This is a genomic window from Pseudomonas sp. MF09150 (assembly GCF_059862355.1).
The window spans coordinates 225,053-281,031 of sequence record NZ_JCBCUS010000007.1 but is presented as its reverse complement, the minus strand read 5'-3'; the positions used below and the strand labels follow the sequence as shown (position 1 = coordinate 281,031).

Sequence of the window (55,979 nt, the reverse complement as noted above, 5' to 3'; positions counted from 1 at the left end):
ACCCGTTATGGCGCGCCAGCCCGCTGTTCTGGCAGGCCCTGCGCGGGCAGCCCCTGAGCTATGACTTCAAGGGCGGCAAGGCGAGCATTCGAATTCGCGACCTGCACAGCTGTTTCAACGTCAATGCATTGATTGGCCCCGAGGCCGAGCGTGCGCAACGCCAGCTGGTGCAGTTGCTGGGCGCCGACATGGCCGCCGAACGCCTGGCGCAGACCCTGGCCGACTGGCTCGACGCCGACCAGCAGACGCGCCTGCAGGGTGCGGAAAGCAACGAATACCTGCGCCAGTTGCCGCCGCGCCTGGCGGCCAATCAGTTGATGGGCGATATCAGCGAGTTGAACCTGCTGCTGGCCGCCGATGCCGGTCGGGCCCTGCGCTACCCGCAATTGTGCGCCCTGGCCGAAACTTCGGGCTGGCGCCTGAACGCCAATGCCTTGAGCCTGGATATGCTGCCGCTGCTGGATGCGCTGTATGAGGGCGAGGTGTCGCGCTCGCTGCTGACTCGCCTGGTCAGTGCACGCCCTGCCGGGGGCTATCGCGATGCCGGCGATCTGCGCCAGGCCCTGGGAGCGCTGGATGACCCGACGTTCGAGCGGATCAGTGAAGGCTTGCAGCTCAATGGCGATCACTTTCTGCTGCAACTGGAGATCGATCTGGACGGCCAGCTGTTTCGCAGCCAATACCGGGTCGAAGCCCAGGGCGTGGTCAAGTGGCATGCCAGGGTGCCGGCCCAGGGCATGCTGCTGCGCTCGCGCGAACCGCTGCCTTTATAGGGCAGACGGCAAAAGCCCCGAACCAGTCGGGGCTTTTGTGGTGGCGGGGCGGTTGTCAGATCGCCAGTTCACCCCCATCGCTGCGCTGGATCACCACCGTGGATGCGCGTGGGCGCACAGTGCCGACCGTGACATCGGTGGCCACATCGGTGGACGGCCAGTTGCCCGGGTGCTGGATATTGACGAACACGGTTTTGTTGTCGGGAGTGAAGGTCACGCCGGTCACTTCGCAGCCGTTGGGCCCGACGAAGAAGCGCCGCAGGTCGACCTGGTTCTGGGCGTTGACCGGCACCTGTTTGCCCTGGGCATCGACCAGGTTGGTGGGGATCACCACCAGCATCTGATCGTTGGTGTAGCTGGTGAGGGTGGATTCGCCGTTGTCGGTCTGGATCCACATCACCCCACGGCTGTCGAAGCTCATGCCGTCCGGGCTGGCGAACTGGTTGAGTACGGTCAGGCCAGAGCGGTTGATATCCGGGGTGCCGGCGGCGTTGGCGCCGAAGACAAAGATGTCCCAGGTGAAGGCGATCTGATTGTCGGCGTCGTGCCAGCGAATGATGTGCCCGTGCTTGTTGTTGACGCGCGGGTTGGCGGCGTTGGCCACGGTGCGGCTGGTGTTGTTGGTGAGCGTCAGGTAGACGTCGCCATTGAGCGGGTTGACCGAGGTCCATTCCGGGCGGTCCATGGGCGTGGCGCCCACGGCGTCGGCGGCGCCCCGAGTGTTGAGGATGATCCCCGGCAGGTCGGTGAATTTCGCCCCCAGGGTGCTGCCGTCGGTGGTGGCGCTGGCCACGTCGAGCAGCAGCCAGTCGCCGCTGCCATCGGCGTTGAAGCGCGCCACGTACAGCTTGCCGCTGTCCATGTACTTGGTGCCGGTGGCCAGGCGATCGCTGGGGTTGGCGTCGGTCGGGTCCCACAGGGCGGTGGAAACGAACTTGTACAGGTACTCGTTCTGCGAGTCGTCGCCGCTGTAGAACACCACCGGTTTGCCGGCGGTGGTCAGGCCCGGCCAGCAGCCTTCATGGCGGAACCGGCCGAGGGCGGTGCGTTTCACCGCGCGGGTGGCGGAGTTGTAGGGGTCGATCTCGACGATATAGCCATAGGTGCTGGCTTCGTTGCGGTAGTCGTCGGTGGCGGTGGCGCCAGTGGGGGTTACGTTGAAACGGCTGAACTCTTCGGCCACTTCGCTCGGGTCGCCGGCGGCGGTTTCCCAGCGATAGTTGCCGTTGGTGGTGCCGACGCCGATCCGCACCTGGTCTGCCGGTCGCGCGCCGCTTTTATTGATGAAGATCCCTGGCCAGTTTTCCTCGCAGGTGAGGTAGGTGCCCCACGGCGTGTAGCCGTTGCCGCAGTTGTTGTTGGTGCCGCGGGTCTGGGTGCCGGTGGGCGAGAACTTGGTCTTGACGTGGTCGGTGCCTTTCATCGGGCCTGACAGGTCCATCACCGTGGCGGTGGTGAAGCGGCGGTTCAGCGGGTCGTTTTCAATCACCTGCCAGCGGCCGCTGATCTTGGTCACGCGCATCACGCCGGCGCCGTGGGCGTTGATTTCCTTGCGCACTTCCTCGACCGGGCGAATGCCGCCGATCAGGGTGGCGCCGGCCGGGTGCAGGGCGGCTTGGTCGATGTATTCGTGGTTGATGGCGATCAGGCCGTCGGTGGAGCTGCCATTGATCGGGAAGAACCGCATGCCGTCGTGGTGCATGCCCACCGAGTTGGCCTGGTCGGTCGAGGTGTTGCTGCCGTCGCTCTTCCAGGCGGCGGCGGTGCTGTTCAACGGCGTGCCCCAGGGCGCCAGGACATGGGCGGTGTAGCCGGCGGCCACGGTGCAGGCGTCGATCAGGGAGCCGGGGATCGAGTTGAAGCCCAGTTTCAGTGCTGGCTTGGTGGTCGGTGGCGGCGTGCTGTCGTTGTCTGAGCCGCTGTCGCTGTCAAAGCAGCCGGTCAGGCCGGTGCCGGCAATCATGGCGATCGCGGCGCCGAGCCCGCCACGTACCACGCTGCGACGGCTGAGGTAGGTAGTGAGTACCGATTCCATCGGCTCGTTGAGGCTCAGATTGCGATTCTGGTTGTCGCCAGTCTCTCGACTCATTTCATCAGGTCCTTTGTAGATCACGGTTGGTTTGAAAGGAACCGGGACTGTAAGAGCCGAGTGTGATGATTCTTTGGCGGTTTTGTTAAAAACGGATTTAACCTGCTTTCTTTTATTTCCTTTTGTTACAAGGCCGCAGATTTCAGCCCTGTTAAAAAACTGACATTAAACCGTCATTAATTGCCCGCCACTATGCCGCCCCTGTGAAGAGTTAGCCTCAGGGTGAGAGAACAATGGCTTCAATGGTGCGGCGCGATGTATTGGGATGGATGACGCTCGGGGCCTGTGCGCCCTGGCTCGCCGGCTGCTCCAGCCTGGGGGCTGCGGCGGGGCCGAGCGACAGCCAGCCGGTGGATCTGTTGTATGTCGCCGATACCCTCGACGCCCGCCAGCCGGGTCGCCCGGTGGTGCCCGCCACTCGCCTGGGGCCGGCGACACGTATCGGCCAGGCACCCTGGATCACCGGGGCCAATGCCCGTTCTGCCCAAGCCGGCGGCAGCCCGCTCGATGGCCTGCTTGATGCGGCCTTGAGCGATGGCGTAGAAACCGGCGGCTACGCGGTGCTCGGTGCGCTGCTGCAACGCTTGCGTGAGGAGTCCGGCCACGGCAACAGCCTGACCCTGGAAAACGGCCAGTGCTGGAACGGCAGTGGCCTGGCCTACCTGACCCGAGGGGTCTCCGGAGTCCAGGGCAGCGCCTTGCTTGGCAGCGAAGTGCGAGTCAGCAGCGATGAACGTGTGCTCTGGCCGGACCAATGCCAGGGGCTGTACCACCAGTTCGGCCATCCGGTACTGGGCGCCGGGCTGGCCAGCGACAGCGCGCAACGCCTGGCCACCCCCGGCATGAGTGTGTTCCGCCGTGGCGGCGTGCGCATCGCCGTGGTCGGGATCACCGATCCCTATGCCCGGGATCAGAAAGCTTCCCTCAAGCAATGGCTGCACAGCCTGCAGCCGGTGCTGACTCAGGCCCGGGCCGAAGCCGACCTGGTGGTGGCCCTGGCCGATGTCGGCACTGGTCCGGGGTTCTGGCTGGCCGAGCGCCTGAGCCAGGTCGATCTGGTGCTCTGTGCCCGGGGTCAGGACCTGTGGCCGCAACCGGTGGAAATCCTGCAAGGCTCCGGCAAACGGGTCCCGGTGCTGCTGGGCGGGGCCCGGGCCAGCGGCGCGTTTCGTATCCGGTGCCAGGCCCAGGCCGGGCAGTGGCGGTTTGAAGCGCGCTTCTACCCGGCCTTCAACAATGCCCTGGACGCTGGCGGACAAGCCCATGCCCAACGCCTGCGCCAAAGCCTGCAACAACAGCGGGCGGCCCACGCCGGCTGGCTCGATCAACCCTTGGCCCGGGCCCCGGAAAACCTCTGGCGCCGCGATGTGCGCGGCGGCAGTTGGGACCGCCTGTTGCACCAGGCACTGGCGAGCCAGCCCGACAGCGCGGTGCTGCTGCCGGGGTTGCGCTACGACAGCCCCCTGGCGCGGGGCCAGATGATTACCCGCGAACACCTGATCAGCCTGAGTGGCAGCTACCCGGCGCCGGTGGTCGACGTGCCGGCGCAGCAGGTACGGCAGGTGCTGGAGAACGCGGCCGAGCAACTGTTTGGCGAGCCGTTGCTGCTGGATAACAGCCAGGATCTGCCGCGCTGGCTTGGCCAGCCCTGGCAGGTCACCTACAGCCCCAGCGGCAAGCGGGTCAGCGAGTTTGCCGAACCGCTCGGCCAATGCCGGACCTTCGGCCTGGGCTTTGACGCCGAGGCCGGGCAACCGCTGTGGCAACACCTGGAAGGCTGGTTGCGCGAGCGGCCGGCGGATTGGCAACTGGCGCCGCTGCAACTGCCGCACGTGCGTTACGTGCAGGGTCACCCCGGGTGGCACCCACGGAGCCTGATCAGTTGAGCCGTGCCGGCGGCCTGTTCAACCTGGTGCTGGTGACCCTGCTGGCCTGGCTGGCGGCGCGCTGCGTGCTGCAACTCTGGCACGGCGCCGCGCAACCGCCGCCGCAGTATCCGCAACCGGCTCCGGTGGCCGACCTGCTCCAGCGGCATTGGGCACCGCGCCAGGCGCCAGGCAGCGACTTGCCGCTGACCACGCTCAAGGTCGATTACCTGGGCAGCCTCAAGGCCAGCCAGCTGCGCGCCACGGTGGTGGTGCTGCGTTACCAGCAACAAGAACGGACGTTGACCCTTGGTCAGCGCCTGGCCCCGGGCATCGTCTTGCACGACATCGATGAGCGCGGGCTGATTTTCGACAATCAAGGGCAGCACGAACGCCTGCCGTGGCCGCCCCGGCGGCCGGTGATCGGCCTCACGCGCCAGGAATGAACCGACTATGCACATGATCAATAAATGCCTGGGCCTGACGGCCTTGTGCCTGAGCTTGAGTTTTATTCCGGCCGGCGCCGAAGAAGAGGAGGCCTTGTATGAGGTCAACTTCATCGACACCGAGCTGACCGACTTTATCGACAGCGTGTCGCGCATCACCAGCACCACCTTCATCATCGACCCCCGGGTCAAGGGCAAGGTCACGGTGCGTAGCATCGAGATGCTCGGCAGCGAAGAGATCTACGACATCTTTCTCGCCCAACTGCGGGCCCAGGGGTTTGCCGCGGTCGACCTGCCCAATGGCAGCGTGAAGATCGTGCCCGACCAGGCGGCGCGCCTGGAGCCGGTGCCGGTGGAGTCCTCGCGCCAGGACCCGCAAGTCAATGACGGCATGGCGACCCGGGTGTTCAGCGTGCGCAACGCCGCCAGCGAGCAGATGCTGAACATCCTCAAGCCGCTGATCGACCCCCGGGTCGGGGTGATTACCCCCTATCCCTCGGCCAACCTGTTGGTGATCACCGACTGGCGCAGCAACCTGGACCGCATCGACAGCCTGCTGTTGCAGCTCGACCAGGTCAGCCAGGAACCCCTGGAGGTGTTGCCCCTGGTCAACGCCAGCGCCAACGACACCGCGCAGTTGATGACCCGCCTGCTGGCCCGGGAACAGGGCGCCGACAGCGCGCAAGTGATTGCCGACCCACGCAGCAACGCCTTGCTGGTGCGCGGCAGTGCCGATAGCCGGCAGCGGGTGCGGACCCTGCTCAAGCAGCTGGACCAACCCCAGAGCGCGCTGCGCAGTTCCAACACCGTAGTGATGTACCTGCGCCACGCCAATGCGGCCGAGGTGGTCAAGGTGCTGCGCGGCCTGACCCAGGACACGGCGGCCGGCGCGCCACCGGCCGAAGGCGAGCAGAAGCAGGTGGCGGTCAGCACCTCGGGGATCCGCATGGAGTCGGAGGAGGGCACCAACGCCGTGGTGATGGTGGGTCCGGACAGTGAAATCGCCGCCTACCGCACCATCGTCGAACAGCTGGATATCCGCCGCGCCCAGGTGGTGGTCGAAGCGATCATTGCCGAAGTCTCCGACACCCGTGCCCAGGAGTTGGGGGTGCAGTGGCTGTTTATGGGCGACTCCTTCGGCGGCGGTGCGGTCAACTTCACCGGCAGCGGCGCCAGCATCACCAGCCTGGCGGCCGCCGCCTCCAGCAACGACACCGCCGGCCTGGGCAAGCTTCTGGCGAATGTCCCGGGGGTGACTGCCGGGGTCGGCAACCTGAGCGGTGGCGGGCTGAATTTCCTGGCCCTGCTCAATGCGCTGAAAAGCGAAAGCGGCTTCAACCTGCTGTCGACTCCGACCCTGCTCACCCTGGACAACGCCGAGGCGTCGATCCTGGTGGGTCAGGAAGTGCCCTTCGTCACCGGCTCGGTCACGCAAAACAACACCAACCCCTACCAGACCATCGAGCGCAAGGAAGTGGGGATCAAGCTGCGGATCAAACCGCAGATCAATATCGACAACACCGTGCGCCTGGACATCGTTCAGGAAGTGTCTTCGATTGCCGACAGTGCCGGCGCCAGCGATGTCATCACCAACAAGCGCGAGATCAAGACCAAGGTCATGGTCGAGGACAACGGCCTGGTGGTGCTCGGCGGGCTGATCGGCGACGAAGCCAAATCCGGCGACCAGCGCGTGCCCTGGCTCGGCGATATTCCGGGCTTGGGCCGGCTGTTCCGCTCCACTTCCAGCCAGCGCACCAAGCAGAACCTGATGGTGTTTATCCGCCCGCGAATCATGCGTGACGGTGAGACCCTGGCCCAACTCAGCAGCGAAAAATACCGCAACCTCAAGGTCAACACCTCCCTGGCCTTGCCGGCGCTTTCGCAGAGCAATGCCTTGCTGCAGTTGTTCCCCGCCAGCCGCGAGCGCCTGGATGCTGGCACATGGTAAGCAGCCTGTTGCCCTATCGGCTGGCACGCCAGGCCGGCCTGGCGCGGGTGCCGGGCCAGGATGGCTGGAGCCTTTTGCTGCGCGAGGATGTCGACACCGATGCCTTGCAGGAAGTGTTGCGGGTTCATGGCCTGCCATTGGCGGTCGAGCACCTGGACCCGGCCCAGTACGAAGTGCGCCTGGGCAGCCTGTACCAGGCCGGGGAGTCGGCCACCGCGGCCTTGATCGAAGGGATCGGCGAGCAGGTTGACCTCGACAGCCTGATCAGCGAGTTGCCGCGGATCGAGGACCTGCTCGAAAGCGACAACGAAGCGCCGGTGATCCGCCTGATCAACGGGTTGTTCGCCGAGGGCCTGCGTTTGCGGGCGTCGGATATCCATATCGAAACCTTCGAGCAGAGCCTGGTGGTGCGGCTGCGGGTCGATGGCCATTTGCGTGAGATCCTGCGCCCGCCCAGGGCCCTGTCGGCGATGCTGGTGTCGCGGATCAAGGTCATGGCACGCCTGGATATCGCCGAAAAGCGCCAGCCCCAGGACGGGCGCATCACCCTGCGCTCGGGCGGTCGCGAGGTGGATATCCGGGTCTCGACCTTGCCCGGCATCCACGGCGAACGGGTGGTGATGCGGGTGCTCGACAAGCAGGCCAACCTGCTGGACCTGAACAACCTGGGCATGCCGGCCGAGGTCGAGCAGGCGCTGCGTGCCTGCCTGTCGCGGCCCAACGGCATTCTGCTCAGCACCGGGCCCACCGGCTCGGGCAAGACCACCACCCTCTATGCCAGCCTCAATGCGCTGAACGACGGTTCGTGCAACATCCTCACCGTCGAAGACCCGGTGGAATACGCGATCACCGGCATCGGCCAGACCGCGATCAACCCCCGGGCCGGCATGACCTTCGCCAGTGGCCTGCGGGCGATTCTGCGCCAGGACCCGGACGTGATCATGCTCGGTGAAATTCGCGACCAGGAGACCGCGCAGATCGCGGTGCAGGCCAGCCTGACCGGGCACCTGGTGCTGTCGACCCTGCACACCAACAGCGCGGTGGGCGCCGTGACCCGCTTGCGCGACATGGGCATCGAACCCTTCCTGATTGCCTCCAGCCTCAAGGGCGTCATGGCCCAGCGCCTGGTGCGGCGCTTGTGCCATTGCGCCACCCCCGTGCCGTTGCAGGCTGCCGAGCGCCAGCTGTGGCCGGAACTGGCGCAGCTGGAGCAGAGCTTTCACCCTCAGGGCTGCGAAGACTGCCAGGGCAGCGGCTACAACGGACGCATCGGGCTCTACGAATTCATCACTTTGGATGCCGGGCTGATCAGCCTGCTGTACGACGGCGCCAGCGAAATGGCCATGCACGACTACCTGGCGGACAAGCGCCAGAGCCTCACGGCCATGGCCACCGAATGCCTGCGCCTGGGCCAGACCAGCCTCGAGCAAGTACTGCGCGCGGTGCGTGACTGATGCCGACTTATCGCTACCAGGCCCTGGACCTGCTCGGGCGCAGCCGCAAAGCCAGCATCCAGGCAGAGAGCGAGCGCCATGCCCGGCAGTTGCTGCGCGAGCAGGGCTTGTTCGCCCGCGACTTGCAGGTGCAGCGCGGGAGCCTGTCGAGCCCGCGCGGGCAACGCTTGAACCATGGGCAACTGTGCGAGCTGACGCGGCAGTTGGCGACCTTGCTCAGTGCCGGCATTCCCCTGGTGGATGCCCTGGCGACCCTGGAGCGCCAGCTTGCGGAGCCGGCGATTCGCAACCTGCTGGTGGCGGTGCGCGGTGCCCTGGGCGAAGGCCTGAGCCTGGCCCAGAGCCTGCGGCGCCAGGGCGGGCAGTTCAACACCCTGTATTGCGCACTGGTCGAGGCCGGCGAGCGCTCCGGCAAATTGGCCCCGGTGCTGGAGCGGCTGGCCGAGCACCTGGAGCAGGTGCAGAAGCAGCGGCACAAGGCCCGCACCGCCCTGGTGTACCCGGCGGTGCTGATCCTGGTGTCGCTGGCGGTGGTGATCGGCCTCATGACTTTTGTGGTGCCCAAACTCACCGAGCAGTTCAGCCATACCGGGCAGAGCCTGCCCCTGATTACCCGAGTGCTGATTGGCGCCAGCGAAGGCCTGGTGCTGCTCGGCCCCTGGTTGTTGGCCCTGGCGTTGGTGCTGGGGCTGGGCGCCCGATTGTTGCTGCGCCAGGCGCCGTGGCGCTTGCGCCGCGACCGCCTGGCATTGCGCCTGCCACGGGTCGGGACGCTGTTGTCGGTGCTGGAAAGCGCTCGGGTCTCGCGCAGCCTGGCGATTTTGCTGGGCAGCGGTGTGCCGTTGCTCGAATCCCTGGAAGTGGCGACCGCCACCGTGGGTAACCGGCAGATTCACCAGGCTCTGGAAACCGTGCGCGAGCAGGTCGAAGGCGGCGTGACCCTGTACCGGGCGCTGAGCGCCAGTGGGTATTTCCCGCCGATGCTGCTGAACATGGTGGCCAGCGGCGAGGCCAGCGGCACCTTGCCCGACATGCTCGAACGGGTTGCCGACAACCAGGAGCGCGGTTTTGCGCGGCAGGTCGACCTGCTGCTGGCGCTGTTCGAACCGCTGATGATTCTGCTGATGGGGGCGGTGGTGTTGTTCATCGTGCTGGCGGTGCTGCTGCCGGTCATGCAGCTCAACCAAGGCCTTACTTTCTGAAAAAGGAGATCCATGCCATGCCTGGCAATCGTGTGTTCAAGCGCCGCGAGCGCGGTTTCACCCTGATGGAAATCATGGTGGTGATTTTTATCATCGGCCTGCTGATCGCGGTGGTCGCCCCCAGCGTCCTGGGCAGCCAGGACAAAGCCATGCGCCAGAAAGTCCTGGCGGACCTGGCGACCCTCGAGCAGGCCCTGGACATGTACCGCCTGGACAACCTGCGCTTCCCCAGCTCCGAGCAGGGGCTGCTGGCCCTGACCAGCAAGCCGAGCGTGGAGCCGTTGCCCCGCAGCTGGCGCGCCGATGGCTATATCCGGCGCCTGCCCCAGGACCCATGGGGCAACGCCTACCGCTACCGCACCCCGGGCCAGCATGGACGGGTGGATGTGTTCTCCCTGGGTGCCGACGGCCAGGAAGGGGGCGAGGGCACCGACGCCGACATTGGTAGCTGGGACCTCTAGGCATGCCGCGCTGCGACGGTTTCTCGCTCCTGGAAATGCTGGTGGTCTTGCTGATCGTCGGGTTGTTCAGCGCCCTCGGCGTGGCTGCGCTGGATGCCGGCCAGGCCCCGATGCGCCAGGCTCTGGCGCAATTGGCCAATGACGCCCGGACCCAAGCCGCCCAGGCCCGGCATGGCGGACAACTGCTGGGCTTGCGCTGGAACGGCCGGCAGCCGGAGTTCGTGCGCTGGCAGGTGGCGCAGGGCCGGGGAGCCTGGCGCGTCGAGGGTGCACGCTCCACGCACTGGCCGGCCCAGTTGCAGCCCGACTGGCCTCGCAGCGCCGAGCCGCAGGTGATTTTCACCCCCTCCGGACTGGCCCGCCCCGTGGCCTTGACCTGGCGCTGGCCCGAGGGCAGCCAGCGCTGGCAATGGCGCGCCGACAACACCCTGGAGATTGCGATCCAGCCATGAAGCGCCAACGAGGTTTTACCTTGCTCGAAGTCACAGTCGCCCTGGGGATCGCCGCACTGATGGCGGTGATGGTCAGCCAGCTGTTGCGCCAGCGCATCGCCACCCACCAAGCGGTGGCGCAACACCGTGTCGGCAGTTTGTGCGCCCGGGAGCTGGAGGCGCGCTTTGGCGTGGAACGCTACTGGCCGCAGATCAATGCGGTGAGTGGCGAACTGCGCCAGGGCCACACCACCTGTCACTGGCAATTGGCGCTGGGCAACACCGGGGTCAACCGCCTGCGGCGCGGGGAGCTGACGCTGTTCGCCGACCCCGAGCAGCGCCAGCCCCTGGGCCGGTTCAGCCTGTTTCTGGTGCGCCCATGAGGGCGGCGCAGCGCGGCCTGACCCTGATCGAGTTGCTGGTGGCGATGGCCTTGACTGCGGTGCTCGGGGTGTTGCTGGCGGCCCTGGTCAATGGCTGGATCAAGGTTCGCGAGCGCCTTGAAGAGCCTGGCAGCGAGCCCCGGGTGCTGGAGTTCTGCCTGGCCCTGGAGCGGCGTTTCGATGCCCTGGTGCTGCGTCAGTTGTATGAACAGCGTCTGCCACTGGGGCTGACCTGGCTGGATTGGCAACCCGGGCTCGGCCACTTGCAGTGGGTAGCACTGGGCGCCTGGCCAGCGGCTGACGCCACATCCCGGGTGCAGCGCCAGCGCCTGGTGTTCGACCCCCGGCAACGGCGCCTGAATCTCCTGACCTCGGCCGACCTTTACGCGGCCGGCATGCCGCGCTGGGAGTTGCGTGAGTCGCTGGAAAACATCGACCGGGCCACCTTCAGTTTTTATCAGGGCACGCGCTGGCTGGCCTTTCCTTCCACCGTTGCCGCTCAGCCCAATCGTGGCGTGCGGATCGAGTTCGAGCACCAAGGAGCGCCTTATGTCTGTACCTTCGCCTTGCCCGACACCCAGCCATGAGTCGCAGCATGTTTGAGCGTCTGCGGGCCAAGCCGCGACAGTGGCTGCTGGTGCGGCCGCCGACCAGCGCCGACGCTGGCTGGCAATGGCTGCACTACGCCGCGCAGCAGCCTCGATCCAGCGGTGACTGGCCGCCGCCGGCCGCCTATCTGGAGCTGCCCGGGGCCTTGATCATTCCAGCGCTCGATTGCAGCCATTTCTGCCTGCCGGCGCCCCCGGGGCTCAAGCGCCATGAGTGGCCGCAATTGTTCGAAGACTATGGGCAACAGCCTGCCGAGCAGTTGCTGGTCAGTTGTCTGTCCCGGGATTGCGGGCACCTCGAGCTGCTGGTGATGCAGCGCCAGCAGGTGCAGCAGTGGCTGGCCGAATGTGCGGCGCTGGGGGTGCAGATCACCCAGGGCTGGGCCGAGCTGCAATTGTTGCCGCAGCCCGAACCCGGGCACGGCGTGTGTTGGCAGCGCGAGCAGTTGCTGTGTCTCAAGCGCGGTGGCCAGGCGCAGCCCGGGCAGTGGCTGGTGTGGCCACAGGTGCTGGGCGCGACTTTGCCGCAGGCCTGGCGTGAGTTGCCCGTGGAGCAGATTGCAGGCACCTGGCCCTCGCGACTGGCAGCGTTGGAGCAGGTGCCCGGGGTGCTGGAGGGCGCGCGTCCGCAGCCTGGCCGCGGGCGTCGCTCTCTGCAATTGACCGAGTTGCAGCGCCGCTTGCTGCTTGCTTGCGCGTTGCTGGCGGTCTGCTGGGGTGCGGTTTATCTGCTGCAGACCTGGCAGCAGCTCGCTGACTGGAAGGCTCAGGTCAAGGCCGTGGCCGGGCCGTCCAGCAGCCCGCTCCAGGCGCGGGGCGCGCTCGCGCGGTTGCAGAATCAGGACACCGACTGGCGGGTGCGTCAGCAGCAGATCGTCACCCTGGAGCAGGCACTGTCGGCCTGGTTGCAACAACAGCCGGGCTGGTCGGTATCGAGCAATCATTTTGACGGCCGGCGCTGGCGCGTGGGCCTCAGTGGCAGCGGGGTGCGGCCCGAGCCAGCTGAGTGGCAGGCGATGGCCCAGGCAGCCGGGGCGCAATGGCGTGCCGAGCCCCAGGGCCCTGGCGCTGACCTGCAGTTGAGCTTTGATCTGGGGGAACAGCCATGAGCGTACGGATGCTTGCGTACCTGGACAGCTTCAAGCAATTGGCCCCGGCCCGGCGTTATGGCGTGCTGGTCGGCTGGGCCCTGGTGCTGCTGTTGCTGCTGGTGCTCTTGACCCGGCCCCTGCTGGCGGCCTGGCAAGAGGCGCGCCAGTGGCAGGCTTTGGCCCAGCAGGCGCGCACCCTGGCGCCGCGCCCGGTGTTTTCCAACGAACACTGGCAGGCCCTGGCCGCCTCGCGGCAGTGGGTCCTGACCCATGTCGAACGCCAGGGCGAACGCTGGCAGTTGCAGGGTGAACTGCCCGGTCCCCAAGCCTTGCAGCAGTTGCTGCGCACGGTGCAGGAACAGGGCGGGCGCCCGATGCAGTGGAGCCTGGAGCGTGGCGCGCAAAGCTACGTCTTCAGCCTGGAGCTGGCCGCCGGGGTTGAGGGGGCATGAGCCGCCACATCGCCTGGGGCGTTCTGGTGTTTGCCTTGACCCTTTTGCTGGAACTGCCGGCAGCCTTTGTCGCCCGCCAGGTGCCTTGGCCAGCGCAATGGCAGCCCGACGGGGTCTCGGGCAGTGTGTGGCAGGGCCGGGCGACCCGGTTCGCAAGCCTGGGGCCGCTGGAGTGGGAGGTCCGACCCTGGGCGCGGGAGGTGCGGTTGAACCTGGGGTTTCAACAACGGTTCTGGGAGGGCTCGGTCCGCGGCTGGCCCTGGAACTGGCAGGTGCAGTTGGCACCGCGTGCGGCCAGCGCGATGCCCGCGACGGCATGGGTGCTGGACGGGCGCTGGCAGGGGCGGCTCCAGGTCAATGGCGCCGGGCGTCGTTGTCGCAGCGCTGAAGGTGAATTACTGGGCAGCGAGCTCGCGCTGCTGAGCCCATGGCAGATCAACCTGGGCAGCACCCGGATCGAACTGCAATGCCGGGATGGGCTGCAACTGTTGGCAGACTTGCAGCTGCCTGGCGAACACGGTTTCAAGGTCGAGGCCGACCTGCAACGCCAGCGCGTGCAGGTGGATGGGCGGGTTGAACCGGACGCCGCCGTCATCCCGCTGCTGGTTCAGGCGCGCTGGCTGCAACCCTCGTCGCAGACCTTCAGCAAGGTCCTGGGTAAACCCTGAGGGCTGCGCGGCGCTGATCACTGCTCGGCGTTGCGGCTGTGGCGGTAGTCGCTGACGGCTTCATACACCGCTTTGCGCAGGCGGTTGATGCCGCCAATCGGGCGATGTTCTTCCAGGCCGAACCAGGGGTTGAAGGACTGGTTGTCGCAGGCCAGGTTCTGCGCCGGGGTATCGAAATCCTGGGGCGCAATCCTGACCCGGGCCACGGTCTCGAACGGGGCATCGCTTTCGCGCCACTCGATGCTGGTGTCTTCCAGCGGCATGTATTTGCTCGGGTCCTGGCGCTGGATCTGCAACACGAAGCAGGCCGCCACCCGGTCGGTGGACAGTTGCTGGGTCAGGGCGCTGCGCAGGAAGTTGGGCAGGTCCTGATTCTGCGCCGGCAGTTCGTAGCTCGGGCAACTCGCCGGATCCGGCGCGACCCGGAATTTGGCGTTGGCGCTGCCGAACTTGTAGGGCGATACCGAGAAGTAGGTGGCCTGGGTCGGGCTGGTAGGCGCGGGCGACAGGGTAGCCAGGGCGATAAACAGATGACGCACCTGCCAACTGCGCGGATTCCAGCCGGGGAAGAACGCCAGGACCTTCTTGCCGTCCGCCTGGGCCGCGACGTTCTGCGCGTATTCCGCCACATCGCTGACGAAGAAGTTGGGATGGTTGAACATCACAAAGTCCTGTTCGGTGCGCAGCGGTTGCTCCTTGAGCAGTTGTGGCCCCGCCACGTCGAGCAGCTTGATCGCCATGCCCCGTGCATCGCGGATGCTGTCGAACTGCGGATAGGCATTGCCGTTGGACAAGCGGATGTTCGCTTGCCAAGTCTTGCCCGGCTCGGCGAAGACCCCTTGGCGCAACTCGGGGGCCAGTTGCTCCAGCACCTGGACCTCGGCCTTGACGCAGCCGTGGGCCTTGGCGTGGGCATCGCGCAGGTAGCGCGTGCCTTCGCGGTGCTGGTCGACGATGCGCACGGCGGTCTGGATGATGCCCTGGGTCATGGCCGCCTCGCCCGGCGGAATCTGCTCCTGGGCCGAGACCGCGCCGCTGTGGTGCCAGGCGAACCAGGCGCTGGACAGGGCCCAGCCGAGCAGCCCCAGGCCCAGCAGCCAGAGCAGAGTCTTGCCCAGCAGGGCACCGACGCGTAGCCAGAGGGTTATCAGCATGGGGCAATCCTTTTAACGAAGTCGATCATCATGGCAGTTGTGGTTCCAGCGGCCCGCCCAGGACCTTCAGGTATTCGAGCAGGGCCCAGCGCTCCTCGGGTTGCAGCAGGCGACCGATCACCCCATTGCCCCGTGCCCCGGCGCGAAACTCGTGGCCGCTGTTGTGGTTGCCGCTGATTTTGGTGTCGAACACAAAGCCATTGGCGAACGCCTCGGTGCGATAGCCCAGGTGGCGCGGGTCGTAGTCGAAGGTGCCTCTATAGAAGGTGGTGGCGCGCTCATCCTGAGGCGACAGCAACTGATAGATACTTGGCACCGAACCGTTATGCAGGAACGGCGGCGTGGCCCACACCCCCGCCAGCGGCCGGGCCTTGTAGGCACGCAGTTCGCGCACGCCGATCGGCAGGCCGAAACCGTCGAGCTGGGGCCGCTCTTCGGGGGTGACCTTGGCATCGCGGTAGGCGCGCTCCTCGACAAAGGCGGTGACGTAGGCCAGGCCCTTGGCTACCGACAGCTGGCTCATGTCCAGCGGCTCGGTGGGCGTCGGGTGCAGTTGCACATTGGACGCGGCCAGTTGCGCGGCGTCCCACTTCAGGGCGCTGAGGTCGTAGCGCTGGTCGGCGATGTTGTTGGCGCTGTTGGGGTCGGTGCCGATCACTGCGACCGGCAGCATCCTCAATTGCTGGACCGGGCGGCCGTTGACCTGGGTCACGGGGGGCACGTGGCAGCCGGCGCAGTTCTCGCTAAACAGCGCGCGACCCTTGGCCGCCAGCGCCAGGTCGATGGCGCCGAACAACTCCTGCGGCCACACCGGTGGCTTGAGGCGTTGCAGGGTTTCTTCGATCAGGTTCAGCTCCCGCACCCGGACGCTTGAGGGGTAGCGTGCTTCGTTCTGCAGCGGCTGGCCGTTGGCGTCGAAGAAATTCAGGGTGGCGCCCACCCCCAGGGCTTCGCCTATGTTGCGCGCCATGGGCTGCTGGGCCGAGCCGTTCCACTGCACCCAGTCGAAGGTCCAGATGTCCCACAGTTGCGGGTAATCCACCGGGGCGTTGGCTACGCGGTAGTTATCGGGAGTGATCGCATCGCCGAAGCTGGCATTGGCGATACGGCCGAAGGCATCGGTGCGTCCCGGTCCCTCTTCGGTCGGATAGAGGCCCCGGTGGGTATCGTTCCAGGCCACGCGCAGGAAGTTGTTCAGCGACAACTTGAAGTCTTTGCGCAACTGTTGGTGCTGGGCCTCGTAATCATCGCCCAGCACGTTGCGCGCGAAGCGCTCGAATTTCCACGGGTTGTAATAGGTGGCCGCCAGGCTGGCCACCAGCGCCTGGCCAAAACTGCCGCCACGCAGGGTCGGCACGCTGGAGGGCAGCACATGCTGGGCCGAACCGCCGTCGATGCGCAGTGCCTGGTTATTGAAACGCAGCTCGCCGGTGTGGCAGGCGGCGCAGGTGATGTCCAGGTACTGCGCCGGGTTGCCCGGGTTCTGGTGGCGGGCAAAACCCACCGGCAGATTGCCCGGGTTGTTCGGCGTGGCTTTCTGCGCCGGGTCCACCAGGAAGCCGAAGCGCGCCAGGTACTCGGGCGCCGCGAAGCGCTGCTCGGAAAACGGCAACTCCAGGGCGCCGAACCACTCATAACGCAGGCCTTTGACCTGGGTGCCCTGGGGGGTGAAGTAGTAGGTCTGGCGGTCGGCAGCACTCCACTGTTCCAGGTAGTGCACCTGTTGCGGCGGCTGATAGGCCGGCAATCTGGGGTTGGCGACGTAGTACAGGACGACGGCTAGGATAATTCCGAGCAGCAGTGCGATCAGGGTCAATACACGGTAGAAAAGGCGCAAGTTAAACATCCTTGTCGAATTTTGTTTCCTTATGCACTAGGGCACCAGGCTGGGCAAGTCGCCATTATCGCGTAATCAGGCCGCCCGCGGGCTTTGGCGGCGGGTGCCGCCCTGGCCTTTGCAGGCTGATTAAATGCGCTTTAAGACGTGAACTAATCCAGGGTTTGTTGCTCTCATGCCGGTAGCCATTGGTTGTGGGCGCCTGATAAGCTCGCGGCTTTATTCGATTGCCCTTTTGGCGCATGAACAAGGAAATAGCATGAAACAGCATCGGTTGGCGGCGGCGGTGGCCCTGGTTAGCCTGGTACTTGCGGGTTGTGACTCGCAGACCAGCGTAGAGCTGAAAACCCCGGCGCAAAAAGCTTCCTACGGTATTGGCCTGAACATGGGCAAAAGTCTTGCCCAGGAAGGCATGGATGATCTGGATTCCAAAGCGGTAGCCCAGGGCATCGAAGATGCCGTCGGCAAGAAAGAACAGAAGCTGAAAGATGACGAGTTGGTCGAAGCCTTCGCTGCCCTGCAAAAACGTGCAGAAGAGCGCATGGCCAAGGTCAGCGAAGAGTCGGCTGCAGCCGGCAAGAAATTCCTCGAAGAGAACGGCAAGAAGTCTGGTGTGACCACCACCGCTTCCGGTCTGCAGTATGAAGTGCTGAAGAAGGCCGACGGCGCTCAGCCCAAGCCGACTGACGTAGTGACTGTTCACTACACCGGCACCCTGACCAACGGCACCGTGTTCGACAGCTCCGTCGAGCGTGGCAGCCCGATCGATCTGCCGGTAAGCGGCGTGATCCCGGGTTGGGTCGAAGGCCTGCAACTGATGCACGTTGGCGAGAAGTACAAGCTGTACATCCCTAGCGACCTGGCTTACGGCGCGCAAAGCCCGAGCCCGGCGATTCCAGCCAACTCGGTGCTGGTATTCGAGCTGGAACTGCTGGGTATCAAAGATCCAGCCAAGCAAGACGCCGCCAAGTAATACGCGTCTGTGTTTGAAACAACGCCCCGCTTGACGGGGCGTTGTCGCATCTGGCGCTTGATGCTGGTAAAAAATGCGAACGGACGCTGCAAGGCGCAGTCTGATCAAGAGGTAAGCAGTGGGTAGCCGCACAAGGCTGCCAAGTCAATGAAATAATGGGTTTTTTTATGTGAGTAAAAAACGCCCGATCTGAGCTCAGCCCTTATGAAACGGGGCTTTCAGCCGTGAAAAATAGCTCTGTTCACAAGGTTATCCACAATTTGTGTGGATAACATTTCAGTGGGAGTGAAGATGAAAGCGCCGTGGAATTTTTCCCGCTTCCTGCCCCTCGCCGGAAGGCTGCTCAGCCGTGGTCGCCTGCCTACCCTGTTGTTCGCTGTGGCGAGCAAAGGCGCCAGTCAGGGCAACCGCCTCGGCAAGCTCAAGGACGACCTGCGACTGCTCCAGGCCTTGTGCCTGGCCTACTGGCGTGGCGAATATCGGGCGATCAGCCCCAAGTCGATGATTTCAATTGTGGCTGGCCTGATGTATTTCCTCAGCCCGCTGGATGCGATTCCCGACTTCATTCCGGTTTTCGGCATGATCGACGACATCGCCGTGCTGGCCTGGGTGATGAAAACCCTGGACGACGAACTCAATGCCTTCCGCGCTTGGCGTAATCGCCAACTGCCGGAGAAGCTCGCCGTGGTTGAACGTTTGCCCGATACCCCGGAGCAATTGCAACTCGAGGCTCCGAAGAAAGACTGAATCCTGCGCAACGGATCCATACAATGATGCTCCCCGCGACCTTGGCGACTGTTAGGATTACACTTCAAGGGAAAAGTCCGACTCGCTAAGTGTCGTTGTCCTACGGGGTAGTAATGGATATTCAGATAATTGCACGCGATGGCGAGCCCGAATATGCGGTTGTGCCATGGGCTCAGTATCAGGCTTTATTGACAGCAGCAGGGATCACCGACCCATCGCCGCGCCCGGACTCCGTCATCCACGCGGCCGCACCAGGCCAGGTTCTTCCTGGCCTGGATCAACTACGCAGTTTGCGCGAAGGGAAGGGCATCGCCATTGAGGCGCTGGCCCGCAAAGTAGGCATCAGCCCGTCTTACCTGGCCCTGATTGAAAGCGGCGAGCGTCTACCCGACGCTGCGATTCGCCGCAGCCTGGCCTGGGAACTGACGGTGCCGGGGTGGAGGGAGCAACCGTGAGTGTAAGGATCAGTCGTCAGCATTGGGATGGGCTGTTGGGTGAACTGGATCAGGCCCGTCGACAGCGTCATCTTCTTACTTATCGTGCGCTCCTTGAGCGTCTGCAGTTACCCAGCCCCGCCATGCAGACCCTGACCGCCGCGCTCGAACACTTGGCGGCTCTGGATGCGCGCGCGGAACAACCGCTGCGCAGTTCGCTGGTCATCAGCCAGGGCGCCAGTCGCCTGCCACGCACCGGTTTTTTTGAGTGTGTCGAGCGTCTCGGGCGTTTTTCCGGGCCGTCCGACGGTGTAGCCGCGGCCTCCTGGCATGCTTCGGAAGTGGTGCGGGTGTTCGAATACGAGTACCCCGAATCAGCGGAGGCCTGACATGTTCTGGCGACTCAAGGCACGTTTCGGCTACTGGCTGGCGCGCCGGTTGTTTCATTGGTCATGGCTGGTGCGGCAACCGCGCAGTTGGCACTGGCTGGAAGGGCAATTTGCGCGCATGGCCAACCTCGGCGATGTCGGTGCCCAGAGCTTCTACGGGCATATCCTGACTTTTCGCGGCCAGGGGCTCGGTGCTCGCGAGGAAGGTGTGCGCCTGTTGCGTCTGGCGGCGTTGGCCGGGGACGGCAAGGCCGCTTATCAGGTCGGGGTGATCAGCCTCGCCGGCACAGCCAGCAAGGCACCTGACCCGGCCGAAGCCGCGCGCTGGTGGATCATGGCGGCCAAGGCCGGGCACCCGTTGGCCGAGCTCAAGCTTGCGCAGCTGAATCCACCGGATCCTGCACTCCCTCAGCGCTGAGTGTGGCCGCCAGGTCCAGGCTGTCGATCACATGGATGCTGTAACCCAGCACATTCTTGGCGTGGTGCTTGGCCTGGGAGGCCAGCTCGGCGAGCTGGCTGGAGTCGAGTTGTCCACAGGCCTCTGGATGCAGATGCACCACCCCGATCGACAATGACAGCAGGGCGAATTCCTGGCGCACGCCCTGGCGGTTGGGCGCGATGAAGCACCCGGCTTCCAGGTGTTCGGCGCGGTAGAAGCGTCGGCACTGGCTGTGGAAATCATCCAGGAGCTGGCTCAAGCGCTTGCGCCAATCCTCGGGGCCCAGCACCAGCAAAAAATCATCGCCGCCGATATGCCCGACAAAGTCGCGACTGGGGTCAACACGATCGTTCAGGCATTGCGCCAGGCACAGCAGCACTTCATCGCCGCGGCCGTAGCCGTAGATATCGTTGAAGGGTTTGAAACTGTCGATATCCACATAACAGATCACCGACTCCCGCCCTTGTTGCAGCAGGCGCGTCAGGCATTGCTGGATCGGCACATTACCCGGCAGCAGGGTCAGCGGATTGGCATAGCGTGCCTGCTGGATTTTCAGCTCGGTGATCAGTTTCAGCACATCGATTACCCGCCCCAGGCCCAGGTAGCCGCCGTTGAGGGTGATGATGAAGTCTTCTTCGATGCGCTGGCGTGCGCGGCTGGTGATCAGCCGGCTGACCTGCTGCAATGATTGACTCAGCTCGACGGCCAAGAAGTCGTCGTTCATCAGCCGGCTGATGGGCTTGCGCGCGAACAGGTCGGTGGCGAAGGGCTTGAGCAGGGCATCGGACAGCGAATGGCGGTGCACGATGCCACAGGGTTGGCCGCGCTCATCCAGCACCGCCAGCGAGTTCAGGTTGGCCTGGGAGCGGAAGGCCTCGAGTACGGTGGCGGTCGGCGTATTACGCGCCACTGCCGGTTGCTCGTTGAGCAGGGCGCTGAGGTCGGGGCTTTCATCGCTCAAGGCTACCGTGCTGCTCTCGTGCTTGGGCAGCATGGCGCGGGCGTCCCGGGGGGGCTGCTCTTGCGGGCGGCAAAGCAGATAGCCCTGAATCAGATCGACGCCCATCTCGGTCAGCACCGCCAATTCTTCCGCCAGTTCGATGCCCTCGGCGATAACCTGGGCCCGGGAGGCCCTGGCGATTTGCAGAATCGAGCCAACGAATTCGCGCTTCAACGCGTCCTGATGAATGCCGTCGATAAAGTGGCGGTCGATTTTCACGTAGTCCGGACGCAGTTCCGACCACAGGCGCAGGCTAGAGTAACCGGCGCCCAAATCGTCCAGGGCAATCGAGAAGCCCATGTCGCGGTAATGGTGCAGTGCGTTTTGCAGCAGGCCGAAATCATCGATTGGCGTCTGCTCTGTCAACTCGATGACCACCTGGCTCGGCGGGATACCGAAGTCCTCCAGCAGTTGCAAGGTACGGCCAGGCTGGTGGGCGGCTTCAAGCAGGGATTCGGGGGAGACATTGAGGAACAGTTTGCCGGGCAGTTGCTGCTCGCTGAACCGTTTGCAGGCACTGTGACGGCAGGCTATTTCCAATTCGCTGAGGCGTCCGGCCTGGCGGGCCACGGCGAACAGCGCTACCGGCGAATGCAGCGGGCTGTTGGAGGGGCCGCGACTCAAGGCTTCATAACCCAGGATTCGACGTTCGGAGAAGCTGATGATGGGCTGGAACAGGCTGTGCAGACCGCTTTGAGCCAGGATTGAACTCAAGGCACTCAGCTGTTCGGTCGTGGTCATGGCAATCTCTGTCGAAAAAAAAAGGACCGGGCGAGCCCTTGATTCAAGAGCAGCGCCCGGTCCTTTATTTCACGACAGAATGATGACTGTTTGATGACGCTCCGAGGAGCGTCAGCATTAAATTGCCATCATTGTCAGTGCTTGGCGACCGAGGTGTTGAGCTTCAGGTAATCGAGCAGGATGCGCCCGGTTTCGCTGAGGTAGGCATCGTCTTCCGGTTTGGTCTTGTCCGGTTCGGCGGCGGCCAGTGCGTCTTCGTCCTCTTTCTTCAGCTCTTTCAGCGGGTCCTCGCCCTTGGCCTTGCGGCGGGCGTTTTCCAGGGCCAGTTGCTTGGCTTCGATGTCGGCATGTTGTGCGCGGCGTTCGACTTCGTTGAGGCTGACGGTCTTCTCGGCCATCAGTTTCTGCGCCAGGGCCAGCTTGTCGCGGATAAAGACGAATTCCGCGTCTTTGGCCGAACGTGCTTCATGTTCCGACTTGAGCTGTGCCAGGTACGGTTTGAACGGGTCTACCGCAGGCTTGATCGAAGGACGAATGGTGTCCCACGGCATGGCTTCGGGCAGGGCGCTCTCGCCGATTTCCTTGGTGTCGATGATCGATGGGAAGTTGACGTCCGGCAGTACGCCCTGATGCTGGGTGCTCTGCCCGGAAACCCGGTAGAACTTGGCCAGGGTCAGCTTCAGCTCGCCATGGTTGAGCGGCTGAATGGTTTGCACCGTGCCTTTGCCGAAGGTCTGGCCGCCGACGATCAATGCGCGGTGGTAGTCCTGCATCGCACCGGCGAAAATCTCCGAGGCCGACGCCGAGAGGCGGTTGACCAGCAGCGCCATCGGGCCTTTGTAGAAGGCACCCGGGTTCTCATCTTCCAGCACATCCACGCGGCCATCAGCGTTGCGCACAAGTACGGTCGGGCCTTTGTCGATAAACAGGCTGGTCAGCTCGGTGGCTTCCTGCAGCGAGCCGCCACCGTTGTTACGCAGGTCGATGACCACGCCGTCGACTTTTTCCTTCTGCAACTCGGTCAGCAGTTTCTTCACATCACGAGTGGTGCTCTTGTAGTCCGGATCGCCGGCACGGAAGGCCTTGAAGTCCAGGTAGAAGGCCGGGATCTCGATCACCCCGAGCTTGTAGTCCTTGCCGTCCTGTTTCAGGTTGAGGACCGACTTCTTCACCGCCTGGTCTTCGAGCTTCACCGCTTCGCGGGTGATCGGCACGATCTTGCTGGTCTGGTCGTTTGGCGCATTGCTGGCCGGGATCACCTCCAGGCGCACCAGGGTGCCTTTCGGGCCACGGATCAGCTTGACCACTTCGTCCAGGCGCCAGCCGACCACGTCGACCATTTCCTTGTCGCCCTGGGCGACACCGATGATCTTGTCTGCCGGTGCCACTTGTTTGGTCTTGTCTGCCGGGCCAGCCGGCACCAGGCGTACGACCTTGACCTGGTCGTTGTCGCTCTGCAACACGGCGCCGATGCCTTCCAGCGACAGGCTCATGTTGATGTCGAAGTTTTCCGCGTTATCTGGCGACAGATAGTTGGTGTGCGGATCGTATGACATGGCGAAGGTGTTGATGTAGGCCTGGAAGATGTCTTCGGCACGGGTCTGGTCCAGGCGCGCCAACTGGTTCTTGTAGCGCTTGGTCAGCAGTTCCTGGATGGCCTTGGGCTCTTTGCCCGCGATCTTCAGGCGCAGGACTTCATCCTTGACGCGTTTGCGCCACAGGTCGTCGAGCTCTGCGGTGGTCTTGAGCCAGGGAGCGTCCTTGCGATCGATCAGCAAGGTTTCCTTGGTGGTGAAATCGAATTTGTCGACGCCCTTGTCCAGCTCTGCCAAGGCGAAATCGAGACGGGTTTTGACCCGGTCCAGGTAGCGCTTGTAGATGGTGAACCCGGCGTTGAGGTCGCCGCTTTTCAGGAAGTCGTCGAACTGGGTTTTCCACTTGTCGAATTCGGCGATATCGCTGGCCAGAAAGTAGCTGCGCGAAGGGTCCAACAGCTTGATATAGCTGTCGTAGATAATTACCGAACGCGCATCATCCAGCGGAGGCTTGCTGTAATGGTGGCGCTTGAGCAGCTCGACGACGCTAAGGCTGGCAATCACCTCTTCGCGATCAGGCTGAAGTTTGTCCCAGCTATTGGCTGCGAACGTATTGGCCGACATCGGCAACAGGCCAATACCAATGAAAAGAGCGAGGGCGGTGCTGGGGAACAAATGCTTCATGCTGATTCGACGCGGGGGCAATTGATAACGCATATTAGGCCGTCTTTGAAGTCGCCGGTTCCATAAGGGCCGGTCGCATAATGCAAAAAGCCCGGCGCTACAGCATCGGGCTCAGTCCAGACTCACTATGGAGGCACTGTGAAAGCATTGCAAGGCGTTGAAGGTCAAGTGGAGTGGGTTGAAGAGCCGAGCCCTGCGTGTGATGTAGGTCAAGTTCGCATCCGGGTGGCCGCTGCCGGCCTGAATCGAGCCGATTTGCTGCAGAAGGCCGGGCTCTATCCACCGCCGCCCGGTGCGAGCCAGGTGCTGGGGCTGGAATGCTCCGGAGTGATCAGTGAGGTGGGGCCGGGGGCCTCGTGGCAGATCGGCGACCGGGTGTGTGCACTGTTGGCTGGCGGCGGCATGGCCGAGGAAGTGGTGGTCGATGCCCGTCATGTATTGCCGGTACCGGAAGGCCTGTCCCTGGCCGAGGCCGCGGCCTTGCCGGAGGTGTACAGCACGGCGTGGTTGAATCTGTTCCAGCTGGCGGCGCTCAAGCCCGGGGAAAAGGTTCTGCTGCACGCCGGTGCCAGTGGCGTCGGTTCGGCGGCGATCCAGCTGTGCAAGGCCTTTGGCAATCCCTGTTGGGTCAGCGTCGGTTCGGCCGAGCGTCTGGCGTACTGTGAGTCCCTGGGCGCACAGGGGGGTGTGGTGCGTACCGATGGCCTTGAAGGCCTGAATGATTTTGCGCCGTTTGATGTGATTCTCGACCCGGTCGGTGCCAACTATGCCGCGCTCAACCTCAAGCTGCTGGCCCGTGACGGGCGTTGGGCACTGATTGGCTTGATGGGGGGGCGCGAGGCGAAATTGGACCTGGCCCAGGTGTTGGCCAAGCGTGTGCAATTGCTCGGTTCGACCCTGCGCAGCCGCGACGAGCAATTCAAGGCAGACTTGTTCAGCGACCTGAGCCAACACGTCTGGCCCCTGTTCGCCGAAGGGCGCCTGAGCCCGCAACTGGCCAGGGCCTACCCGATCAAGGATGCCGAAGCGGCATTTGCCGAACTGGCGACCAATCAGGTCTCGGGCAAGCTGGTGCTGGTGATTGATCCCACCTTGGTTTGACCGTCACTCGTAGCCGCTGCCGTGAGGCTGCCCTGGCGGTGTCGAGCGGTGGGAAATCGCTGTTGAGATGCGGCGTTGTCGAGGGGCAACGCAGCCTTCGGCAGCGGCTACAGAGAGGGTAGCCGCGGCCCTATCAGGCGCTGGGTTACTTCCAGTGATGAATCGGCCAGCCGGCTTTTTCGGCATGTTCGCGCAGCACCGGGTCGGGGTTGACCGCGTGGGGGTGGTCGACCTTGAGCAGCAACGGCAAATCGTTGCGCGAGTCGGAATAGAAGCTTGCGCCCTCGAGGTTTTCCTCTTCTTCATCCAGCCATTGCAGGAGCCGAGTGATCTTGCCCTCGCGGTAGGTCAGGGTACCGACGGTGTTGCCGCTGTAGACCCCGTGGGTGACTTCCAGCTCGATCCCCAGCACTTCATCGATGCCTAGGCGCTCGGCAATCGGCTTGACCAGGTGCGTGCCCGAGGCCGAGATCACCAGGATCCGGTCACCGGCCTGGCGATGGGCGGCGATGGCCTTGCAGGCGTCGCTGTAGATGATCGGTTCGATCACGTCTTCGACCCAGGGTCCTACCAGGTGAGCGACTTCTTCCGGGGTGCGCCCGGCCATGGGTTCCAGGCTGAAACTCATGAACTCTTCCATCGCCAGCTTGCCGTGGCTGTAGGCGTCCATCAGCTCGTGGTTGCGGCGCATGAACGACTCGCTGTCGACCCAGCCCAGGCGCCCCATCTGCTCGCTCCAGAGGGTGGCGCAGTCGCCGTGAATCAGGGTTTCGTCCAGATCAAAAATTGCCAGGGCCATCAGTGCAGGTCTCTCTTCAGAAGCGTTGCTGTCAAAGGCATCAGGCTACCTCACACAGGGCCGAGGGATCGATGGAAAGTGCCAGGCGCTGGCCGTCGGCATGCAAGTCGGCCGCCGAACGGTTGAGCACATCGACCACCAATTCCACGCCCCGGGCTTCCACGCGATAGCGAATCACATTGCCCAGCAGGCTGTGGCTACGCACGAGGGCGTCAGGCTCGCCGCTGTGGCTGAGTTCAATGGCTTCCGGGCGAATCGCGATGCGTCCGCTGATCGTCCGTTGCAGCAAGCGGCTCGCGCTCTCGGCGTCCAGCAGGTTGTAGTTGCCGATAAACCCGGCGGCGAATGCATCCACTGGCGCGGTGTAGAGGGTCTCGGCGTCGCCGCTCTGGACGATCCGCCCCTGGTTCATCAGGAAGATCCGGTCGGACATGGTCAGGGCTTCTTCCTGGTCATGGGTCACGAAAATCGTGGTCAGGCCCAGCTCGCGCTGGATCTGCCGGATCTGCTCGCGCAGGTGCTTGCGGATCCGCGCATCCAGGGCCGACAGCGGCTCATCGAGCAGCAGCAGGCGCGGGCGGGTCACCAGGGAGCGGGCCAGGGCCACGCGCTGACATTGGCCGCCGGACAGCTGATGGGGGTAGCGCCCGGCAAACTCATTGAGCTCGACCAATTGCAGGGCTTCGAGCACGCGCTTGTGGCTGTCGTCGGCGTTGACCTTCTGCATCCGCAGGCCAAAGGCGACGTTCTGTTCCACGGTCATGTTGGGGAACAGCGCGTAGCTCTGGAACACCATGCCGATTCCGCGTTTCTGCGGGCTCAGCGGCACGATGTCCTGGCCTTCGAGAAGGATTTTGCCGGCGTCCACCGGGGTCAACCCGGCGATGCAGCGCAGCAGGGTGGATTTGCCGCAGCCGGAGGGGCCGAGCAGGGTGACGAACTCGCCCTTGGCGATTTCGCAATTGATGTCGCTGAACACCGGCGTGGCGGCGGCGCCTTTTTGCCCGTAACTTTTTTGCAGATGCTGGACGCTGACATAGCTCATTGGCTTTTGTCCTTGTTCAAAGTGTTGGCGGCCCAGGTCAGGACCAGGACAAAGAGGAAGTACGAGATCACCAGCGCACTGGTGAAGTGGCCACTGCTGTTGCGCATGTTGTTGAGGTAGACCTGCAGGGTTTCATAGCGGGTGCCGACCAGGATGTTGGCGAACACAAACTCGCCGAACAGGAACGAGAACGACAGCAGCAACGCCACCATCAAGCCTTTGCGCAGGTTCGGCAGCACCACCAGGATCGCCGCCTGCCAGGTACTGGCGCCCAGCAATTGGGCTGCATCCATGAGGTCGCGCAGGTTGATTGCCTGCAGGTTGTTGGTGATCGCCCGGTACATGAACGGCAAGGCGACGGTGAAGTAGCAGCCGATCAGGATCCACGGCGTGCCGACCATGGCGAAGGGGCCTGAACCGTAAAGCTGCAACAGGCCGACCGACGACACCACCGGCGGCACCGCGAAGGGCAGCAGGATCAGGATATTCATCAGCGCGTCGAGCTTGGGGAAGTGGTAATGCACGACAAACAGCAACGGCAGGATCAGCACCACCGACAGGATCAAGGCGCCGACGCAGACCAGCAGTGACTGGCCGAATGCGCTCAGAAAACGCGGATCGCTCCACAGCTGCACGAACCACTTGAAGGTGAAACCGCTGGGCAGGATGGTCGCCGACCAACTGCTGGCAAGGGAGTAGATCAGGGTCCCGGCGAGGGGCAGCAACAGGATCACGAACAGCAGGTAGACCACTACCCGGTGGTAGAGGTGGGCGGAGCCTTGTTCAGCGCGAGACATGGTAGCTCCTCTTCAGCAGCAACTGATGGACGATGGTCACCAGGGTCATCAGCGCTACCAGCACCACGGCCAGGGCGCTGGCCATGTTCGGGTCCAGGGAAATATCCCCCGACACCATCGCCGCGATGCGGATCGGCAGCACGTTGAAGTTACCAGTGGTCAGGGCAAATACCGTGGCGTAGGCGCCCAGGGCATTGGCCAAGAGGATGACGAACGTGCCGAGCAGGGCCGGGGTCAGCACGGGCAAGCCGATGTGGCGCCAGAACTGCCAGCCATTGGCCCCAAGCAGGGAAGCCGACTCGCGCCAGTCTTCGCGCAGGGCATCGAACGCCGGGTACAGCAGCAGGACGCCGAGGGGAATCTGGAAGTAGGTGTAGAGAATGATCAGCCCGGTCTTGGAGTACAGGTTGAAGTCTTGAATGATCCCCGACTGCTTGAGCATCAGGGTGATGGTGCCGTTGAAGCCCAGCAGGATGATGAACGCGAAGGCCAGTGGCACGCCGGAAAAGTTGCTGGTCATGTTGGCGAAGGCGTTCACGAAGTTGCGCAATCTGGAATCCACGCGACGCAGCGAGTAGCTGCCGAGCACCGCGATGACGATGCCGAACGTGCTGGACCAGAACGCCAGCTCCAGGCTGTACTGGATCGATTGCAGGTAGAACTTGGAGTTGAAGATCTTGCTGAAGTTGGCCAGGCCCCAGCCGAACTCTTCCGATCGCAGGCTGTTGATCATGACCCAGATCAGCGGCGCGATCTGGAACACGATGAAGAACAGGGCGAAAGGCACCAGGCACAGGATCGCCAGCCATTTACCACGGGTGACTGAATTCACTTCAACAGCTCCCGGCATGCAGGTTTGTCGTGGGGGACGCCGAGCAACTCGCAGACCGTGCCGCACAATTGGGTCTGCGTGGGCGCGGCGTCAGGGTTGAAACTGAACGCATCACCGATCACGAACAGCGGCACTTCGCGCTCTTCGGGCAACAGGCCATTGTGCGAGCGGTCATTGTTCATGCCGTGGTCGGCGGTCACCAGCACCTGGTAACCGGCGTCGAGCCAGCCTTGCAGGTAGTCGGCCAGGATGATGTCGGCCGAGCGTGCGCTGTTGCGGTACTGCGCGGTGTCGAGGCCGTGCTTGTGCCCGGCATCGTCGATGTTCATCGGGTGCACCAGCAGGAAGTTCGGCGCGTGGCGCAAGCGCAGGTGCTCGGCGTCGGCGAACAGGTGCGAATCCGGGTAGTGATCATTCCAGTAGAAGTGCCCCTGCTGGATGGGCAGCTCCGGGTTGTCGGTATGCCGATCACGGGCCGCGACAAAGGGCGTCCGGTTATACAGCTCGCTGACCCAGTGATAGGCCGCCGCGGCGGTACTGAGCCCGGCATCCCGGGCGTAATGGAAGATGCTGCGTTGGGTCGATAGTCGCGAGACATTGTTGTGCACGATGCCGCTGTCGATCGGCGGTACCCCGCTGAGGATGCATTCATAGAGCGGGCGAGACAGGGCGGGCAGTTCGCATTCGAGCTGGTACAGCGCTGCGCGCCCTGCACCGCAGTAAGCCTGAAGGTGGCCCATGGCATCTCGGGCGACCTGGTAATTCAGGCCGTCGAGCACCACCAGGATGACGTTGTGCTTCATGGGTTGCAGGACTCCGGATCAGATACAGCGTTGAACCGCCAGGAGCCGGCAACCCGGCCCCTGGGGATTACAGCCTTACTGCATGTTGATGATCACTTCTTCCTGCCACTTCTGCGGCAGGCCTTTGGAGGTCTTTTCCCAGGCATCGGGGTCCTTGATCGGCGTGACGTGTTTGTATTGCTCGTTAGGCAGCAGGTTGGCCTGGACCTCGGCCGGCAGAGTCAGGTGTTCGGCACGGATCGGCCGGGCGTTGCCCCGTGCCAGGTTGGTCTGGCCGGCGTCGCTGAAGATGTATTCGCGTGCCAGTTTGGCGGCGTTCGGGTGCTTGGCGTATTTGTTGATGATGGTGGTGTAGCCGGAGATCACCGAACCGTCCGAAGGGATCAGCACGATGTAGTCGTCCTTGTTGACCATCTTGTTGCGATAGCTCAAGCCGTTGAAGTCCCAGACCACGCCGACTTCGACCTCACCCTTTTCCAAGGTGGCGATGGTCGGGTTGGCCAGGGACAGGCGTCCCTGCTTGGCGATTTCGGCGAACAGCAGCAAGGCCGGCTGGATGTTCTTTTCATCGCCGCCCTTGGCGATGGCGGCGGCCAATACACCGTTGGCGGCTTGCGCGGCGGTGCTGACGTCACCGATGGAAACCTTGTACTTGCCTTTCTCCAGGTCGGCCCAGCTTTTCGGCGCTTCGGACCCGTGCAGCAATTTCTTGTTGATGATGAAGGCAATGGTGCCGGTATAGGCCAGGGCCCAGTTGCCGTCCTTGTCCTTGGCCCAATCCGGGACCTGGGCCCAGGTGCTTGGCTTGTAAGGCTGAACCACGCCCTGCTTGACCGAGATCGGGCCGAAGGCGGCACCGACGTCGCCGATGTCGGCGCTGGCATTGTCTTTTTCGGCCGCGAACTTGGCGATTTCCTGGGCCGAGCTCATGTCGGTATCGATGTGCTTGAGGCCATAGAGTTTGGCCAGGTCGTCCCAGGTGCCTTTCCAGTTGGCCCAGTCATCGGGCATGCCGACGCTGTTGACCGCACCTTCCGCTTTCGCAGCGGCTTCCAGGGTTTTCAAATCGGTATCAGCCGCCATGGCTGCGGTGCACATGGCAATGGTCGAGCCTAACAGTGATGCCAGGAAAAGCTGTTTCATCCGAAGCTCCTTTGGGCGTGTTCAACGCTGCGTTTTTATCGACGTTTGCGGTTGGGTTGGTCTAGGTCAGCAATACCTGAGCCAATTTAGGCGTGCTGGATGACACTTTGATGTCGGCATCAGTCCTGCAAGGTTTTTGATGGCCGCAGGTTGGGCGCCGCGAGATAAGCGTAGACCATGGCTAAACAGCTGAAATGAAAGGACTTGGCGAAGTAATTGCAGGTGTCTGCAACAGCCGTTCGGCGGCTTTGTCATCTGTCAGTCATATGTATTGCCTAGGCTTTGGTCGACTTGCAGAGGCCTTGTTTGCCAGGCTGGCTGCCCTGTAACAGTGCTGGTCTAGTCCAGATAGGTAACGTTGATGCGCATCGATGCAACAAAGGCGGTAACCGCCATTGGCCAGGTCCTGCAGGAACAGATCGACCATGGCCTGCTGGCGGCAGGCAGCAAGCTGCCGGCCGAGCGCAAACTCAGTGAGTTGTTCGGCACCACCCGTATCACGGTGCGTGAGGCGTTGTTGCAGCTGGAAGCCCAGGGCCAGATTTATCGCGAGGAGCGCCGCGGCTGGTTTGTCTCGCCGCCACGGCTGGCTTACAACCTGATGCAGCGCAGCCACTTCCACGCCATGGTCAGTGCCCAGGGACGGGTACCTTCCACCGAGGTCATCTCCGCACGCTTGCAGCCGGCGTCGGCGGCGGTCTGTGCCTGGCTGCAACTGCCGGCGTTATCCAGCGTGATCCAGATCTGCCGGGCGCGACGCATCGATGAGCGGCTGGTGCTGTATGTCGAGCACTACCTGAACCCGCAGTACTTTCCGAAGATCCTCGATCTTGACCTGAACCAGTCGATCACCGAACTCTACGCCCGGCACTACGACCTGCATTACGGGCGGGTGCGCTTCGAGATCGTGCCGACCTCGTTGCAGGTGGAGGCGGCGGCGGCCTTGCGGGTGTCGGTGGGCAGCCCCGGATTGCGCATTGCCCGGGTCAACTACGACCAGCACGAGCGGCTGATCGATTGTGATCTGGAGTTCTGGCGCCATGATGCGATCCATGTCGGGGTCGACGTGGCCTGATACCGGCCACTGGCCAAGTGATCGGCGTGCAGGAGGGAGGGGCTTACTCTTTTTCTGCACCACCGGCGCCGGTGATCACCTGGATACTCATGCGTGGGGTCGCCAGATCCAGGCCTGCGGCGTCGAGGTGGCGCTTGAGCGACAGGTTGAAGGCCCGTGACACTTCCCATTGCTTGATCGGCGCGGTCTTGAAGCGTGCGCGCAGCACCGCGCTGCCGGATTCAAAGCTCTCTACACCCTGGATCTCCAGGGGCGACCAGATATTGCGCCGTTGCAGTGGGTCGGAACGCATCTTCTGGCCGACATCGCGCATCAGCTTGATGGCGTCATCAATCTCCATGTTGTAGGGGATGGCCACGCGGAAAATCGCGTAGCCGAACTCCCGGGAGTAGTTTTTGATGCTCTTGATTTCACTGAACGGGATGGTGTGCACGATGCCGTCGATGTCCCGCAGGCGCACGGTACGGATGGTCAGGCCCTCGACGGTGCCGAGGTGGCCGCCGACGTCGACGTAGTCATCGATAGCCAGGGAATCTTCAATGATGATGAACAGGCCGGTGATCAGGTCGGCCACCAGGGACTGCGCACCGAAACCGATCGCCAGGCCGATCACACCGGCACCGGCCAGCAGCGGCGTGACGTTCATACCCATGTTGGCCAGGGCGACGATGGTGGCAATGATGAAGATGGCCACGAACAGCACGTTGCGGATCAGCGGCATCATGGTCTGCGCGCGGGCATTGGCCAGGCCTTTGCGCGAGCGGGTCAGGGCGTGATGCACGGCGGTGTCGCTGAGGATCCAGATCAGCCAGGCGAAGATCAGCGTGCCGGCGAGGCTGAACAGTTTGACGCTGACTTCGTGGCCCTCGCCTTCGGTGAAGCGGATCAGCGACATGCCCCAGACCCGTAATCCCAACTCGATAAACGCCAGCCAGACCAGCAGGTGGGCGAGGGTGTAGCAGAAGCTTTTCAGGCGTTCGGAATACAGCGCATGGCGCTTGTGTCCGCGCAGGGGCTTGAGCGAGTGGCGTCGCACCAGGCCGTTGATCACCATGCACAGTACCAGCAGCACGGTGCAGATCAGCGATTGACGCAGGGCGGTGCTGGTGTCGCCGGCGGAAACGAAGGTGGCGAACAGCGAGATGCCTACCAGCAGCAGCGCTGGCAAGTACCAGAACGTGCCAATGATTTCGATGGTATCGCTCAGCGCACGGCGGGTCAGGCGCCGCGACAGTGGCTGGTTACGGATCAGGTGGGCGATCGGGCGGCGAAAGCGCAGGATGAACACCGCCGTGGAAAGCGCCGCCATCACATTGGCGAGCGTGGCGGCGGTGTGCGCCAGGTGGCTGCCCAGGCTGGCCACCAGGCGCGGGTCGCTGAGGGCTTCGCCAAAGGCGGCAAAACTGCCGATCAACCACAGCGGGCGGAATGCCTGACGGCGCAGAATGTAGAGCGCGCGGTGACGATGCGGGCCGTCAAGCACCGAAAACGCCACCACGCAGATCGCCGAAAAGAAGGTGCCGACCACCAGCGCATACGCCAGGACCATGGCCAGGTCCTTGCCCAGGGAGGAAGGCAGGGCGTAGCTCATGTACACCGTGATCAACAGCGCGATCAGCCAGGGGCCGAGCTTGCGCAGGGCAAAGCGCAGCATGTCCCAGGTCTTGGGGTGTTGCGGCAGTTCCTCGGTCAGGCCAAAGCGCAGGCGGACCCGGTGGCTGATCCAGATCAGCGCGGCGGCCAGCAGGCTCCAGAGCATCAGGATCATGGCAAAGGCAAAGATGATCGGCAGCCATTCGCTGGCGGGCAGCATCAGCGCCGAGAGTTCGTCCTTGGCCTGGTCGAATTCTGCGGACCAGCGGTTGATCGGGCTGTCGGCACCGGAGAACTGTTTTTCCAGGCTCGCCAGGGTGCCGCCTATCAGGCCGAGCACGCCTTCCTCGCTGATCGGCTGAGCCTTTTTCGTGGTGTCGCGCAGCTTTTTCAGATCGGCCAGCAGCTTCGCCCGTTGCTGGTCGTTTTCCAGTGACTTGATCACTTCATCCAGGGATTGCCCCAGTGGCTGGTCGGCCTGGGCCTGGGTCTTGCTCGAGTTATTGAGCAGCCCCGGCAGGCCGACCGCCTGGGCAGCTGTCAGCGGCAGCAGGGTCAGCAGGCAGACAAGCAAGCAGTAGGGCAGGCGGAACAGACGAGCGAACACTGGGCGGGCAACCTCGGACAATAGCGGATCGACCGAGTGTACGAGGCAGTCCGGGCCAATGCGAGCTTGGCGGGCTGATTTATTCGGCGAGTTTGGCGAGGATCTTGTAGACCACTGTGCCGAGAATCAGCAGCATGCCCACCCACATGGTGAACACCCCGGCGTTTTTGTCGCGGAAGTTGAAGCCGATGGCCAGCAGGATCATCCCGGTCAGGATCGGAATGAGCATGGAGTGAAACGACGACATCGAGATCATGGCGACTGCCTTGTCAGAGAGAGTACTAATAAGTCTAGGTCGCTTTGCTGCGACCCGGATTGATGTGTATCAGAAACAAACCTGTAGCCGCTGCCGCAGGCTGCGCTGGTCCAATAAAACTGACACTTCCACTGCGCCCATTTCGGCCCGCGCAGCCTAGTGCCTCGGCAGCGGCTACAGGATTATGGCAACTCGCGGCTGGCGTAGAATGCGCTCAGCACTTTTACCAGATGCGCCAGGTCGTGGCTGCCGCACAGTTCACGAATCGAGTGCATGGCGAACGTCGGCAAGCCGATGTCCACGGTACGCACGCCCAGGTGGCTGGCGGTAATCGGGCCGATGGTCGAACCACATCCCATGTCGCTGCGCACCACAAAGCTCTGCACCGGCACTTCTTCGGCCATGCACAGGTGGCGGAAGAATCCGGCGGTTTCGCTGTTGGTGGCGTAGCGCTGGTTGCTGTTGACCTTGATCACCGGGCCAGCGTTGAGTTTCGGGCCATGGTTGGCATCGTGCTTGTCGGCATAGTTTGGGTGCACGCCGTGGGCATTGTCCGCAGAGATCAGCAGCGATTTCTGAATGGTGCGTACGAACTCATCACCTTCCGGCAGCAGGCGGCGCAGGGTCTGCTCCAGCATTGGTCCATCGGCACCGCAGGCCGAGCAGGAACCGACTTCTTCGTGGTCGTTGCACACCAGTACGCAGGTTTCATCGGTCTCGGCGGTCAGCAGGGCTTGCAGGCCCGCATAGCAGGACAACAGGTTGTCCAGGCGCGCGCCGGCGATAAAGTCGCCATGCAGGCCGATGATCGCCGCGCTCTGGGTGTCGTAGAAGCTCAGCTCGTAGTCGAGGACCACGTCGGCGTTCAAACCATGCTCGCGGGCCAGCTGATCGGTGAGCACGGCACGGAAATCCACGCGCTCGTCACCGGCAAATTGGGCCAGGATCGGCGGCAATTCAGTTTGGGCGTTGATCGCCCAGCCCTGGTTGGCCTCACGGTTGAGGTGAATGGCCAGGTTGGGAATGATCGCGATCGGCGCCTTGAAGTCGATCAGTTGGCTTTCAACCTTGCCATCACGACGGAAGGTGACGCGCCCGGCCAGCGACAGGTCGCGGTCGAACCACGGCGCCAGCAGCGCGCCGCCATAGACTTCGACACCCAGCTGCCAGAAGCCCTGGCGCTGCAACTCCGGCTGCGGCTTGACCCGCAGGCACGGGCTGTCGGTATGGGCGCCGACCAGGCGAATCCCGCCCTGCAGCGGCGAATGCCGGCCCAGCTTGAACGCGACAATCGAGGAGTCATTGCGAGTGACGTAATAGCGACCATTGGCTTCGGTGGTCCACGGCTCGCGCTCGTCGAGACGTTGAAAACCTGCCGCTTCCAGGCGCTGGACAAGGCTGGCGGTGGCATGGAAAGGGGTAGGGGAGGCCTTGAGGAAATCGATCAGGCCTTGGTTCAACTCTTCGCGCATAAGTAGCTCCAGACAGCAGTGGCGCGAGTTTAACGTATTGGCCCAAGGCATTGCAGGGACAACGCGGCGATTGTTGTCCGCTTGCCCCCGCGGCTCAGCCAACCACCAGTTGGCCGCTGAGATAGACGTCGCGCCGTTGCTTGCGCCCCACGTGCTCGTGTTTGCTGGGCTGGTAGAACGCGTGGAATTTCTCTGATGAGACGTTTTGTTGCTGGCCCACATATTCATCGACCAGGCGATCGTAATCGGCTTCGGTAATCAGTTTGTAGATTTCCCGCCGATAGAAAAAACCCAGTTGGAAGCCCAGGGTTTCGCTGTGGTGTTGGGCAGGCCTGGCAAAGCAGTTTTCGAAGTCGATGACTTTGAGTTCAGCGTCGACAGTAGGCGGCAGCATGATATTGCCGGCCCAGAAATCCATGTGGATGATTTCTTTCTGGGTCAGGGAACCCAGCAGGGCGAAGGCGTCGCGCACGAATTGCTCGACCCTCTCAGGGTGCTTTTGCAGCCACTCCACGCCGTTTATATGGTCTTCCAGCAGGTGGGTGATGATGAAGTATTCGTGGGTCAGCCCCAGGCGACCCTTGGTGTAGCCATAACCCTGCAGTGGAGGCATGTTGACCCCGCGACTCTGGGCTTCCTGAGTGTTGATCAACTCTTCCAGGGGCCAGTCGAAACGCCCATTGCGTTGTGGCTTGCCCAGGGTCACGCGGACTTTCGCCTTGAAACTGTCCAGAGGCTGGACTTTGGCGAACAGTGAAGTATCGGTGGTACTCAGGGGGGCACTGGCACGGGTCTGCTTTTTTTCGTGGCGATGTTTGATGAGTTTTTTGAGCGCTTGAGCGACCTTGCTGGAGGGTTTCTCACGAAGATGCAAGGTGGTGTTCAGAAAGGAAAACGTGAAAGGGTAATCAATGTGAAGATTCATACTGCTGAGCACGCTGGCATCCCGCCTTTATTTCTTCAATTTTGGATCCGAAACTTTTCACATTATTTCACAAAAAATTCACATTTAAGTTACATTTTTTTTGAGTTCTTTCACTACAAGGTGTTTCAAAAAAGCCCCTGGGATGAGGGGCTTTTTTGAGGCGGGCGCTGACTCCGGCAAGCATCAGAACGGCGCCGGGCACTCGAAGCGCAAGCGCTCGCCGCTTTGCGGGTGAGTGAAGCTGAGCATGCTGGCGTGCAGGCACAGGCGTGGCCAGGCGGCCAGGGCTTGTGGGTGCGCATACAGGCCGTCGCCAAGCAGGGGGTGGCCGATGGACAGCATGTGCACGCGCAGCTGGTGCGAGCGCCCGGTGATCGGTGTCAGCTCTACCCGGCACCAGTCGCCACAACGTTCCAGCACGCGCCAGAAGGTCAGGGCGTTCTTGCCAAATTCGTGATCGACCACATGGCGTGGTTTGGTCGGCGGGTCGTAGCGCAGGGGCAGGTCGATGCTGCCGCTGTCCAGTTCCGGCTGGCCCCAGCAGAGTGCGGTGTAGGCTTTTTCCGTTTCGCGGTCATGAAACTGGCGCGAGAGTTCGCGATGGGTGTCGGGGTCGCGAGCCAGCAGGATGATGCCTGAGGTTTCCCAGTCCAGGCGGTGGACGATTCGCGCTTCGGGGTAGCCGTTTTCCTGCAGGCGGGTAATCAGGCAGTCCTTGTTGTCATCGGCCCGGCCGGGCACGGAGAGCAGCAGCGTGGGCTTGTTCACCACCAGTACGGCGGCGTCCTGATGGATGATGCGGATATTCGACAGCGGCATTAAAACAGCCTCGTAACAAACGCCAACGGCGGCTCGGAAGCCTGATGCAGTGCACCAGGTCCCGAGCCGCCGTGGCTCCAGCGGGATCGATCAGCGATCCGGCAGGGTGATATTGAGTTCCAGAATCGAGCAGCTACCCTGGTTTTCCAGGGCGACGTGCACATCATCGGACCCGATATTGACGTACTTGCGGATCACTTCCACCAGTTCCTTCTGCAAGGCCGGCAAGTAATCGGGGGTGCTGCGCTGGCCGCGTTCATGCGCCACGATAATCTGCAGACGCTCTTTCGCTACCGACGCGGTACTTACCTTTTTATTGGCACGAAAGAAGTCAAAAAGATTCATTATCTACCTCCAAACAGGCGCTCGAAGAATCCCTTCTTCTCGACATCAAGGAACCGATGTTCCACGGTTTTGCCCAGCAAACGATCGACGGCATCGCTGTACGCCTGACCGGCGTCGCTCTGGTCGTCGAGAATGACCGGCACGCCCTGGTTGGAGGCCTTGAGCACCGCTTGAGATTCCGGGATGACACCCAGCAGGGTCACGGCGAGGATTTCCTTGACGTCTTCGACGCCAAGCATTTCGCCGTTACTGACGCGCTCGGGGTTGTAGCGGGTCAGCAGCAAATGTTCCTTGATCGGGTCTTCGCCTTTTTCGGCGCGGCGCGATTTGCTGGCCAGCAGGCCCAGCATGCGATCGGAGTCACGTACCGAAGACACTTCAGGGTTGGTCACGACAATCGCTTCGTCGGCGAAGTACATGGCCAGGTGAGCGCCTTTCTCGATACCGGCAGGGGAATCGCAGACCACGAACTCGAAGGTTTCCTTGAGTTCCATCAGGACTTTTTCCACGCCTTCGACGGTCAGCGCGTCTTTGTCGCGGGTCTGGCTGGCGGCCAGTACGTAGAGGTTTTCCAGGCGCTTGTCTTTGATCAGGGCTTGCTGCAGGTTGGCTTCGCCGTTGACCACATTGACGAAGTCGTACACCACGCGGCGTTCGCAGCCCATGATCAGGTCGAGGTTACGCAGGCCGACGTCGAAGTCGACGATGACTGTTTTGTGGCCGCGCAGAGCGAGGCCGGTACCGATAGCGGCGCTGGTGGTGGTCTTACCCACACCACCCTTGCCGGATGTAACCACGAGAATCTTGGCCAAGGTGTTTCACCCCTAAGGAAAAAGGACTTTTAGCCCCTGAAAAACATCTCTTGAAAACTACTTCAGTCGGACAGCCTGGGCTGGAGTTCGGTCAGCAGCAGGATTTACCCTCGGTAAACACCGCCTATTGCCAATTTCCCACTTCGTTTGAGCCGTTTTCGCTACGTTTTAGAGATGCTTGGAAAATGCGGCAGTATCCGTTAAAGACGAGTGATGTTCAACACGTCACCCGACAGGCTGACCTGCACGCCCGCACCCCATAACGGATCACGTCGCAAGTCTTCGGAAACCTTGTACTGGCCAGCGATGGAGACCAGTTCAGCGCTCAACTGCTGACAGAAAATCCTGGCCTTGGTATCACCCTTGACGCCCGCCAGTGCGCGACCGCGCATGGGGCCGTATACATGGATGTTGCCATCGGCGAGAAGTTCCGCACCCGGGCTGACCGAGGACACCACTACCAGATCGCCACCCTGGGCATAGATCTGCTGCCCGCCACGTACTGGCGAAGTGATGATGCGAGTCGGTTTTATGGTCGGTTCCGGCGGTTTTTCCGGTTTTTTGCGCAGCTCGTTTTCCTGCGGGTCGAGCGGCCGTTCGCGGGCGCCGGAGGGCGGCAGCACCGGCAGGTCGACGGCAATGGCCGCGGCAATGTCTTCGATGCGATTGGCGCGGATCGCCAGGGTACGCAGGCCATGCTGGCGACATACGCGCATCAGGCTCGGCAGATCGACTGCGCCTTCGCTGGCCGGCAGTTTGTCCAGGGCCAGCACCAGGGGGGCGTTGCTGAAGAAGTTCGGGGCCTGTGCCACCTTCGCGGCCAATTGGCGATCGAGGCCTTCAAGGTCGTTGCGGGCCAGTTCCAGCACAGTGATGGCGAGCATGCTGCCCTTTAACTGGAACACAGGATCTTGGTCTAGCGATTCGGTTTGGCTCATGGTCGGCATAAAGCGGCTTGTCACTAAAAGTGCCGAGACTTATAACGAGAACGCCCGCGAGCCGCAAGCCGGGTCGAACCGATGTAGAATGCGCGGCCTTGTTGTCTGTCCGGAATCTGTAATGGATCGCCCGCGTTTTCGAGCTGCATTTTTATCCCCGCGTTTCTGGCCGCTGTGGCTGGGCCTGGGCCTGTTGTGGCTGGTGGTCCAGCTGCCTTATCCCTTTATAGTCCGCCTGGGCCGTGTTTTGGGGGCGCTGATGTATAGGGTGGCCGGCGACCGGCGGCGGATTGCCAAGCGCAACCTGGAGCTGTGTTTCCCCGAGAAGTCAGTGGCCGAGCGCAAGCGCTTGCTCAAGGAAAACTTCGCCTCCACCGGTATCGCCTTCTTTGAGATGGCCATGAGCTGGTGGTGGTCCAAGCCGCGCCTGGCACGTCTGGCCCACGTCGAAGGGCTGGAGCATCTGAAGCAGGCGCAGCGCGAGGGCAAGGGCGTGATTCTCATGGCTCTGCACTTCACCACCCTGGAAATCGGCGCCGCTCTGCTCGGCCAGCAGCACACCATCGACGGTATGTACCGCGAGCATAAAAACCCGCTGTTCGACTTTATCCAGCGTCGCGGTCGCGAGCGGCATAACCTGGATTCCCTGGCGGTTGAGCGCGAGGACGTGCGCGGCATGCTCAAGCTGCTGCGTGCGGGCCGGGCGATCTGGTATGCACCCGATCAGGACTACGGCGCCAAGCAGAGCATTTTCGTGCCGTTCTTCGGGATTCAGGCCGCCACTGTGACCGCCACCAGCAAGTTCGCCCGCCTGGGCCGAGCGCTGGTGGTGCCCTTCACCCAGCAACGCCTGGCCGATGGCAGTGGCTACCGGTTGGTGATCCACCCACCGCTCAGCGACTTCCCCGGTGAAACCGAAGAGGCCGACTGCCTGCGCATCAACCAGTGGGTCGAAGCCGCCTTGCGTGAATGCCCGGAGCAATACCTCTGGGCCCACCGGCGTTTCAAGAGCCGGCCGCCGGGTGAGCCCAAGCTCTACGCCAAACGCGGTTGAGTTGATTTCTTTCAGGCCCCCTTGAACGCCATGGACGGAGTGTTGCGATGAGCCCAGTTAAACCGGTCACAGGTCTGATTCTGTCTGGCGGTGGTGCCCGTGCGGCTTATCAAGTGGGGGTGCTGGCGGCGATTGCGGAGTTGCTGCCGGCGGGCGCCGCCAACCCCTTTCCGGTGATCGTCGGCACCTCGGCTGGCGCGATCAATGCGGTCAGCCTGGCCAGCGGTGCCATGGATTTTACTGCGGCCATCCAGCGTCTGACGGCGTTCTGGCAGAACTTTCGCAGCCACCAGGTGATGCGCAGCGACTGGCCCGGCGTGATCAGCCAGGCCAGTCGGTTCGTCGGCCATAGCCTGCTGGGCCTTGGTGCCCAGGTTCCCGTGGCATTGATCAACAGCTCGCCATTGCGCGATTTGCTCAATGATCAGTTGCACCTGTCGGGTATCCAGGAAGCCATTGAGCAAAACCAGTTGCACGCGGTGGCGGTGACGGCATTCGGCTACGAGTCGGGGCAGGCAGTGACCTTCTATCAGGGCGGCGGGGTGATTGATGCCTGGTTGCGCCATCGTCGTGTCGGCGTGCCTACGCGGATCACGGTGGAGCATTTGCTGGCCAGCTCGGCGATTCCGTTGCTGTTTGCGCCGGTCAAGATCGACCAGGAGTTTTTTGGCGACGGCGCCGTACGCCAGTCGGCCCCCATCAGCCCGGCGTTGCACCTGGGCGCACGGCGGGTGCTGGTGGTGGGCGTCAGCGGCAACCCGCGAGGCTCGGATGCTGCCGGGCCGCGCTCCTACACCGGGCAGCAGCCGACCCTGGCGCAGATCGGCGGGCACATGCTCAACAGCACCTTTATTGACAGTCTTGAAAGCGATATCGAACTGTTGCAACGGCTCAATCAGTTCGGCCGCCTGTTACCTCCGGAGTTCGTGGGCAATGGCCTGGGTGTGGCGCCGGTCGAGGTGCTGGTAATTGCCCCGAGCCAGCCGATCGACGAGATCGCCGCCCGTCACCGCCAGGAATTGCCGGCGCCTCTGAGGGTGTTCTTGCGTGGCCCGGGGGCCACCAAGACCAGCGGCGCCGGGGTGCTCAGCTATCTGTTGTTCGAGTCCGGATATTGCAGCGAACTGATCGAGCTGGGACGCAAGGACGCCTTGGCCAAGCGCGAGGAGTTGTCGCGCTTTCTCGGGTTGGCGGCCGCCTCTCCCGCGGGGTTGGCAGGAGAGGCAAACCCAGTCACTGGGGCGGGTAATCCCGGATGAACTGGCGGATCACGCTGGCAAAATTCTCATCGGCGGTAAACCCCAGGCTACGGGCGTAGCGGGCACTGAACTCTCCGGGCCATGAGCCGACAATCCGCTCGATGCTGGCATCCGGACGCAGCTCAATGCGTTGCGCCACCTCGTCGCCCGAGACCTCGCGCAAGGCGCCGATCATCTGCTCCACCGTCTGCGACAGGCCGGGCATGTTGATCACCCGGCCTTCAGTCAGGCGCTGCGCCGCCAGCTCATGGCCATGAATCAGGTTGGCAATGGCCTGGGCTGGCGACATCAGCCACAGTCGGGTCCTCAAAGGCACCGGGCAGACGCTGGCCAGGCCATTGAGCGGTTCGCGGATGATGCCGCTGGCAAAGCTTGACGCTGCCAGGTTCGGCTTGCCCGGGCGCACGACGATGGTCGGCATGCGCAGGCTGCGGCCATCGACGAAGCCGCGGCGACTGTAGTCGGCCAGCAGCAGGTCATTCATGGCTTTCTGGGTGCCGTAGGAACTTTGCGGCGCCCAGACCTGATCGTCGTCGACGACCTGGGGCAGTTGCCCGCCGAACACCGCCACCGAGCTGGTCATGACCCACTTCGGGCAGGTGCCCAATTGCCGCGCCCGCTCCAGCAGGCCCTGGGTGGCGCTGAAGTTGACGCGCATGCCCAGCTCGAAATCGCTTTCGGCCTGGCTCGAAACCACGGCCGCCAAATGGAAAATACTGTCGGTATCGGCGTCGATCAGGTTGGCCAGCACCTGTTCATCGGTGATGTCTCCGCCTTTGACCAGGACCCGAGGGTCCGTGATGCCTTGCACAGGTTCGCGGTCGAACGCGGTGATGCGGGTGATGGGCTGCAACTGGCCGTGGCGGTTGGTGAGCGAGCCGAGTTGCAGCAGGGCTTCGATCAGGCGCCGTCCGAGAAAGCCGGCCGCGCCGGTGACGAGAATATTCATGAGTGACTCCAACTATCAACGATTGACGAGTTTTCCGGGAATTCTGAAGACCAGCAGGGCACCGATGAACAATGCGCTGGCCATGACGTACATGCCGATCGTGGTGCTGTGGGTCAGGTCCTTGAGAAAGCCCATGAGGTAGGGCGAGACAAAGCCCGCGAGGTTGCCCCAGGAGTTGATCAGGGCAATGCCGGCTGCGGCTGCCGTGCCGCCGAGGAAGGCCGTCGGCAAACTCCAGAACAGTGGCAGCGTGCTGAAGGCACCCATGGCGCCCAGGGTCAGGCCGATCATCGACACCGTGAAATTGTCGCTCCAGGTCGCGGAGATCATCAGCCCGACACCGCCCAGCACGGCGGTCAACGCCAGGTGCCAGCGGCGTTCACGCAGACGGTCGGCGCTGCGCGAGATCAGGACCATGGTCAGCGCCGCAGCGGCATAGGGAATCGCGGTGAGCATGCCAACTTCGAATACATCGCTGACGCCCGCCTGGCGAATCAGCGACGGCAGCCAGAAACCCACGGTGTAGAAGCCGGCGATCATGCAGAAGTAGATCGCGGTCAGCAGCCAGATCCGCGGTTGGCGGAATACCTGGCGGACGCTGTGCACCTGATGGCCATCGGTCTCGGCTTCGATCCGGGTTTGCAGCAGAGTTTTCTGTTCGCGGGTCAGCCAGCGGGCATCGGCGATGCGGTCGCTGAGGCAGTAGATCACCAGGCCACCGACCAGGATCGACGGCAGCCCTTCGAGGAAGAACATCCATTGCCAGCCCGCGTAGCCATGCAAGCCGTTGAGGGCGGTCATGATCCAGCCGGACAAGGGCGCGCCGATCAGCCCCGAGAGCGGCACGGCGGTGGCGAACAGGGCGTACATCTTGCCGCGACGGCTGGAGGGGAACCAGTACGAGAGGTAGAGAATCACCCCTGGGTAAAACCCGGCCTCGGCGATGCCCAGCAAAAAGCGCATCACGTAGAACGAGGTCGGCGTGGTGACGAAGGCCATGCATGAGGAAATGATGCCCCAGCTGATCATGATGCGGGCGATCCACAGGCGGGCGCCGACCCGGTGCAGGATCAGGTTGCTGGGAATTTCCACGAGGAAGTAGGCAATGAAGAAGATCCCGGCCCCAAGGCCATAGACCGCTTCGGAGAATTGCAGGTCTTGCGACATCTGCAACTTGGCAAAACCGACGTTGACCCGGTCCAGGTAGGCCACCAGGTAACACAGCAACAGCAGGGGCAGGATGCGCCAGGCAACTTTGCGGTAGGCCACATCCTCGAGGGAGGCAGTGGGTGAGCGGGCAGCAGTTTGCGTCAGTGATTCAGGCATGTCTTTACCCATCCTAGTTTCTTGTTTTGGGTGATTTTGTTTTTATCGGACTCGCTGAGGTGTCTTAGATATCATAATACATCATACGAATTCAATGGTCGGCGACCGGACGCGACGGCTTAACGGAAATCCAGTACCGTTAGCCCATTTGAATACAGAGATACCCATGTCCAAGCCTGATAACTCTTCCCGCGTCGACTCCCTGGCGTCGCTCAAGGACTCGGCCAAGGGCACGCTGGCGGATCAGGTGACGGCCGCGCTCAAGGCGCATATCGCCAGCGGCGAGGCGCTGCCGGGCTCGCGCCTGCCGACTGAACCGGTGTTGTCCGAGCGTTTTGGTGTCAGCCGTACCGTGATTCGCGAGGCGATTTCGCGCCTGAAATCAGCCGGCCTGGTGGAGGTGCGCCAGGGCAGTGGCACGGTGGTCAGCGAGGGGGCCCATATCAAGGCCTTCACCATTGACCTGGATGTGCGCGGCTCGATCGAGGCGGTGCTGCGGGTCACCGAGTTGCGGCGCGGCATCGAAGGCGAGGCGGCAGCGCTGGCGGCGCAGCGGCATACCCAGGAACAGTTGCAGGCCATCCATCAGGCCTTGCTGGCCATCGATGCGGCCGAGCAGGCGGGCCTTGATGGAGTGGAGCAGGACCTGGCCTTTCACTTTTCGATTTCCCAGGCCACGGGCAACCCGCTGTATCCCTCGTTGCATGAATTCATTGCGCAGTTCATCAAGGAGGCGATCCGCATCACGCGCTCCAATGAAGAGCGGCGGCGGGATCTGGCGAGTACGGTGCGTACCGAGCATTTCGCCGTATATGCGGCCATTGCCGCAAGGGATGTGGAAGGCGCGCGGCAGGCGGCTCTGACCCATATCCATAACGCGGTCGAACGCCTGAAAAACGCCGATCCGGCCTTTTGGCAGAGCCCGGGATCGCGCAGTTCCTGAGCACCGGCTCGACGCGGCTTGCCTCAGGCACCGAGGCAAGCCGCACCATCCACGACCTTAGAAGTGGTACTTGACCAGTAGGCTGGCGGTGTCCTGGTTGGTTTCGAAGTTGCGCGAATCCTCGATCCCGTATTTGTTTTTCCAGTAGTCGTACTCGACACCGACGTACAACTGCTTCTCACCCCAGTTCAGCGCCTTGCCCAGGTCGTACTTGATCTGCGGGTTGAAGTGCAGGTTGGCGTGGTAGGTGCCACGGGCGTTCTTGTCGTTGTCCACCACCCAGTCCATGAAGCCGTCGATCAGGATGTTCGAGTCGCCCACTGGAATGGTGTAGGACCACACCGGCGTGATCTGCCAGACGTTGTCGCCCGGGCGGCTGCCTTCGGTGTGGCGCTGGTAGAAGTTGAGCTGGAAGTAGTCGAAGCCGGGGATCGCCAGGTCGAAGCCCGGGCCGATCAGGTATGACTCGTTATCGCCTTCACCAAACTCGTAAGTCAGTGCCAGCAGCACGTCCTTGATCGGGCCGAACTCCAGTTTCTGGTCGAATATCTTGCCGAACGACAGGCGTGGGCTGAACTCACCGTAGTACGTATCCGGGCCGACGTTGCCGTCTTCCTTGCCGTTGTAAAAGATGCGGTCGAGGAAGAAGAAGTTGTCGCCGTATTTCCAGCCATCGGCGTGTTCGAAAGTGACGGTCTGCTGGATTTGTGGATTGACTTCGAAGTTCTTGCCGTACAAGTAAGTCAGGCTGTTGTTTTGCCATTGCAACAGGTCGCCGGCCATGGCCTGGCCCCCGGCCAGCAAGGATCCTGCAAGCATCAGGCGTGTGCACGTATGTTTCATTCGGTTGCTCCCAAAGTTAAGTGGTCCGACGTTTTTTCAAATGGGCGCTCTGGTGTGGCGCCTTTTTAATTGCAGTAAAAGTCATCCATTCGGTCAGCTTTATTGCTGATAGCAAGAGCTGAGCCAATGCGCTTAAAAAGCAAAAAAACTCCCGCTCGGCTGTAGCGAAACAGTCGATTGAGAGTGGATTCGGCTTGAATTCAATGCGCCTTGATACTGTCCAGGGCCTGGGTAAGTTGGCTTTCTGGTCAGGTTTTAGATCCGGGCTTTTTTTTTCACCGGATATGCGCGGTCGCGGAGAATACTGGCTCCCGTGACCTGGCTCAAGTGCCCCGCAACAGCGCACTTGAAACAACTTTGGGGCATGTTTGGCCTGGCTTTGGACTGGGGTCCGCAAAGAGGGGGAGTCCTCACGTGGCCAATGCCGGGCATTTTGCGGCCCAGGCGCTGGCACAGCCCTCCAGGGCTGGTTGATGGCCACCGACGGTTCGGTGCTCGTCAGGCAGCGAGAGTGTGGAGCGCGCATCCTGTGGCCTCTGTTGTTTTTATTGTCAGGGCGTAGGGGGCCGGCGCCAGCCCCCGGGTGTCGACCGGGGTGGGCGTGCGGTGCAGCAGGTGAGTGGGGCGAGGCGCTGCTCGCCCGATTGGCGATCAGTGTGGGTGGGCGTGTCGGGCATTTTCGGCGGCGCGCTCATGGCCGCCGAGGATGTTGAACAACAGGTTTAGCGTCAGGGCGCTCAAGGTCGCCATGGCGATCCCGCTGTGGGTGATCGGACTCATCCATTGCGGCAGGTGGGCGAAGAACTCCGGACGTACCACCGGGATCAGGCCCATGCCGATACTCACCGCCACCAGCAACTGGTTACGGCGATCGGCGATGTCGGCCTCCTGGAGAATCTTGATGCCGGTGGCCGCCACCATGCCGAACATGGCGATGGCCGCACCGCCGAGCACCGCGGCTGGAATCGACGCCACCAGGAATGCCGCCTTGGGCAGCAGGCTGAGGACGATCAGCAAGCCGCCGGCGACGACGGTCACCGAACGGCAGCGCACGCCGGTCATTTGCACCAGGCCGATATTCTGGGCGAACGAGGAGTGGGTGAAGGTGTTGAAGAAACCGGCAAAAAATGACGCGCCGGCATCGCACAGCAAGCCACGGCGCAGCATGCGGGGCGTGACCTCTTGGCCGGTGATCTTGCCCAGGGCCAGAAACATCCCGGTGGATTCGACAAAAATGATCACCACCACCAGGCACATCGAAAGAATCGGTGCGAGGTGGAACTGCGGCATGCCGAAATGCAGCGGCGTGACGATCTGCAGCCAGGGCGCCTCGGCCATGCCGCTGAGATCGACCATGCCGATCAGCCCACACAGCACGTAGCCCAGGCCCATGCCGATCAGCACCGAGATATTGACCCAGAAGCCGCGCATGAACCGGTGAATCAGCAAGATGCTGCCCAGGACCAAGGCGGCGATAGCTAGGTAGATGGGGGAGCCGAACTGAGCGGCGTTGCTGCCGCCCCCGGCCCAGTTCACGGCCACCGGAAACAGCGACAGGCCAATGGAGGTAATGACCGTACCGGTGACCAGGGGTGGGAAAAAGCGCACCACCTTGGACATGAACGGCGCGATGAGCATGCCGAAGAAGCCGGCGGCGATAGTGGCACCGAAGATCCCCTGCATGCCGATACCGGGCATGCCGGCCATGGCCACCATGCTGCCGACGGCGGCGAAGCTGGCGCCCATCATCACCGGCATGCGGATGCCCATGGGGCCGATGCCGAGGGATTGAACAACAGTGGCAATGCCGGCCACCAGCAGGTCGGCATTGATCAGGAAGGCGATTTCTTCACGACTCAGGCCTGCGGCCTGTCCGATGATCAACGGCACCGCAATCGCACCTCCATACATCAGCAATACATGCTGCAAGCCAACCAGGATCAGTTGCAGCAGCGGCAGGCGCTGAATCGCAGGCGCGTCGGGGATGCGCGGTTCGGATAACTCGGACATGCAACACCTCAGGTCTTTTTTATTCTTGTGATTTAGCGGCTGTGTGGTTGCTCACAGCCTTGTGCAACAAAGGCTGCGGTACCGTTTCCGGTAGCGCAGCCTTTCTCGGCATTACTTAGTTGGTCTGCGCCCCCTGGTTGATCCAGGCACCGATCAGGTCACGTTCCTGCTGGGTCATCTGAGTGATGTTGCCCAGGGGCATGATCTGCGTGGTGATGGCCTGGGCCTGGATGCGTGCGGCCTGCTGGCGAATCTGCTCCGGTGTATCGAACATCACCCCGGCTGGCGCGGCACTGAACAGCGGGCTGGTGGGCTTGGCTGAATGGCAGACTGCGCAGCGTTCCTGGATCACGCTGTGCACCTTATCGAACGCGGGCCCGGCGCTGGACGCCTGGGTCGCGGCGGCTGGCGCGGCCGGTGCAGCGGGTTTGGCACCACCGCCCAGGGCGGTTTCCGGTAGGGGCTGGTAGTCGATCTGGCCCGCGGCCTTGGCCACTGGTGCGGCGGCGGGTGCGGTCGCCGGGCCGGTGACGTACGCCAGGCAAATCATGCCCAGGGCTGCCACGGGCAGGGTCCAGGCAAACTTGTGGCTGTTGTGGCGGGTGTTGAAGTAGTGACGTACCAGTACTGCCAATACCGCGATCCCGGCCAGGATCAGCCAGTTGTATGAGCTGCCGTAGGTGCTCGGGAAGTGGTTGCTGATCATGATGAACAGCACCGGCAGGGTGAAGTAGTTGTTGTGGCGCGAGCGCAGCAGGCCCTTGGCCGGCAGTGCCGGGTCGGGGGTGCGGTTTTCCGCGATGGCGGCGACCAGTGCGCGCTGGGCCGGCATGATGATGCGGAACACGTTCCCGACCATGATGGTGCCGATGATGGCGCCGACATGCAGGTACGCACCGCGACCGCTGAATACCTTGCTGAAGCCGTAGGCGGCTGCAATCAGCAGCACAAACAGGATCAGGCCGAGCAGGGCTGGGCGCTTGCCCAGGGCCGAGTCGCAGAGGAAGGAGTAGACGAACCAGCCGATGAACAGCGAGCCGATACCGATGGCCACGCCTTCAGGGCCGCTCAGGCCGCTGCCCGGTGCCAGCAGGTACAACGTGGGGTTGGAGTAGAACACCACGCACAGCAGCGCGATCCCCGACATCCAGGTGAAGTAGGCTTCCCATTTGAACCAGTGCAGGTTGTCCGGCATGGTCGGCGGGGCCAGTTTGTATTTTTCCAGGTGGTAGATACCGCCGCCGTGGATCGCCCACAGGTCGCCGGCCAGTCCATCCTTGGGGTTGACGCGGTTGAGGTTGTTTTCCAACCAGACGAAGTAGAACGATGCGCCGATCCAGGCCACGCCGGTGATCATGTGTACCCAACGCACGCTCAGGTTGAGCCATTCCAACAGATGTGCTTCCACAGTCTTTACCTCTCGCCTGTCACCCTTGGTGTCGGGTGATCAGACCTTCTCTTATTGGTGGGGGGCGAGGATCAAACGCTCATCCTCTTTGAAAAAATGCTCATCGCAGTTATTGCCTGTGCCACTGCGATCAACCACCAGGAAGTCATCCCGCTTTTCGATCGTCAGCACCGGGTGGTGCCAAACGCCGCGATGGTAATTAATGCCCTGCCTGCCATTACTGACAAAGGCGCGGACCAAGCCCGATACAGGTTCATCGCCAAGTGGCGCGACCACGATCAGAAAGGGGTTGCCGAGCAGCGGGATGAAAGCCTGGCTGCCCAGCGGGTGACGCTCCAGCATGCACACGGTCAGCGGCATGTCCTGCGCGTCGGCGCGGAAGATGCTGATGATCGCGTTGTCTTCCGGCGTAGCGGTTTCGACCGTCGCCAGTTTGTGAAAGCGCATGGTCGAACCGTTGTTGATCATGAAGTGGTCGCTGCCGTCGGTTTCAATCACGTCACCGAAGGGGGCGAAGGCTTCTTTGGTCAGGGGTTCGATCATCAGTGTGCGCATGGCTGTCTCTTATCCGGATTCTGTGTTGTTTGTTCTGCTGTTGTGGGGAGGAGGGAGCACGCTCCCTCTTCGCGGGGCACTGCTTATTTAGCGACCTTGCCCAAAATCCGCAGGCGGCTGACGCCACCGTCCGGGAAGATGTTCAGACGGATATGAGTGATTGGGCCCAGGGCCTTGATCTGCTCGGCGAAGGTGTGTTCGGCGTGCATTTCCAACTTCTGGCTCGGCAGCAGTTCGCGCCAGAACAGCGACTGGGTTTCGATCTGGCTGTCGGTGCCGCCTTTGACAAAGGCACCCTGGATCGAGCAGCTGTCCGGGTAGTTGCCCTTGAAGTGCAGGGTATCGACGACGATTTTCTCGACTTCGCCGGCATGGCCGAGGGCGACGATCACCCAGTCGTTGCCAGGGGTACGGCGACGTGCGGTTTCCCAGCCATCGCCCATGTTGATCCCGCGGCCCGGGTTGAGCAGGTTGCTGATACGGCCGAAGTGTTCATCGGAGCATGCCAGGGCGCGGCCACCGTTGAGGGCCGAGGCCAGGTCGACCTGTTCGTTGTCGCCAATCGCCGACCAGTCGCGGAACGGAATGCCGTACACCCGCAGGCGGGCCACGCCACCGTCCGGGTAGATATTGAAGCGCAGGTGGCTGAAGGCCTGGTCGTTGCTGATCTCGTGGTAGTGGTGGCTGTTGCCTTGCAGCTCGACGGCCGACAGCACTTCCACCCACTGGGTGTTTTCATTGGGCTCGCCGGAGGCCAGGAAGCAGGCTTCCAGGGAGGCCGAAGGCGGGAAGTTGCCGGTAAAGAATGAAGTGTCAATGTCCACGCCCTTGATCGAACCTGGCACGCCCAGGCGGATCACTGCGCTGTCGTAGCCTTCGAAGCGCTTGCGGCGCGACTCCCAGCCGTCCATCCACTTGCCGTTGTCATCGAAAACGCCCTCCTTCCATACGGCCGGGGTCGGCTGGAACATCCGGTTGGCATCGGCGAACCAGTCATCGGTCACCGAAATGATCTTGGTGCCCAGGCGGGCATCGGCCAGGTTGACGAACTTCTCGAAAGGTACGGCGTAAGCTTTCATTCTTCTTGTCTGCCTTTAATAAAGTGGCTGGGGATGCTTGCAGAGCCCTGGGAAACCGTTGCGTACGTGGTGATTTCTCGGGCTAAGGTCGCTATAGGGTCAGTAAACGGAACAGGGCGATCTTGTTGATCTCCGCCAGCGCGCATTTGAATTCGGTGTCCACCGAGTTGTGGATGCGCGTTTCGAACGCCGCGAGGATCTGATGCCGGTTGCTGCCTTTTACCGCCATGATGAAGGGAAACTTGAACTTGGCCTTGTAGGCATCGTTCAGCTCGGTGAAGCGAGAAAACTCTTCGGCCGTGCATTGGTGAATACCGGCGCCCGCTTGTTCGTTGGTGCTGGCTTCGGTCAGTTGGCCCTGGACGGCGGCACGGCCGGCCAGGTCCGGGTGAGCGTTGATCAGTGCCAGCTGGCTGGCATGATCGGCGCTCAACAGGATGTCGCTCATGCGCTGGTGCAGGGTTTCGATCTCGTCGATCGAAGCGTCCTGGCCCAGGTCGAAGGCCTTTTCGGCCACCCATGGCGAATGTTCGTAGATGTCGGCGAAGGCTTTGACGAATTCGTCACGGCTCAGGGTCGACGGTTTCAAGGTCTGGAACGCAGTCATTTGGCGGCTCCCTGGAAAGGGTGTACGTCATGCCAGTGACGGGCAATGTCTACGCGGCGGGTGAACCACACCTGGTCATGGCTCTTGGCGTACTCGATAAATCGCTTGAGGGCGGCCAGGCGCGCCGGGCGGCCGATCAGGCGGCAGTGCAAGCCGATAGAGAGCATCTTCGGTGCTTGCGCGCCCTCGGCATACAGGACGTCGAAGGCGTCTTTGAGGTACTCGAAAAAGTCATCGCCCTTGTTGAAACCCTGGACCTGGGTGAAGCGCATGTCGTTGGTATCGAGGGTGTAGGGGATCACCAGGTGCGGCTTGCCGGTAGGATTGTTCGGCTCCCAGTACGGCAGGTCATCGTCGTAGGTGTCGCAGTCATAGAGGAAGCCTCCTTCCTCCATCACCAGGCGCCGGGTATTGGGGCCGGTGCGGCCGGTGTACCAGCCCAGTGGGCGTTCACCGGTGATTTCGGTGAGGATGCGGATCGCTTCGAGCATGTGCTCGCGCTCCTGGGCCTCATCCATGTACTGGTAGTCGATCCAGCGGTAGCCATGGCTGCAGATCTCGTGGCCGGCATCGACCATGGCGTGGATCACATCCGGGTGGCGCTGGGCGGCCATGGCCACGGCGAAGATGGTCAGGGGGATGTCGAATTCCTTGAACAGCTTGAGAATCCGCCACACGCCGGCACGGCTGCCATACTCGTACAGCGACTCCATGCTCATGTTGCGTTCGCCCTGCAGCGGTTGTGCCGAAACCATTTCCGAGAGGAAGGCTTCCGACTCTTTATCGCCGTGCAGGATGTTGCGTTCGCCGCCTTCTTCGTAATTGAGCACGAAGGACAGGGCAATCCGGGCATTACCCGGCCAGTGAGGATGAGGTGGGTTGGAGCCGTAACCGATCAGGTCGCGTGGGTAGTCAGCGCTCACTGCAGTCTTCCTTCTTGTGCGTGATAACGGTGGCGTGGCGTGGCCTGAAAAAGAAAAGCCAGGCTGGCGTCACTGCGATGGAGTGATTGTATACAAAACTGTAATCACATTGTAAGCCTGAATTTTTGCATTTTTCATCGGTTACTGGCGCATTGTGATACTGCAAGAAACCTGCCTGACTGGTCAGCTAATCGACAATAAACCTTCTATTCCCATGGTGTGCCCGCCGGACGGTGGTTAAACGCTTTATGGCTGTCAGGTGACTTAATTTGTGATTTTTATTGTGTACAATTTTTTTGAAAAATGTCTTAATCAGTCGCTCGCCGCATTTTTTCAGGCCCTGAAAGGGTGCGGCCTCCTTATTAACTGACTCCGGGAGGCGCGAGGTCTGGGTGCTTGAAGCGCGCCAGCCACGCACAATCAATGGGACGTTTGACTACACACGTTTTGGATGCCGCACATGGCTGCCCTGGCAGCGCAATCAAGGTTGAACTGTACCGGGTCGAGGGAGCCCAGTTGGAGCTGGTCGCCAGCGCCCTGACCAACAGTGACGGCCGTTGCGATGCACCCTTGCTGCAAGGCGATGACTACCGTTCCGGGGTTTATCAATTGCAATTCCACGCCGGGGACTACTACCGCGCCCGTGGCGTTCAGCTACCTGAGCCGGCGTTCCTCGATGTTGTGGTGCTGCGCTTTGGTATCTCGGCCGAGCAGGACCATTACCACGTGCCACTGCTGATTTCGCCCTACAGCTATTCGACCTATAGAGGAAGCTAGGAGGCTCCCCCAAGAATCCTGCGCAAATAGCTTCTTTGGTCTTTCGCCCGCTCACACTGCGGGCTTTTTTTCGTCTGCTGAAAACCGTTGCCGGCAACCGCCCCCCGCAGGAGGCGGCTCGCCGATGTTGTCCTCAGCGGCTCAGCAGCGATGCCGCACCGGCGCCACTGAACAACCCGGCGCTGATGCGGTTGAACCAGCTCTGGCCCTTGCCGCTGCGCAGATAGCGCGCGGCACCGTGTGCGCCAAGGCCGTAGGCCAGCTTGCACAGCAGGTCGAGCACGGTCCAGGTGGCGATCATGATCAGCAGCTGTGGCAGGAACGGCTGCTCGGCACTGAGAAACTGCGGCAGGAAGGCGGCGAAGAACAGGATGTCCTTGGGATTGCTCGCCCCCAGGACGAATGCGCGCCCAAACAGTGCACGAAAGCGCGGAGTCGGTGCAGCCTCGGGCACATGGGCCCCCCGGGAAGGCTGCCGCGATTGTTGCCAGCTCTGCCAGGCGAGGTAGAACAGGTACAGCGCGCCGACGATTTTCAGGGCGCTGAACAGCTGTTCAGAGGCCAGCAGCAACGCACCCAGGCCCAGCGCCGAAGCGCTCAGCAGGCAGATCGAAGCAAACACCCCGCCGAGAAACGCCGGGTACGAACGGCGCAAGCCGTAGTTCAGGCTGTTGCTGATCATCAGCAAAGACAGGGGCCCCGGAATCAGGATTACCACCAGCGCCGCGCCGCTGAACAGCAGCCAGGTTTCCACACTCATCACTTTCCTCCCAATGCACAAAAGCCCCACCCGACGGGGTGAGGCGGTTAAAACCGGTGTCGCCTACAAGAAAATGAACTTGGCGATAAAGATCGCGCACAGCACGTACAGGCTGACGGAAATTTCCTTGTGCTTGCCGGTCCCGGCCTTCAGCACCACATAGGTGATAAAGCCCAGGGCGATGCCATCGGCCACCGAGAACGTCAGCGGCATCATGATTGCCGTGACGATCGCCGGAATGCTGTCCGTAGCCTCGTCCCAATTGATATGGGCCATGCCGCCCATCATCAGCATCGCCACGTAAATCAATGCGCCGGCGGTGGCATAAGCGGGAATCATGCCGGCCAGCGGTGCAAAGAACATGGCAGCGATAAATAGCACGCCGACGGTGACCGCGGTAAGACCAGTCCGACCACCTGCCGCGACCCCCGCGGCGCTTTCGACGTAGCTGGTTACCGGCGGCACCCCGACCATGGCCCCAAATACGCTGGACGCGCTGTCGGCCTTGAGAGCCCGGGAGAGGTTTTCGATCCGGCCATCGGCGTTGACCAGCCCAGCGCGTTGGGCCACGCCCATCAGGGTGCCGGCGGTGTCGAACATGTGCACAAACAGAAAGGCCAGGACCACGCTGATCATGCTGACGTTGAACACTCCGGCGATGTCCATCGCCATCCAGGTCGGGGCCAGGCTCGGCGGGGTCGAGAGAATGCCGTTGTAGTGCACCAGGTCCAGGCCCCAGCCGGCTGCGGTCACGGCGATGATGCTGATCAGGATCGCGCCGAACACCCGGTGGTAGCTGAGTACGGCGATCATCAGGAAGCAGATTGCTGCCAGCAATGGGCCGGGTTCGCGCAACGAACCGAGCTTGATCAGAGTGGCCGGGCTATCGACGACAATGCCTGCGGTTTTCAGGCCGATCAGCCCAAGGAACAAACCGACCCCGGCGCCCATGGCATAACGCAGGCTTACCGGAATGCTATTGAGCAGCCATTCACGCACCCGGGACAGGGTCAGGATCATGAACAGCACGCCCGAGATAAATACGGCGCCCAGTGCGGTTTCCCAGGTGTAACCCATGGTGCCGACCACGGTGTAGGTGAAAAACGCATTGAGGCCCATGCCCGGCGCCAGGCCCACCGGCCAGTTGGCGTACAACCCCATCAGCAGGCAACCGAGGGCGGCGGCGATGCAGGTCGCGACGAACGCCGCGCCATGGTCGATGCCGGCGTCGGCCATGATGTTGGGGTTGACGAAGATGATGTAGGCCATGGTGATAAAGGTCGTCAGGCCGGCAATCAACTCAGTCTTGACCGTGGTGCCATGCAACTTGAGTTTGAAGATGCGCTCCAGCCAGCCATGGCGCAGCGGCGGCGAGAGGTCGAGCGTAGGGGCTTCGGATTTGCGGCTTTCCACAGCGAGTACTCCTCAAGAGTTTTATTGTTATTTCCAGAACCGGACACGCGAAGGTGGGCAGCGGCTCTTTGAGGCAGGCAAGGCTGGCGGGTTTTGTTGACTGAAAGGTCAGGAACTCGCACGGAGCGAATTATGCGTTTGTATACAAAGAAAGCAAATAATGTTTTCTATATTGTATTCGAAAACTCCGGCGCAAAGGCTATATGCGCCAAAGGGTGACGCAAGGCCGCCAGGCGCGGCCTGTACCGGCAACCGTGCAATCGATTTTTTGGGGCCAGATCTGGCCTGGGGAGGGGATCAGCGGTTTTCGCCCAGCGCCTTGTTCACGGCCAGCCAACCATTCACGGCCGCCTCGCCGGCTTCGGCAAATGCGCGCTGCAGCAGTTTGACCTGCTCGCGGCGCAATGACTGCTCAAAGCGCACGCCGTCTTCGCTCAGTTCGAGCAGGCGTTTGCGCTTGTCGGCTTCGGACGCAACGCTGCTGACCAGGTGCATTTCCATTAATTGGCGCAATGGAATGTTCAGCGCCTGCTTGCTCACGCCCAGGGCGGCGAGCAGTTCTTTCACGCTCAGCCCCGGGTAGCGGGCGATAAAAAACACAATGCGCTGGTGCACCCGGCTCAGGCCTCGGCGTTCGAGCATTTCGTCGGCTTTGGCGGTGAACGCCTGGTAGCCGAAGAAAAACGCTTCCATGGCGTCTTGCTGAGTGGTTTGGTTTTTAAGGTCAAGCATATTGACGTATCTGTCCGGCTCGGCGTAATTTCGGTCAAGCAGTTTGACGTATTTCCTTCAGCCTTCGCTAGCGGTGATCCCCATGGCCTTCTCCGAACGTGTCTCTCGTCTTAAAAGCTCCCTGATCCGTGAAATCCTTGCCGCGGCCCAGCGCCCGGAAGTGATGTCGTTTGCT

The 55,979-nt window shown here is 62.4% G+C and carries 56 protein-coding genes (2 of these 56 running past the window's edge); 25 read left to right on the top strand and 31 right to left on the bottom strand.

Annotated features, from left to right (window positions below; all coding sequences use genetic code 11):
- Nucleotides 1-773: the 3' portion of a type II secretion system minor pseudopilin GspK gene (gene gspK / locus AC19YX_RS24965; RefSeq protein ID WP_421548483.1), read on the top strand. It extends 193 nt beyond the left edge of the window; the window shows 773 of its 966 coding nt (coding positions 194-966); its start codon lies off the left edge, out of view; it ends in the stop codon at nt 771-773.
- Between the two features lie 55 nt (nt 774-828).
- Here gspK and AC19YX_RS24960 read toward each other — a convergent pair whose 3' ends face one another.
- Nucleotides 829-2,862, bottom strand: a complete 2,034-nt coding sequence (locus AC19YX_RS24960; RefSeq protein ID WP_500607252.1) for a PhoX family protein — start codon at nt 2,860-2,862, stop codon at nt 829-831.
- Between the two features lie 233 nt (nt 2,863-3,095).
- Between AC19YX_RS24960 and AC19YX_RS24955 the strand changes: the two genes are divergently transcribed.
- The 12 genes from AC19YX_RS24955 to gspN are packed head-to-tail and all read left to right on the top strand — an operon-like array spanning nt 3,096 to nt 13,871.
- A complete protein-coding gene (locus AC19YX_RS24955; RefSeq protein ID WP_178102941.1) occupies nt 3,096-4,748 on the top strand; it encodes a bifunctional UDP-sugar hydrolase/5'-nucleotidase in 1,653 nt (550 codons plus the stop codon).
- Nucleotides 4,745-5,173, top strand: a complete 429-nt coding sequence (locus AC19YX_RS24950; protein ID WP_078470771.1) for a hypothetical protein — start codon at nt 4,745-4,747, stop codon at nt 5,171-5,173. The genes AC19YX_RS24955 and AC19YX_RS24950 overlap by 4 nt, the downstream gene beginning before the upstream one ends.
- Before the next feature lie 7 nt (nt 5,174-5,180).
- On the top strand, nt 5,181-7,121 hold the full coding sequence (gene gspD / locus AC19YX_RS24945) for a type II secretion system secretin GspD (protein ID WP_102047908.1): 1,941 nt from the start codon (nt 5,181-5,183) through the stop codon (nt 7,119-7,121).
- A gap of 5 nt (nt 7,122-7,126) precedes the next feature.
- Nucleotides 7,127-8,575 (top strand): GspE/PulE family protein, encoded by a 1,449-nt coding sequence (locus AC19YX_RS24940; protein ID WP_078470941.1) that lies wholly within the window; start codon nt 7,127-7,129, stop codon nt 8,573-8,575.
- A complete protein-coding gene (gspF, locus tag AC19YX_RS24935) occupies nt 8,575-9,777 on the top strand; it encodes a type II secretion system inner membrane protein GspF (RefSeq protein WP_500607251.1) in 1,203 nt (400 codons plus the stop codon). The genes AC19YX_RS24940 and gspF overlap by 1 nt, the downstream gene beginning before the upstream one ends.
- A 17-nt stretch (nt 9,778-9,794) precedes the next feature.
- Nucleotides 9,795-10,238, top strand: coding sequence for a type II secretion system major pseudopilin GspG (gene gspG / locus AC19YX_RS24930; RefSeq protein WP_020295567.1), 444 nt, complete (start codon nt 9,795-9,797; stop codon nt 10,236-10,238).
- 2 nt (nt 10,239-10,240) lie between these two features.
- Nucleotides 10,241-10,690, top strand: coding sequence for a type II secretion system minor pseudopilin GspH (gspH, locus tag AC19YX_RS24925; protein WP_500607250.1), 450 nt, complete (start codon nt 10,241-10,243; stop codon nt 10,688-10,690).
- Nucleotides 10,687-11,052 (top strand): type II secretion system protein, encoded by a 366-nt coding sequence (locus tag AC19YX_RS24920; RefSeq protein WP_201131958.1) that lies wholly within the window; start codon nt 10,687-10,689, stop codon nt 11,050-11,052. The genes gspH and AC19YX_RS24920 overlap by 4 nt, the downstream gene beginning before the upstream one ends.
- Nucleotides 11,049-11,639: a prepilin-type N-terminal cleavage/methylation domain-containing protein gene (locus AC19YX_RS24915; protein WP_078470767.1), complete on the top strand. Its 591-nt coding sequence runs from the start codon at nt 11,049-11,051 to the stop codon at nt 11,637-11,639. Before AC19YX_RS24920 ends, AC19YX_RS24915 begins: the two co-directional genes overlap by 4 nt.
- Nucleotides 11,640-11,647: 8 nt before the next feature.
- Complete coding sequence (locus AC19YX_RS24910; protein ID WP_500607249.1) at nt 11,648-12,769, top strand: type II secretion system protein GspL; 1,122 nt, start codon at nt 11,648-11,650, stop codon at nt 12,767-12,769.
- Nucleotides 12,766-13,203, top strand: coding sequence for a type II secretion system protein GspM (gene gspM / locus AC19YX_RS24905; RefSeq protein WP_500607248.1), 438 nt, complete (start codon nt 12,766-12,768; stop codon nt 13,201-13,203). Before AC19YX_RS24910 ends, gspM begins: the two co-directional genes overlap by 4 nt.
- Complete coding sequence (gspN, locus tag AC19YX_RS24900; protein WP_500607247.1) at nt 13,200-13,871, top strand: type II secretion system protein N; 672 nt, start codon at nt 13,200-13,202, stop codon at nt 13,869-13,871. Before gspM ends, gspN begins: the two co-directional genes overlap by 4 nt.
- Before the next feature lie 17 nt (nt 13,872-13,888).
- Here the strand turns inward: gspN and AC19YX_RS24895 are convergent, their stop codons facing one another.
- Both AC19YX_RS24895 and AC19YX_RS24890 read right to left on the bottom strand, forming a co-directional pair.
- Entirely contained in the window at nt 13,889-15,025 is a 1,137-nt protein-coding gene (locus AC19YX_RS24895; protein WP_500607246.1) for a catalase family protein, read from the bottom strand.
- Nucleotides 15,026-15,053: 28 nt separating this feature from the next.
- Entirely contained in the window at nt 15,054-16,862 is a 1,809-nt protein-coding gene (locus AC19YX_RS24890) for a di-heme-cytochrome C peroxidase (protein ID WP_500607245.1), read from the bottom strand.
- A gap of 259 nt (nt 16,863-17,121) precedes the next feature.
- Here AC19YX_RS24890 and bamJ point away from each other — a divergent pair, with 259 nt between their 5' ends.
- From bamJ to AC19YX_RS24865, 5 genes are all read left to right on the top strand, one after another.
- Nucleotides 17,122-17,835: a BamJ family beta-barrel-assembly machinery protein gene (gene bamJ, locus AC19YX_RS24885; RefSeq protein WP_020295558.1), complete on the top strand. Its 714-nt coding sequence runs from the start codon at nt 17,122-17,124 to the stop codon at nt 17,833-17,835.
- Between the two features lie 291 nt (nt 17,836-18,126).
- Nucleotides 18,127-18,582, top strand: coding sequence for a YkvA family protein (locus AC19YX_RS24880; protein ID WP_020295557.1), 456 nt, complete (start codon nt 18,127-18,129; stop codon nt 18,580-18,582).
- Between the two features lie 113 nt (nt 18,583-18,695).
- The gene (locus AC19YX_RS24875) at nt 18,696-19,037 is read left to right on the top strand and encodes a helix-turn-helix domain-containing protein (RefSeq protein WP_043228752.1); all 342 of its coding nucleotides are present in this window, start codon (nt 18,696-18,698) and stop codon (nt 19,035-19,037) included.
- A complete protein-coding gene (locus AC19YX_RS24870; protein ID WP_003179080.1) occupies nt 19,034-19,405 on the top strand; it encodes a hypothetical protein in 372 nt (123 codons plus the stop codon). Before AC19YX_RS24875 ends, AC19YX_RS24870 begins: the two co-directional genes overlap by 4 nt.
- A gap of 1 nt (nt 19,406) precedes the next feature.
- A complete protein-coding gene (locus AC19YX_RS24865; RefSeq protein WP_500607244.1) occupies nt 19,407-19,823 on the top strand; it encodes an SEL1-like repeat protein in 417 nt (138 codons plus the stop codon).
- Here the strand turns inward: AC19YX_RS24865 and AC19YX_RS24860 are convergent.
- Both AC19YX_RS24860 and AC19YX_RS24855 read right to left on the bottom strand, forming a co-directional pair.
- Nucleotides 19,774-21,585, bottom strand: a complete 1,812-nt coding sequence (locus AC19YX_RS24860) for a bifunctional diguanylate cyclase/phosphodiesterase (RefSeq protein ID WP_078470760.1) — start codon at nt 21,583-21,585, stop codon at nt 19,774-19,776. The genes AC19YX_RS24865 and AC19YX_RS24860 overlap by 50 nt on opposite strands.
- Nucleotides 21,586-21,719: 134 nt before the next feature.
- Nucleotides 21,720-23,804: a carboxy terminal-processing peptidase gene (locus AC19YX_RS24855; protein ID WP_177326754.1), complete on the bottom strand. Its 2,085-nt coding sequence runs from the start codon at nt 23,802-23,804 to the stop codon at nt 21,720-21,722.
- A gap of 138 nt (nt 23,805-23,942) precedes the next feature.
- Here AC19YX_RS24855 and AC19YX_RS24850 point away from each other — a divergent pair, with 138 nt between their 5' ends.
- Nucleotides 23,943-24,905, top strand: a complete 963-nt coding sequence (locus tag AC19YX_RS24850; protein WP_078470759.1) for a zinc-binding dehydrogenase — start codon at nt 23,943-23,945, stop codon at nt 24,903-24,905.
- A gap of 145 nt (nt 24,906-25,050) precedes the next feature.
- Here AC19YX_RS24850 and AC19YX_RS24845 read toward each other — a convergent pair whose 3' ends face one another.
- The 6 genes from AC19YX_RS24845 to AC19YX_RS24820 all read right to left on the bottom strand — a co-directional run bounded on the left by AC19YX_RS24845 (nt 25,051) and on the right by AC19YX_RS24820 (nt 30,324).
- Entirely contained in the window at nt 25,051-25,704 is a 654-nt protein-coding gene (locus AC19YX_RS24845) for an HAD family hydrolase (RefSeq protein WP_020295550.1), read from the bottom strand.
- 40 nt (nt 25,705-25,744) lie between these two features.
- Complete coding sequence (locus AC19YX_RS24840) at nt 25,745-26,749, bottom strand: ABC transporter ATP-binding protein (protein ID WP_500607243.1); 1,005 nt, start codon at nt 26,747-26,749, stop codon at nt 25,745-25,747.
- The gene (locus tag AC19YX_RS24835; protein ID WP_078470757.1) at nt 26,746-27,546 is read right to left on the bottom strand and encodes an ABC transporter permease; all 801 of its coding nucleotides are present in this window, start codon (nt 27,544-27,546) and stop codon (nt 26,746-26,748) included. The genes AC19YX_RS24840 and AC19YX_RS24835 overlap by 4 nt, the downstream gene beginning before the upstream one ends.
- Nucleotides 27,533-28,396, bottom strand: coding sequence for an ABC transporter permease (locus tag AC19YX_RS24830; protein WP_500607242.1), 864 nt, complete (start codon nt 28,394-28,396; stop codon nt 27,533-27,535). The genes AC19YX_RS24835 and AC19YX_RS24830 overlap by 14 nt, the downstream gene beginning before the upstream one ends.
- Nucleotides 28,375-29,181 (bottom strand): alkaline phosphatase family protein, encoded by an 807-nt coding sequence (locus AC19YX_RS24825; protein ID WP_201131948.1) that lies wholly within the window; start codon nt 29,179-29,181, stop codon nt 28,375-28,377. Before AC19YX_RS24825 ends, AC19YX_RS24830 begins: the two co-directional genes overlap by 22 nt.
- Nucleotides 29,182-29,256: 75 nt before the next feature.
- On the bottom strand, nt 29,257-30,324 hold the full coding sequence (locus AC19YX_RS24820) for an ABC transporter substrate-binding protein (RefSeq protein WP_500607241.1): 1,068 nt from the start codon (nt 30,322-30,324) through the stop codon (nt 29,257-29,259).
- A gap of 361 nt (nt 30,325-30,685) precedes the next feature.
- Here AC19YX_RS24820 and AC19YX_RS24815 point away from each other — a divergent pair, with 361 nt between their 5' ends.
- Nucleotides 30,686-31,399 carry a UTRA domain-containing protein gene (locus tag AC19YX_RS24815; protein WP_020295544.1) on the top strand — a complete coding sequence of 238 codons (714 nt, stop codon included), beginning with the start codon at nt 30,686-30,688 and terminating at the stop codon, nt 31,397-31,399.
- Nucleotides 31,400-31,442: 43 nt separating this feature from the next.
- Here AC19YX_RS24815 and AC19YX_RS24810 read toward each other — a convergent pair whose 3' ends face one another.
- The 8 genes from AC19YX_RS24810 to minC form a co-directional block, all read right to left on the bottom strand.
- On the bottom strand, nt 31,443-33,599 hold the full coding sequence (locus AC19YX_RS24810; protein WP_078470753.1) for a mechanosensitive ion channel family protein: 2,157 nt from the start codon (nt 33,597-33,599) through the stop codon (nt 31,443-31,445).
- A 79-nt stretch (nt 33,600-33,678) separates the two neighbouring features.
- The gene (locus tag AC19YX_RS24805; protein WP_020295542.1) at nt 33,679-33,855 is read right to left on the bottom strand and encodes a hypothetical protein; all 177 of its coding nucleotides are present in this window, start codon (nt 33,853-33,855) and stop codon (nt 33,679-33,681) included.
- Between the two features lie 182 nt (nt 33,856-34,037).
- The gene (locus AC19YX_RS24800; protein WP_078470752.1) at nt 34,038-35,327 is read right to left on the bottom strand and encodes a M18 family aminopeptidase; all 1,290 of its coding nucleotides are present in this window, start codon (nt 35,325-35,327) and stop codon (nt 34,038-34,040) included.
- Nucleotides 35,328-35,421: 94 nt separating this feature from the next.
- A complete protein-coding gene (locus AC19YX_RS24795) occupies nt 35,422-36,264 on the bottom strand; it encodes a lipopolysaccharide kinase InaA family protein (RefSeq protein WP_078470751.1) in 843 nt (280 codons plus the stop codon).
- A gap of 171 nt (nt 36,265-36,435) precedes the next feature.
- Nucleotides 36,436-37,071: an RluA family pseudouridine synthase gene (locus tag AC19YX_RS24790; protein WP_020295539.1), complete on the bottom strand. Its 636-nt coding sequence runs from the start codon at nt 37,069-37,071 to the stop codon at nt 36,436-36,438.
- Nucleotides 37,072-37,161: 90 nt separating this feature from the next.
- Nucleotides 37,162-37,416: a cell division topological specificity factor MinE gene (gene minE / locus AC19YX_RS24785; RefSeq protein WP_019693048.1), complete on the bottom strand. Its 255-nt coding sequence runs from the start codon at nt 37,414-37,416 to the stop codon at nt 37,162-37,164.
- On the bottom strand, nt 37,416-38,228 hold the full coding sequence (gene minD / locus AC19YX_RS24780) for a septum site-determining protein MinD (protein WP_020295538.1): 813 nt from the start codon (nt 38,226-38,228) through the stop codon (nt 37,416-37,418). Before minD ends, minE begins: the two co-directional genes overlap by 1 nt.
- Nucleotides 38,229-38,428: 200 nt before the next feature.
- Nucleotides 38,429-39,166, bottom strand: a complete 738-nt coding sequence (gene minC, locus AC19YX_RS24775) for a septum site-determining protein MinC (protein ID WP_043228749.1) — start codon at nt 39,164-39,166, stop codon at nt 38,429-38,431.
- A gap of 121 nt (nt 39,167-39,287) precedes the next feature.
- On the opposite strand from minC, the gene AC19YX_RS24770 reads away from it, so the two are divergent.
- Together AC19YX_RS24770 and AC19YX_RS24765 are read left to right on the top strand one after the other, a co-directional pair.
- On the top strand, nt 39,288-40,220 hold the full coding sequence (locus AC19YX_RS24770) for a lipid A biosynthesis lauroyl acyltransferase (RefSeq protein WP_201131944.1): 933 nt from the start codon (nt 39,288-39,290) through the stop codon (nt 40,218-40,220).
- Nucleotides 40,221-40,267: 47 nt separating this feature from the next.
- Entirely contained in the window at nt 40,268-41,479 is a 1,212-nt protein-coding gene (locus AC19YX_RS24765) for a patatin-like phospholipase family protein (protein WP_500607240.1), read from the top strand.
- On the opposite strand, the gene denD is transcribed toward AC19YX_RS24765, so the two are convergent.
- Both denD and AC19YX_RS24755 read right to left on the bottom strand, forming a co-directional pair.
- The gene (denD, locus tag AC19YX_RS24760) at nt 41,454-42,428 is read right to left on the bottom strand and encodes a D-erythronate dehydrogenase (protein ID WP_500607239.1); all 975 of its coding nucleotides are present in this window, start codon (nt 42,426-42,428) and stop codon (nt 41,454-41,456) included. The two genes, AC19YX_RS24765 and denD, sit on opposite strands and share 26 nt — an antisense overlap.
- 15 nt (nt 42,429-42,443) lie before the next feature.
- On the bottom strand, nt 42,444-43,754 hold the full coding sequence (locus tag AC19YX_RS24755) for an MFS transporter (protein ID WP_043228745.1): 1,311 nt from the start codon (nt 43,752-43,754) through the stop codon (nt 42,444-42,446).
- Between the two features lie 166 nt (nt 43,755-43,920).
- Here AC19YX_RS24755 and AC19YX_RS24750 point away from each other — a divergent pair, with 166 nt between their 5' ends.
- The gene (locus AC19YX_RS24750; protein ID WP_207202255.1) at nt 43,921-44,697 is read left to right on the top strand and encodes a FadR/GntR family transcriptional regulator; all 777 of its coding nucleotides are present in this window, start codon (nt 43,921-43,923) and stop codon (nt 44,695-44,697) included.
- A 57-nt stretch (nt 44,698-44,754) separates the two neighbouring features.
- On the opposite strand, the gene AC19YX_RS24745 is transcribed toward AC19YX_RS24750, so the two are convergent.
- From AC19YX_RS24745 to puuE, 7 genes are all read right to left on the bottom strand, one after another.
- On the bottom strand, nt 44,755-45,540 hold the full coding sequence (locus AC19YX_RS24745) for an outer membrane protein OmpK (RefSeq protein ID WP_078470746.1): 786 nt from the start codon (nt 45,538-45,540) through the stop codon (nt 44,755-44,757).
- Between the two features lie 651 nt (nt 45,541-46,191).
- Nucleotides 46,192-47,550, bottom strand: a complete 1,359-nt coding sequence (locus AC19YX_RS24740) for a nucleobase:cation symporter-2 family protein (RefSeq protein WP_500607238.1) — start codon at nt 47,548-47,550, stop codon at nt 46,192-46,194.
- Between the two features lie 115 nt (nt 47,551-47,665).
- Nucleotides 47,666-48,958, bottom strand: coding sequence for a urate hydroxylase PuuD (locus tag AC19YX_RS24735; protein WP_421548464.1), 1,293 nt, complete (start codon nt 48,956-48,958; stop codon nt 47,666-47,668).
- A gap of 51 nt (nt 48,959-49,009) precedes the next feature.
- Nucleotides 49,010-49,513 (bottom strand): ureidoglycolate lyase, encoded by a 504-nt coding sequence (locus AC19YX_RS24730; RefSeq protein ID WP_020299583.1) that lies wholly within the window; start codon nt 49,511-49,513, stop codon nt 49,010-49,012.
- A gap of 83 nt (nt 49,514-49,596) precedes the next feature.
- Nucleotides 49,597-50,592, bottom strand: coding sequence for an allantoicase (alc, locus tag AC19YX_RS24725; protein WP_020299584.1), 996 nt, complete (start codon nt 50,590-50,592; stop codon nt 49,597-49,599).
- Nucleotides 50,593-50,683: 91 nt separating this feature from the next.
- Nucleotides 50,684-51,199, bottom strand: coding sequence for a 2-oxo-4-hydroxy-4-carboxy-5-ureidoimidazoline decarboxylase (gene uraD / locus AC19YX_RS24720; RefSeq protein ID WP_078470743.1), 516 nt, complete (start codon nt 51,197-51,199; stop codon nt 50,684-50,686).
- Nucleotides 51,196-52,122, bottom strand: a complete 927-nt coding sequence (puuE, locus tag AC19YX_RS24715; RefSeq protein WP_078470742.1) for an allantoinase PuuE — start codon at nt 52,120-52,122, stop codon at nt 51,196-51,198. The genes uraD and puuE overlap by 4 nt, the downstream gene beginning before the upstream one ends.
- Before the next feature lie 423 nt (nt 52,123-52,545).
- On the opposite strand from puuE, the gene uraH reads away from it, so the two are divergent.
- Complete coding sequence (uraH, locus tag AC19YX_RS24710; RefSeq protein WP_078470741.1) at nt 52,546-52,899, top strand: hydroxyisourate hydrolase; 354 nt, start codon at nt 52,546-52,548, stop codon at nt 52,897-52,899.
- A 133-nt stretch (nt 52,900-53,032) separates the two neighbouring features.
- Here uraH and AC19YX_RS24705 read toward each other — a convergent pair whose 3' ends face one another.
- The 3 genes from AC19YX_RS24705 to AC19YX_RS24695 form a co-directional block, all read right to left on the bottom strand.
- Complete coding sequence (locus tag AC19YX_RS24705; RefSeq protein WP_078470740.1) at nt 53,033-53,659, bottom strand: LysE family translocator; 627 nt, start codon at nt 53,657-53,659, stop codon at nt 53,033-53,035.
- A 63-nt stretch (nt 53,660-53,722) separates the two neighbouring features.
- Entirely contained in the window at nt 53,723-55,072 is a 1,350-nt protein-coding gene (locus tag AC19YX_RS24700) for an NCS2 family permease (RefSeq protein WP_020299589.1), read from the bottom strand.
- Nucleotides 55,073-55,369: 297 nt separating this feature from the next.
- The gene (locus AC19YX_RS24695) at nt 55,370-55,804 is read right to left on the bottom strand and encodes a MarR family winged helix-turn-helix transcriptional regulator (protein WP_201131939.1); all 435 of its coding nucleotides are present in this window, start codon (nt 55,802-55,804) and stop codon (nt 55,370-55,372) included.
- Nucleotides 55,805-55,886: 82 nt separating this feature from the next.
- Here AC19YX_RS24695 and AC19YX_RS24690 point away from each other — a divergent pair, with 82 nt between their 5' ends.
- A protein-coding gene (locus AC19YX_RS24690) for an aminotransferase-like domain-containing protein (RefSeq protein WP_500607237.1) crosses the window boundary here: on the top strand, nt 55,887-55,979 show its 5' end (the start). The gene runs 1,074 nt beyond the window's last position; 93 of the gene's 1,167 nt are visible here — the first part of the coding sequence; its start codon is at nt 55,887-55,889; its stop codon lies off the right edge, out of view.

Bases quoted from the DNA above. Each gene is read 5' to 3' on its own strand.
- AC19YX_RS24790 (WP_020295539.1), bottom strand. From the start codon at position 37,071: ATGCCGCTGTCGAATATCCGCATCATCCATCAGGACGCCGCCGTACTG.
- AC19YX_RS24855 (WP_177326754.1), bottom strand. From the start codon at position 23,804: ATGAAGCATTTGTTCCCCAGCACCGCCCTCGCTCTTTTCATTGGTATT.
- AC19YX_RS24820 (WP_500607241.1), bottom strand. From the start codon at position 30,324: ATGAAACAGCTTTTCCTGGCATCACTGTTAGGCTCGACCATTGCCATG.
- gspF (WP_500607251.1), top strand. From the start codon at position 8,575: ATGCCGACTTATCGCTACCAGGCCCTGGACCTGCTCGGGCGCAGCCGC.
- AC19YX_RS24800 (WP_078470752.1), bottom strand. From the start codon at position 35,327: ATGCGCGAAGAGTTGAACCAAGGCCTGATCGATTTCCTCAAGGCCTCC.
- AC19YX_RS24755 (WP_043228745.1), bottom strand. From the start codon at position 43,754: ATGCCTGAATCACTGACGCAAACTGCTGCCCGCTCACCCACTGCCTCC.
- gspH (WP_500607250.1), top strand. From the start codon at position 10,241: ATGCCGCGCTGCGACGGTTTCTCGCTCCTGGAAATGCTGGTGGTCTTG.
- AC19YX_RS24750 (WP_207202255.1), top strand. From the start codon at position 43,921: ATGTCCAAGCCTGATAACTCTTCCCGCGTCGACTCCCTGGCGTCGCTC.
- alc (WP_020299584.1), bottom strand. From the start codon at position 50,592: ATGAAAGCTTACGCCGTACCTTTCGAGAAGTTCGTCAACCTGGCCGAT.
- AC19YX_RS24860 (WP_078470760.1), bottom strand. From the start codon at position 21,585: ATGACCACGACCGAACAGCTGAGTGCCTTGAGTTCAATCCTGGCTCAA.
- AC19YX_RS24880 (WP_020295557.1), top strand. From the start codon at position 18,127: ATGAAAGCGCCGTGGAATTTTTCCCGCTTCCTGCCCCTCGCCGGAAGG.
- AC19YX_RS24960 (WP_500607252.1), bottom strand. From the start codon at position 2,862: ATGAGTCGAGAGACTGGCGACAACCAGAATCGCAATCTGAGCCTCAAC.
- AC19YX_RS24770 (WP_201131944.1), top strand. From the start codon at position 39,288: ATGGATCGCCCGCGTTTTCGAGCTGCATTTTTATCCCCGCGTTTCTGG.
- AC19YX_RS24845 (WP_020295550.1), bottom strand. From the start codon at position 25,704: ATGGCCCTGGCAATTTTTGATCTGGACGAAACCCTGATTCACGGCGAC.
- AC19YX_RS24875 (WP_043228752.1), top strand. From the start codon at position 18,696: ATGGATATTCAGATAATTGCACGCGATGGCGAGCCCGAATATGCGGTT.
- AC19YX_RS24915 (WP_078470767.1), top strand. From the start codon at position 11,049: ATGAGGGCGGCGCAGCGCGGCCTGACCCTGATCGAGTTGCTGGTGGCG.
- AC19YX_RS24740 (WP_500607238.1), bottom strand. From the start codon at position 47,550: ATGTCCGAGTTATCCGAACCGCGCATCCCCGACGCGCCTGCGATTCAG.
- AC19YX_RS24920 (WP_201131958.1), top strand. From the start codon at position 10,687: ATGAAGCGCCAACGAGGTTTTACCTTGCTCGAAGTCACAGTCGCCCTG.
- AC19YX_RS24835 (WP_078470757.1), bottom strand. From the start codon at position 27,546: ATGTCTCGCGCTGAACAAGGCTCCGCCCACCTCTACCACCGGGTAGTG.
- gspM (WP_500607248.1), top strand. From the start codon at position 12,766: ATGAGCGTACGGATGCTTGCGTACCTGGACAGCTTCAAGCAATTGGCC.
- AC19YX_RS24805 (WP_020295542.1), bottom strand. From the start codon at position 33,855: ATGATCTCGATGTCGTCGTTTCACTCCATGCTCATTCCGATCCTGACC.
- AC19YX_RS24895 (WP_500607246.1), bottom strand. From the start codon at position 15,025: ATGCTGATAACCCTCTGGCTACGCGTCGGTGCCCTGCTGGGCAAGACT.
- denD (WP_500607239.1), bottom strand. From the start codon at position 42,428: ATGAATATTCTCGTCACCGGCGCGGCCGGCTTTCTCGGACGGCGCCTG.
- uraH (WP_078470741.1), top strand. From the start codon at position 52,546: ATGGGACGTTTGACTACACACGTTTTGGATGCCGCACATGGCTGCCCT.
- bamJ (WP_020295558.1), top strand. From the start codon at position 17,122: ATGAAACAGCATCGGTTGGCGGCGGCGGTGGCCCTGGTTAGCCTGGTA.
- AC19YX_RS24765 (WP_500607240.1), top strand. From the start codon at position 40,268: ATGAGCCCAGTTAAACCGGTCACAGGTCTGATTCTGTCTGGCGGTGGT.
- AC19YX_RS24815 (WP_020295544.1), top strand. From the start codon at position 30,686: ATGCGCATCGATGCAACAAAGGCGGTAACCGCCATTGGCCAGGTCCTG.
- AC19YX_RS24745 (WP_078470746.1), bottom strand. From the start codon at position 45,540: ATGAAACATACGTGCACACGCCTGATGCTTGCAGGATCCTTGCTGGCC.
- gspN (WP_500607247.1), top strand. From the start codon at position 13,200: ATGAGCCGCCACATCGCCTGGGGCGTTCTGGTGTTTGCCTTGACCCTT.
- AC19YX_RS24865 (WP_500607244.1), top strand. From the start codon at position 19,407: ATGTTCTGGCGACTCAAGGCACGTTTCGGCTACTGGCTGGCGCGCCGG.
- gspG (WP_020295567.1), top strand. From the start codon at position 9,795: ATGCCTGGCAATCGTGTGTTCAAGCGCCGCGAGCGCGGTTTCACCCTG.
- AC19YX_RS24705 (WP_078470740.1), bottom strand. From the start codon at position 53,659: ATGAGTGTGGAAACCTGGCTGCTGTTCAGCGGCGCGGCGCTGGTGGTA.
- AC19YX_RS24825 (WP_201131948.1), bottom strand. From the start codon at position 29,181: ATGAAGCACAACGTCATCCTGGTGGTGCTCGACGGCCTGAATTACCAG.
- AC19YX_RS24730 (WP_020299583.1), bottom strand. From the start codon at position 49,513: ATGCGCACACTGATGATCGAACCCCTGACCAAAGAAGCCTTCGCCCCC.
- uraD (WP_078470743.1), bottom strand. From the start codon at position 51,199: ATGACTGCGTTCCAGACCTTGAAACCGTCGACCCTGAGCCGTGACGAA.
- AC19YX_RS24830 (WP_500607242.1), bottom strand. From the start codon at position 28,396: ATGCCGGGAGCTGTTGAAGTGAATTCAGTCACCCGTGGTAAATGGCTG.
- gspD (WP_102047908.1), top strand. From the start codon at position 5,181: ATGCACATGATCAATAAATGCCTGGGCCTGACGGCCTTGTGCCTGAGC.
- AC19YX_RS24695 (WP_201131939.1), bottom strand. From the start codon at position 55,804: ATGCTTGACCTTAAAAACCAAACCACTCAGCAAGACGCCATGGAAGCG.
- minE (WP_019693048.1), bottom strand. From the start codon at position 37,416: ATGAATCTTTTTGACTTCTTTCGTGCCAATAAAAAGGTAAGTACCGCG.
- AC19YX_RS24840 (WP_500607243.1), bottom strand. From the start codon at position 26,749: ATGAGCTATGTCAGCGTCCAGCATCTGCAAAAAAGTTACGGGCAAAAA.
- minC (WP_043228749.1), bottom strand. From the start codon at position 39,166: ATGAGCCAAACCGAATCGCTAGACCAAGATCCTGTGTTCCAGTTAAAG.
- AC19YX_RS24955 (WP_178102941.1), top strand. From the start codon at position 3,096: ATGGCTTCAATGGTGCGGCGCGATGTATTGGGATGGATGACGCTCGGG.
- AC19YX_RS24910 (WP_500607249.1), top strand. From the start codon at position 11,648: ATGTTTGAGCGTCTGCGGGCCAAGCCGCGACAGTGGCTGCTGGTGCGG.